This is a genomic window from Pseudomonas sp. NCIMB 10586 (assembly GCF_023127895.1).
Classification (GTDB): domain Bacteria; phylum Pseudomonadota; class Gammaproteobacteria; order Pseudomonadales; family Pseudomonadaceae; genus Aquipseudomonas; species Aquipseudomonas synxantha_A.
In genome coordinates this window covers 279,394-334,470 of sequence record NZ_SPKQ01000045.1, presented here as the reverse complement: position 1 = coordinate 334,470, position 55,077 = coordinate 279,394, and the positions used below count along the sequence as shown (strand labels likewise).

At 58.5% G+C, this 55,077-nt stretch carries 63 protein-coding genes, 1 tRNA gene and 1 pseudogene (2 of these 65 cut by a window edge); 28 read left to right on the top strand and 37 right to left on the bottom strand.

Annotation, left to right across the window (positions count from 1 at the left end; all coding sequences use genetic code 11):
• From E4P01_RS21440 to E4P01_RS21370, 15 genes and pseudogenes are all read left to right on the top strand, one after another.
• Nucleotides 1–247 carry the end of a cytochrome ubiquinol oxidase subunit I gene (locus tag E4P01_RS21440; RefSeq protein WP_216091428.1) on the top strand. It extends 1,175 nt beyond the left edge of the window, so the window shows 247 of its 1,422 coding nt (coding positions 1,176–1,422); its start codon lies beyond the left edge, outside the window; its stop codon occupies nt 245–247.
• Between the two features lie 15 nt (nt 248–262).
• Entirely contained in the window at nt 263–1,279 is a 1,017-nt protein-coding gene (gene cydB, locus E4P01_RS21435; protein ID WP_032875558.1) for a cytochrome d ubiquinol oxidase subunit II, read from the top strand.
• Nucleotides 1,266–1,424, top strand: coding sequence for a DUF2474 domain-containing protein (locus E4P01_RS21430; protein ID WP_103734436.1), 159 nt, complete (start codon nt 1,266–1,268; stop codon nt 1,422–1,424). The genes cydB and E4P01_RS21430 overlap by 14 nt, the downstream gene beginning before the upstream one ends.
• A 248-nt stretch (nt 1,425–1,672) precedes the next feature.
• On the top strand, nt 1,673–2,362 hold the full coding sequence (locus E4P01_RS21425) for an isochorismatase family protein (RefSeq protein ID WP_032875555.1): 690 nt from the start codon (nt 1,673–1,675) through the stop codon (nt 2,360–2,362).
• Between the two features lie 64 nt (nt 2,363–2,426).
• Nucleotides 2,427–3,053 carry an isochorismate family cysteine hydrolase YcaC gene (gene ycaC / locus E4P01_RS21420; protein WP_003191542.1) on the top strand — a complete coding sequence of 209 codons (627 nt, stop codon included), beginning with the start codon at nt 2,427–2,429 and terminating at the stop codon, nt 3,051–3,053.
• Between the two features lie 140 nt (nt 3,054–3,193).
• The gene (locus E4P01_RS21415; protein ID WP_248130137.1) at nt 3,194–4,591 is read left to right on the top strand and encodes an OprD family outer membrane porin; all 1,398 of its coding nucleotides are present in this window, start codon (nt 3,194–3,196) and stop codon (nt 4,589–4,591) included.
• 106 nt (nt 4,592–4,697) lie between these two features.
• Nucleotides 4,698–4,988: pseudogene (locus E4P01_RS21410) on the top strand (transporter); the annotation flags it as partial.
• Nucleotides 4,989–5,015: 27 nt separating this feature from the next.
• Nucleotides 5,016–5,312, top strand: coding sequence for a hypothetical protein (locus tag E4P01_RS21405; RefSeq protein WP_032875547.1), 297 nt, complete (start codon nt 5,016–5,018; stop codon nt 5,310–5,312).
• A 222-nt stretch (nt 5,313–5,534) separates the two neighbouring features.
• Nucleotides 5,535–6,566 (top strand): phosphate ABC transporter substrate-binding protein PstS, encoded by a 1,032-nt coding sequence (gene pstS / locus E4P01_RS21400; RefSeq protein ID WP_078821307.1) that lies wholly within the window; start codon nt 5,535–5,537, stop codon nt 6,564–6,566.
• A 75-nt stretch (nt 6,567–6,641) separates the two neighbouring features.
• Nucleotides 6,642–7,610 carry a phosphate ABC transporter permease subunit PstC gene (gene pstC / locus E4P01_RS21395; RefSeq protein WP_005788132.1) on the top strand — a complete coding sequence of 323 codons (969 nt, stop codon included), beginning with the start codon at nt 6,642–6,644 and terminating at the stop codon, nt 7,608–7,610.
• Nucleotides 7,607–8,500 carry a phosphate ABC transporter permease PstA gene (gene pstA, locus E4P01_RS21390; protein WP_005788134.1) on the top strand — a complete coding sequence of 298 codons (894 nt, stop codon included), beginning with the start codon at nt 7,607–7,609 and terminating at the stop codon, nt 8,498–8,500. The genes pstC and pstA overlap by 4 nt, the downstream gene beginning before the upstream one ends.
• Before the next feature lie 76 nt (nt 8,501–8,576).
• On the top strand, nt 8,577–9,338 hold the full coding sequence (gene pstB, locus E4P01_RS21385; RefSeq protein WP_019817112.1) for a phosphate ABC transporter ATP-binding protein PstB: 762 nt from the start codon (nt 8,577–8,579) through the stop codon (nt 9,336–9,338).
• Between the two features lie 55 nt (nt 9,339–9,393).
• Nucleotides 9,394–10,092 (top strand): hypothetical protein, encoded by a 699-nt coding sequence (locus E4P01_RS21380; protein WP_032880962.1) that lies wholly within the window; start codon nt 9,394–9,396, stop codon nt 10,090–10,092.
• On the top strand, nt 10,092–10,718 hold the full coding sequence (locus tag E4P01_RS21375; protein ID WP_032875543.1) for a hypothetical protein: 627 nt from the start codon (nt 10,092–10,094) through the stop codon (nt 10,716–10,718). Before E4P01_RS21380 ends, E4P01_RS21375 begins: the two co-directional genes overlap by 1 nt.
• 388 nt (nt 10,719–11,106) lie before the next feature.
• Nucleotides 11,107–12,966, top strand: coding sequence for a calcium-binding protein (locus tag E4P01_RS21370; RefSeq protein WP_216091426.1), 1,860 nt, complete (start codon nt 11,107–11,109; stop codon nt 12,964–12,966).
• 110 nt (nt 12,967–13,076) lie between these two features.
• Here the strand turns inward: E4P01_RS21370 and E4P01_RS21365 are convergent, their stop codons facing one another.
• Nucleotides 13,077–13,613, bottom strand: a complete 537-nt coding sequence (locus tag E4P01_RS21365) for a MerR family transcriptional regulator (protein WP_236648006.1) — start codon at nt 13,611–13,613, stop codon at nt 13,077–13,079.
• A 25-nt stretch (nt 13,614–13,638) separates the two neighbouring features.
• Here E4P01_RS21365 and E4P01_RS21360 point away from each other — a divergent pair, with 25 nt between their 5' ends.
• Nucleotides 13,639–14,277 (top strand): NAD(P)H-dependent oxidoreductase, encoded by a 639-nt coding sequence (locus E4P01_RS21360; RefSeq protein WP_078821309.1) that lies wholly within the window; start codon nt 13,639–13,641, stop codon nt 14,275–14,277.
• A 124-nt stretch (nt 14,278–14,401) separates the two neighbouring features.
• On the opposite strand, the gene E4P01_RS21355 is transcribed toward E4P01_RS21360, so the two are convergent.
• From E4P01_RS21355 to E4P01_RS21345, 3 genes are all read right to left on the bottom strand, one after another.
• Nucleotides 14,402–15,874 carry a serralysin family metalloprotease gene (locus tag E4P01_RS21355; RefSeq protein WP_282443006.1) on the bottom strand — a complete coding sequence of 491 codons (1,473 nt, stop codon included), beginning with the start codon at nt 15,872–15,874 and terminating at the stop codon, nt 14,402–14,404.
• Nucleotides 15,875–16,508: 634 nt separating this feature from the next.
• On the bottom strand, nt 16,509–16,787 hold the full coding sequence (locus tag E4P01_RS21350) for a hypothetical protein (protein WP_078821311.1): 279 nt from the start codon (nt 16,785–16,787) through the stop codon (nt 16,509–16,511).
• 503 nt (nt 16,788–17,290) lie between these two features.
• Nucleotides 17,291–17,377 (bottom strand) — tRNA-Leu (locus E4P01_RS21345).
• Nucleotides 17,378–17,601: 224 nt separating this feature from the next.
• Between E4P01_RS21345 and E4P01_RS21340 the strand changes: the two genes are divergently transcribed.
• Entirely contained in the window at nt 17,602–18,078 is a 477-nt protein-coding gene (locus E4P01_RS21340; protein ID WP_078821312.1) for a hypothetical protein, read from the top strand.
• Between the two features lie 100 nt (nt 18,079–18,178).
• On the opposite strand, the gene E4P01_RS21335 is transcribed toward E4P01_RS21340, so the two are convergent.
• Nucleotides 18,179–18,706: a DinB family protein gene (locus E4P01_RS21335; RefSeq protein ID WP_216091424.1), complete on the bottom strand. Its 528-nt coding sequence runs from the start codon at nt 18,704–18,706 to the stop codon at nt 18,179–18,181.
• A 125-nt stretch (nt 18,707–18,831) separates the two neighbouring features.
• Between E4P01_RS21335 and E4P01_RS21330 the strand changes: the two genes are divergently transcribed.
• Entirely contained in the window at nt 18,832–19,527 is a 696-nt protein-coding gene (locus tag E4P01_RS21330) for a tellurite resistance TerB family protein (RefSeq protein ID WP_216091423.1), read from the top strand.
• Here the strand turns inward: E4P01_RS21330 and E4P01_RS21325 are convergent.
• From E4P01_RS21325 to E4P01_RS21290, 8 genes are all read right to left on the bottom strand, one after another.
• Entirely contained in the window at nt 19,524–20,345 is an 822-nt protein-coding gene (locus E4P01_RS21325; RefSeq protein WP_216091422.1) for a hypothetical protein, read from the bottom strand. The genes E4P01_RS21330 and E4P01_RS21325 overlap by 4 nt on opposite strands.
• Before the next feature lie 18 nt (nt 20,346–20,363).
• Nucleotides 20,364–20,711 carry a DUF2493 domain-containing protein gene (locus E4P01_RS21320; RefSeq protein WP_005788155.1) on the bottom strand — a complete coding sequence of 116 codons (348 nt, stop codon included), beginning with the start codon at nt 20,709–20,711 and terminating at the stop codon, nt 20,364–20,366.
• A gap of 63 nt (nt 20,712–20,774) precedes the next feature.
• On the bottom strand, nt 20,775–23,489 hold the full coding sequence (mgtA, locus tag E4P01_RS21315) for a magnesium-translocating P-type ATPase (RefSeq protein ID WP_216091421.1): 2,715 nt from the start codon (nt 23,487–23,489) through the stop codon (nt 20,775–20,777).
• Between the two features lie 235 nt (nt 23,490–23,724).
• On the bottom strand, nt 23,725–24,018 hold the full coding sequence (locus E4P01_RS21310) for a hypothetical protein (RefSeq protein WP_078821317.1): 294 nt from the start codon (nt 24,016–24,018) through the stop codon (nt 23,725–23,727).
• A gap of 317 nt (nt 24,019–24,335) precedes the next feature.
• Nucleotides 24,336–24,947 (bottom strand): LysE family transporter, encoded by a 612-nt coding sequence (locus E4P01_RS21305; protein ID WP_032875515.1) that lies wholly within the window; start codon nt 24,945–24,947, stop codon nt 24,336–24,338.
• Between the two features lie 147 nt (nt 24,948–25,094).
• Entirely contained in the window at nt 25,095–25,586 is a 492-nt protein-coding gene (locus E4P01_RS21300) for an arsenate reductase ArsC (RefSeq protein ID WP_032875512.1), read from the bottom strand.
• Between the two features lie 11 nt (nt 25,587–25,597).
• Nucleotides 25,598–26,881: an arsenic transporter gene (locus tag E4P01_RS21295; protein ID WP_078821319.1), complete on the bottom strand. Its 1,284-nt coding sequence runs from the start codon at nt 26,879–26,881 to the stop codon at nt 25,598–25,600.
• Between the two features lie 19 nt (nt 26,882–26,900).
• Nucleotides 26,901–27,257, bottom strand: a complete 357-nt coding sequence (locus tag E4P01_RS21290) for a metalloregulator ArsR/SmtB family transcription factor (protein ID WP_032880957.1) — start codon at nt 27,255–27,257, stop codon at nt 26,901–26,903.
• Nucleotides 27,258–27,432: 175 nt separating this feature from the next.
• Here E4P01_RS21290 and E4P01_RS21285 point away from each other — a divergent pair, with 175 nt between their 5' ends.
• The 4 genes from E4P01_RS21285 (at nt 27,433) to E4P01_RS21270 (ending at nt 29,249) form a co-directional block, all read left to right on the top strand.
• Nucleotides 27,433–27,648, top strand: coding sequence for a hypothetical protein (locus E4P01_RS21285; RefSeq protein ID WP_005788169.1), 216 nt, complete (start codon nt 27,433–27,435; stop codon nt 27,646–27,648).
• A 71-nt stretch (nt 27,649–27,719) separates the two neighbouring features.
• Complete coding sequence (locus E4P01_RS21280) at nt 27,720–28,415, top strand: AzlC family ABC transporter permease (protein ID WP_216091420.1); 696 nt, start codon at nt 27,720–27,722, stop codon at nt 28,413–28,415.
• A complete protein-coding gene (locus E4P01_RS21275) occupies nt 28,412–28,723 on the top strand; it encodes an AzlD domain-containing protein (RefSeq protein WP_005788173.1) in 312 nt (103 codons plus the stop codon). The genes E4P01_RS21280 and E4P01_RS21275 overlap by 4 nt, the downstream gene beginning before the upstream one ends.
• A 172-nt stretch (nt 28,724–28,895) precedes the next feature.
• Nucleotides 28,896–29,249 (top strand): hypothetical protein, encoded by a 354-nt coding sequence (locus tag E4P01_RS21270; RefSeq protein WP_005788175.1) that lies wholly within the window; start codon nt 28,896–28,898, stop codon nt 29,247–29,249.
• 148 nt (nt 29,250–29,397) lie between these two features.
• Here E4P01_RS21270 and E4P01_RS21265 read toward each other — a convergent pair whose 3' ends face one another.
• The 11 genes from E4P01_RS21265 to E4P01_RS21215 all read right to left on the bottom strand — a co-directional run bounded on the left by E4P01_RS21265 (nt 29,398) and on the right by E4P01_RS21215 (nt 39,134).
• Nucleotides 29,398–30,102, bottom strand: coding sequence for a YoaK family protein (locus tag E4P01_RS21265; RefSeq protein ID WP_248130124.1), 705 nt, complete (start codon nt 30,100–30,102; stop codon nt 29,398–29,400).
• A 69-nt stretch (nt 30,103–30,171) separates the two neighbouring features.
• Nucleotides 30,172–31,806 carry an ABC-F family ATP-binding cassette domain-containing protein gene (locus E4P01_RS21260; RefSeq protein ID WP_216091419.1) on the bottom strand — a complete coding sequence of 545 codons (1,635 nt, stop codon included), beginning with the start codon at nt 31,804–31,806 and terminating at the stop codon, nt 30,172–30,174.
• Nucleotides 31,807–31,930: 124 nt separating this feature from the next.
• The gene (locus E4P01_RS21255) at nt 31,931–32,980 is read right to left on the bottom strand and encodes a DNA topoisomerase IB (RefSeq protein ID WP_216091418.1); all 1,050 of its coding nucleotides are present in this window, start codon (nt 32,978–32,980) and stop codon (nt 31,931–31,933) included.
• Nucleotides 32,981–33,054: 74 nt separating this feature from the next.
• On the bottom strand, nt 33,055–34,134 hold the full coding sequence (gene modC / locus E4P01_RS21250) for a molybdenum ABC transporter ATP-binding protein (RefSeq protein WP_032875499.1): 1,080 nt from the start codon (nt 34,132–34,134) through the stop codon (nt 33,055–33,057).
• A 5-nt stretch (nt 34,135–34,139) separates the two neighbouring features.
• The gene (gene modB / locus E4P01_RS21245) at nt 34,140–34,820 is read right to left on the bottom strand and encodes a molybdate ABC transporter permease subunit (protein WP_216091417.1); all 681 of its coding nucleotides are present in this window, start codon (nt 34,818–34,820) and stop codon (nt 34,140–34,142) included.
• Nucleotides 34,821–35,570, bottom strand: coding sequence for a molybdate ABC transporter substrate-binding protein (modA, locus tag E4P01_RS21240; RefSeq protein WP_216091416.1), 750 nt, complete (start codon nt 35,568–35,570; stop codon nt 34,821–34,823).
• Nucleotides 35,571–35,683: 113 nt separating this feature from the next.
• Entirely contained in the window at nt 35,684–36,748 is a 1,065-nt protein-coding gene (locus E4P01_RS21235) for a nitronate monooxygenase (protein ID WP_216091415.1), read from the bottom strand.
• Between the two features lie 96 nt (nt 36,749–36,844).
• Complete coding sequence (gene ada / locus E4P01_RS21230) at nt 36,845–37,894, bottom strand: bifunctional DNA-binding transcriptional regulator/O6-methylguanine-DNA methyltransferase Ada (protein WP_216091414.1); 1,050 nt, start codon at nt 37,892–37,894, stop codon at nt 36,845–36,847.
• 75 nt (nt 37,895–37,969) lie between these two features.
• Entirely contained in the window at nt 37,970–38,635 is a 666-nt protein-coding gene (gene alkB, locus E4P01_RS21225; protein WP_032875491.1) for a DNA oxidative demethylase AlkB, read from the bottom strand.
• A gap of 3 nt (nt 38,636–38,638) precedes the next feature.
• Nucleotides 38,639–38,806 carry a hypothetical protein gene (locus E4P01_RS21220; protein WP_179119827.1) on the bottom strand — a complete coding sequence of 56 codons (168 nt, stop codon included), beginning with the start codon at nt 38,804–38,806 and terminating at the stop codon, nt 38,639–38,641.
• 25 nt (nt 38,807–38,831) lie between these two features.
• Nucleotides 38,832–39,134, bottom strand: coding sequence for a DUF1883 domain-containing protein (locus E4P01_RS21215; protein ID WP_003173824.1), 303 nt, complete (start codon nt 39,132–39,134; stop codon nt 38,832–38,834).
• 213 nt (nt 39,135–39,347) lie between these two features.
• On the opposite strand from E4P01_RS21215, the gene E4P01_RS21210 reads away from it, so the two are divergent.
• Together E4P01_RS21210 and E4P01_RS21205 are read left to right on the top strand one after the other, a co-directional pair.
• Entirely contained in the window at nt 39,348–39,698 is a 351-nt protein-coding gene (locus E4P01_RS21210; protein WP_005788197.1) for a hypothetical protein, read from the top strand.
• A 164-nt stretch (nt 39,699–39,862) separates the two neighbouring features.
• Nucleotides 39,863–40,093, top strand: a complete 231-nt coding sequence (locus E4P01_RS21205) for a hypothetical protein (protein ID WP_005788199.1) — start codon at nt 39,863–39,865, stop codon at nt 40,091–40,093.
• A gap of 9 nt (nt 40,094–40,102) precedes the next feature.
• Here the strand turns inward: E4P01_RS21205 and E4P01_RS21200 are convergent, their stop codons facing one another.
• The 12 genes from E4P01_RS21200 to E4P01_RS21145 form a co-directional block, all read right to left on the bottom strand.
• On the bottom strand, nt 40,103–40,384 hold the full coding sequence (locus E4P01_RS21200) for a hypothetical protein (RefSeq protein ID WP_078821328.1): 282 nt from the start codon (nt 40,382–40,384) through the stop codon (nt 40,103–40,105).
• Nucleotides 40,385–40,528: 144 nt separating this feature from the next.
• Nucleotides 40,529–41,485: a fimbrial protein gene (locus E4P01_RS21195; protein ID WP_078821422.1), complete on the bottom strand. Its 957-nt coding sequence runs from the start codon at nt 41,483–41,485 to the stop codon at nt 40,529–40,531.
• A gap of 50 nt (nt 41,486–41,535) precedes the next feature.
• Nucleotides 41,536–42,510, bottom strand: coding sequence for a fimbrial protein (locus E4P01_RS21190; RefSeq protein ID WP_216091413.1), 975 nt, complete (start codon nt 42,508–42,510; stop codon nt 41,536–41,538).
• Between the two features lie 108 nt (nt 42,511–42,618).
• Nucleotides 42,619–43,161, bottom strand: a complete 543-nt coding sequence (locus tag E4P01_RS21185; protein WP_078821329.1) for a fimbrial protein — start codon at nt 43,159–43,161, stop codon at nt 42,619–42,621.
• An 11-nt stretch (nt 43,162–43,172) separates the two neighbouring features.
• A complete protein-coding gene (locus E4P01_RS21180; protein WP_078821424.1) occupies nt 43,173–43,652 on the bottom strand; it encodes a fimbrial protein in 480 nt (159 codons plus the stop codon).
• Between the two features lie 29 nt (nt 43,653–43,681).
• On the bottom strand, nt 43,682–44,173 hold the full coding sequence (locus E4P01_RS21175) for a fimbrial protein (protein ID WP_216091412.1): 492 nt from the start codon (nt 44,171–44,173) through the stop codon (nt 43,682–43,684).
• Between the two features lie 10 nt (nt 44,174–44,183).
• A complete protein-coding gene (locus E4P01_RS21170) occupies nt 44,184–44,765 on the bottom strand; it encodes a fimbrial protein (RefSeq protein ID WP_078821331.1) in 582 nt (193 codons plus the stop codon).
• Nucleotides 44,766–44,783: 18 nt separating this feature from the next.
• Nucleotides 44,784–45,545, bottom strand: a complete 762-nt coding sequence (locus tag E4P01_RS21165) for a fimbria/pilus periplasmic chaperone (protein ID WP_078821332.1) — start codon at nt 45,543–45,545, stop codon at nt 44,784–44,786.
• The gene (locus E4P01_RS21160) at nt 45,542–48,151 is read right to left on the bottom strand and encodes an outer membrane usher protein (RefSeq protein WP_179119828.1); all 2,610 of its coding nucleotides are present in this window, start codon (nt 48,149–48,151) and stop codon (nt 45,542–45,544) included. The genes E4P01_RS21165 and E4P01_RS21160 overlap by 4 nt, the downstream gene beginning before the upstream one ends.
• Nucleotides 48,152–48,170: 19 nt before the next feature.
• Nucleotides 48,171–48,731: a type 1 fimbrial protein gene (locus tag E4P01_RS21155; RefSeq protein WP_216091411.1), complete on the bottom strand. Its 561-nt coding sequence runs from the start codon at nt 48,729–48,731 to the stop codon at nt 48,171–48,173.
• Nucleotides 48,732–48,782: 51 nt separating this feature from the next.
• Nucleotides 48,783–49,304 (bottom strand): fimbrial protein, encoded by a 522-nt coding sequence (locus E4P01_RS21150; protein WP_078821334.1) that lies wholly within the window; start codon nt 49,302–49,304, stop codon nt 48,783–48,785.
• 508 nt (nt 49,305–49,812) lie between these two features.
• Nucleotides 49,813–49,998, bottom strand: a complete 186-nt coding sequence (locus E4P01_RS21145) for a hypothetical protein (protein ID WP_032875460.1) — start codon at nt 49,996–49,998, stop codon at nt 49,813–49,815.
• A 310-nt stretch (nt 49,999–50,308) separates the two neighbouring features.
• Between E4P01_RS21145 and galU the strand changes: the two genes are divergently transcribed.
• Nucleotides 50,309–51,148 carry a UTP--glucose-1-phosphate uridylyltransferase GalU gene (gene galU, locus E4P01_RS21140; protein WP_003173830.1) on the top strand — a complete coding sequence of 280 codons (840 nt, stop codon included), beginning with the start codon at nt 50,309–50,311 and terminating at the stop codon, nt 51,146–51,148.
• A 105-nt stretch (nt 51,149–51,253) separates the two neighbouring features.
• On the top strand, nt 51,254–52,612 hold the full coding sequence (gene gorA / locus E4P01_RS21135) for a glutathione-disulfide reductase (protein WP_078821335.1): 1,359 nt from the start codon (nt 51,254–51,256) through the stop codon (nt 52,610–52,612).
• Here the strand turns inward: gorA and E4P01_RS21130 are convergent, their stop codons facing one another.
• Nucleotides 52,613–53,620 carry a DNA-binding protein gene (locus E4P01_RS21130; RefSeq protein WP_032875454.1) on the bottom strand — a complete coding sequence of 336 codons (1,008 nt, stop codon included), beginning with the start codon at nt 53,618–53,620 and terminating at the stop codon, nt 52,613–52,615.
• Between the two features lie 169 nt (nt 53,621–53,789).
• Between E4P01_RS21130 and E4P01_RS21125 the strand changes: the two genes are divergently transcribed.
• Nucleotides 53,790–54,722 carry a site-specific integrase gene (locus tag E4P01_RS21125; RefSeq protein WP_216091410.1) on the top strand — a complete coding sequence of 311 codons (933 nt, stop codon included), beginning with the start codon at nt 53,790–53,792 and terminating at the stop codon, nt 54,720–54,722.
• Between the two features lie 133 nt (nt 54,723–54,855).
• Nucleotides 54,856–55,077, top strand: partial view of an alkyl hydroperoxide reductase subunit C gene (gene ahpC, locus E4P01_RS21120; RefSeq protein WP_005788226.1) — the start only. It continues 342 nt past the right edge of the window; the window shows 222 of its 564 coding nt (coding positions 1–222); the start codon lies at nt 54,856–54,858; its stop codon lies beyond the right edge, outside the window.

Here is a 55,077-nt window from a genome sequence, read left to right as displayed (position 1 = left end):
GATGCGCACCGCCGACGCGGCGTCCAATCACAGCGTCACGCAATTGAGCATCTCCCTGGCGTTGTTTGTGCTGATCTACTTCTCGGTATTTGCCGTGGGTATCGGCTACATGATGAAGCTGGTGCGCAAGGGCCCGCAGCCCCATCACGACCATCCGCCACAGGGCGGCCCCGGCCAGGAACGCACACCGCGCCGTCCTCTGTCCGCTGTCACCGAGACGCTCGCGTCCGGCGACCACACCAACTGATCAAAGGGATTGCACATGGGCATTGTAGGTATAGACCTGTCGTTGATCTGGGGCGTGATCATTGCCTTCGGGGTGATGATGTACGTGATCATGGATGGCTTCGATTTGGGCCTGGGCATCCTGTTTCCGCTGATCCCGGACGAGCAGGAGCGCGACGTGATGATGAACACCGTGGCGCCGGTATGGGACGGTAACGAGACGTGGTTGGTACTCGGCGGCGCGGCGTTGTATGGGGCGTTTCCGCTGGCGTACTCGGTGATCCTGGAGGCGTTGTACCTACCGCTGATTTTCATGCTGGCCGGGCTGATCTTTCGTGGCGTGGCGTTTGAATTCCGCTTCAAGGCCAGCCCGCAGAAGCGGCATATCTGGGACATGGCGTTTATCGGCGGCTCGTTCCTGGCGACCTTTTGCCAGGGCGTGGTGATCGGCACCTACATCGCCGGCATTGCGGTGGTCAATCGCCAGTTTGCCGGGGGCAGCCTCGACTGGCTCTCGCCATTCCCGCTGTTCTGCGGGGTTGGGTTGGTGGTGGCCTACGCGTTGCTGGGCAGCACCTGGTTGCTGGTCAAGACCGAAGGCATGCTCGAATCGCGCATGCGCCTGTTCAGCCGCTATCTGGCCTTCGCGCTGATGGCGGTGGTGGCGGTGCTGTGCGTGTGGACGCCGTGGCTGCACCCGGAAATCGCCCTGCGCTGGTTTGCCCAGGCGCACATTGTGGTGTTTGGCGGCCTGATGCTGCTGGGCGTACTGGCACTGGTGGGGCTGTTGAAAACGTTGCGCCAACACCACTCGCACTGGCCGTTCGTATTCACCCTGATGCTGGTGTTCCTGGGGTATATCGGGCTGGCCTTCAGCATCTGGCCGAACATTGTGCCGCCATCTATCAGCTTGTGGGACGCTGCGTCGCCGCCTTCGAGCCAGTTGTTCATCCTGATCGGCACGCTGTTCATCCTGCCGATCATCCTGATGTACACCTGCTGGAGCTACTACGTATTCCGCGGCAAAGTGAGGATTGGCGATGGCTACCACTAAGGGTGAAAAGCCGCGGCCTGCTGGCCGTTGGTACCAGCGGGTGTTCTGGCTGATCGCTATCTGGTTCGCCAGCGTGCTCGCCCTCGGCATCCTTGCGAGTGGCTTGCGCTGGATGATGCACATGGCTGGCATGACTAGCCATTGAGGCGAGCCTGATCCAATGTGGAAGGGGCGGCACATCGTTCCATTTTTGAGATGCAGCGGCCCGGTTCAGCCACTACCTAACCCTGAACCTGATGATTAAGGTGGCTCCATTGTTTTTTCGCAGGTGTCCTACAGGCGCAAGTCGTGGATACCGGTCGGAGCGTGTCTATACAGGAAGTGCAGACACTGCCGGGCACTGTTCCGGCACACCATTCCAGGGAGGTTTATCCAAGCAAAGAGGAAATGCAAATGACTGCATCAGGTAACGCTGCAAACTTCAATGGTCAAAAGCCGACGATTGATCCCGCCGACACGGCCATGTTGCTGATCGACCACCAGAGTGGCCTGTTCCAGATCGTCAAGGACATTGATGTTCCTCAACTGCGCGCTAACGCTATCGCGTTGGCCAAGGCCGCGACCCTGTTGAAAATCCCGGTCATCACTACCGCTTCGGTTCCACAAGGCCCCAATGGCCCGCTGATCCCGGAAATCCACGAGGCCGCGCCGCATGCCCAATACGTCGCCCGCCGTGGCGAAATCAACGCCTGGGACAACCCTGAGTTCCACGCCGCCGTCAAAGCCACCGGCAAGAAAACCCTGGTGATCGCCGGCACCCTGACCAGCGTATGCCTGGCGTTTCCGTCCATCGCGGCGGTGCATGAAGGCTACAAGGTGTTTGCGGTGGTCGACGCTTCGGGCAACCACTCCAAGCTCGCCACTGACCTGACCATCGCGCGCCTGGCCCAAGCCGGCGCAGTGCCGATCGACATCATGGGCACGCTGTCGGAGCTGCAAGGTTCCTGGAACCGCCCGGATGCCCAGGAGTGGGCGAATGTCTACACCCAGGCCATGCCGCACTACCAACTGCTGATCGAGAGCTACATCAAGGCTCAGGAAGTGGCAAACAATCACGAAGAACTAGACTCACAGCGCAAGTAAACACGCTGGGTTCTTTACCGGGCGCCCACTCGGGGCATCACCTTCATTTATCAGGAGTACCACCATGTCTACACCTTACGTTCGCTTGGACAAAGACAACGCCGCTGTGCTGTTGGTCGACCATCAGGCTGGCTTGCTGTCATTGGTCCGCGACATCGACCCGGACAAATTCAAGAACAACGTGCTGGCCCTGGCTGACCTGGCCAAGTACTTCAAGCTGCCGACCATCCTGACCACCAGTTTCGAAACCGGCCCGAACGGCCCGCTGGTACCCGAGCTCAAGGCGCTGTTCCCGGACGCCCCGTATATCGCCCGTCCTGGCCAGATCAATGCCTGGGACAACGAAGACTTCGTCAAGGCCATCAAGGCCACCGGCAAGAAGCAACTGATCATTGCCGGCGTGGTGACCGAAGTGTGCGTGGCGTTCCCGGCGCTGTCGGCGCTGGCGGAAGGCTTCGAGGTGTTTGTGGTTACCGACGCCTCCGGCACCTTCAATGAGCTGACCCAGCAATCGGCCTGGGCCCGCATGTCGGCCAACGGCGCGCAACTGATGACCTGGTTTGGCCTGGCCTGTGAGCTGCACCGCGACTGGCGCAACGATATCGAAGGCTTGGGGACGTTGTTCTCCAACCACATCCCGGACTACCGCAACCTGTTCACCAGCTACAACGCGTTGACTGAAGGCAAGTAAGCCTGGAATGCAGGCTGCCGATGTATTGGCAGCTTGCACTTGCTCCTGGGATAGGGCCGCTTGCGCGCGGGCACTACGGCGACCGTGACGGTGATTGAACAACCACAGGAGCAACGCTGATGCCTATTTTCAAGCGGATCATGCGTGCCTCCATGTCGCTCACGGTGTCACTCTCGGCGGCGGGCGTACAGGCCGATAACTCCTTGGGCCAACGGGATAACCTCAGCACCGGTATCAATGAACGACAGAAAGCCGAACTGGCGGTGACGCCGGGATTTGTCAGCGGCTCGTCCCTCAATGGGCTGCTGCGCAATTACTACCTGGGCCGCGATAACCACAACACGCCGTCGCGCCTGGATCAGCGTGAATGGGTGCAAGGTGTGTACCTGTCGTTTCGCTCGGGTTACACCGACACGCCGATTGGTGTGGGGGTCGATGTGCATGGGTTCTATGGTCTCAAGCTCGATGGCGGTGGAGGCAGTGGCGGCGCGGGTTTGCTGCCGCTGGATTCGAAAAAGGCTCCGGACTCTGACTTCTCGGCAGCGGGCGCGGCACTCAAGCTGCGCGGCTTGGGCAGCTTGGTGCAGGCAGGTGACCAGTATCTGGATAACCCACTGGTGGCCAGCGGTGTGAGCCGGGTGTTCCCACAGACCTTTCGTGGCGTCACGCTGAAGAACTACAGCTTGCAAAACCTGACCCTCGACACCGGCTGGGTCGATTCCACACGCCTGCGCAACCAGAGCGGCCAGAGCCACCTGACCACCAGTTACGGCACTGGCAACAAGGCCGGTGTGGCGGCCGAGCGCGAGAGTTCGCACATGAGCTGGCTGGGCGGCGTTTACAGTGCGCCGGGCGGGGTTAAGCTGACGCTGTATGGCGGCCAGCTCAGCGATATCTGGAGCCAGTATTACGCTGGGGTGAGCTACCCCTTCACGTTGAGCCATGGGGTCACGCTGACGCCGTATGTGCATTACTTCAAGACCCGTGACCAGGGCCAAAGCCACTTGGGGCGCATCGACAACAATACTTACACCGGCGGCCTGACCCTGTCCGGCGCAGGCCAGAGCCTGACCCTCGGTGTGCAGAAGGTCGACGGCGACACGCCGTTCGACTACGTCGTGCAGGACGACCGCACGTTTATGTATCTGAACAATTCCCAGCAATACGCCGACTTCAATGCCCCGGGTGAAAGGTCCTGGAAGATCCAATATCAGACCAGCCTGGCCTTCATCAACGCACCGGACTTCCAGCTCAGCACCTCCTACACCCAGGGTGAAGCGGACCTGACGCGAGTCGACCCCAACAGCACCGGCTACGGCTACATCTATAACGCTGCGGGCAAGGATGCGCACCACTGGGAACGCGACGTCGCCCTGCGTTATGCGGTGCCGGGCGGCAAGGCCAAGGGCTTGAACGTTACATTGCGCTGGGCCGCGCATCGATCCGGCCAAGGCTATACCGCGCCGGGCAATACCCGTGGCAACTCGAATGCCGATGAGTACCGGGTGATCGTGGATTACCCATTCAACGTTTTTTAATCGGCAGTCAATGAAGGTGCTGTATGCGTCAAACACAATGGATTCAGGTACTGGGCATCAGCTCTGCATTGGCCTGCGCCACCAGCGAGGCGGACAGTGTCAGAACGCCAGCAGTATCCAGCCGGGCCAAGCGATCCACAGTAACCTCGCGGTGTCCTACGCCGTTGCCGAACGCTGGCGGGTCGGCGTGACGGGGTATCAACTCAAGCAGATCAGCGATGACCGTATCGATGGCCATCGGCAACAGCACTCCAGGAAGCAAGTGGTAGGCATAGGATCCGGCGTGATGTATCAGCAAGGCAAGCGAACATTCTTTGCGAACCTGTATTTTGAAAGTGGCGCTGAAAATCGCGCCCAAGGGACGCAACTGACGCTACGTTACCTCCAGGCGTTTTAGCGCTTAATACTTAGAGGCAGTCATGCTATGCACAATCTTTTTCTAGTAACGCTGGCCTTTGCGGCGGTAAGCGTATTGCCTGCGTGTTCCACCCAACTGACCGAGCGCGGTTTTAACGTCAACCTGGTCACTGCCTCGTCTTCGAACCAGTGTCGACTGATTGAAATGTTCACCGTGCAGGGGGCTGGGCCGGATGACACCTTGCGACGGGCGCTCAACCAGGCGGCGGTTCTTGGGGCAGACAGCATGGCTGTGGCAGATGGCAAGGAAACGGCCGATGGCGCCGAGATCAGGGGGGCCGCCTTGATTTGTCGCCAGCCATGAGCCCTGCGGGGGCGGGGCTGCTGCGTAGCTCAGCAGGAGCAAGCGCCCCCGCTATAGGGGATCGCAGCATTTTAGACGCAATTTGTTACTAACCAATCGCCCGAAAATACATCGTTGTAGCGGCAAACAGGGACAAAACCCCGGTTCGCCATTCAATTTTCATAAAAATGTAACAACCCTGCTGCACAGTTCGGGAGCCCGTCACCACAACGAGTTCTTTTAATGAAAAGCTTGATGAAGTCTGCAGCACTGGCCGTTACGGTTTCTCTTTGTGCCTCCTCCATGGCCTTCGCCGCCGAAAACGTGCGTCTCACCGGCTCCGGCGCCAGCTTCCCTGCACCGATCTACCTCACCTGGTTCAAGGACTTCAGCAAGAAGACCGCTGGCGTCACTGTGGATTATCAATCCAAGGGCAGCGGCGCAGGTGTGCAGGACTTCCTGAATAAAACCGTCGATTTCGCCGCCAGTGATTCGGCCATGAAAGATGAAGACATCGCCAAGGTGGCCGAAGGCGTGCAATTGCTGCCGATGACCGCGGGTGAAATCGTGCTGGCGTATAACCTGCCGGGCAACCCCAAGGGCCTCAAGCTGCCACGCGATGTGTATTCCAATATCTTCCTGGGCAAGATCACCAAGTGGAACGACCCACAGATAGTCGCCGCCAACCCGGACCTGAAACTGACCGACACACCGATCACCGTGGTAGTGCGTGCAGACTCCAGCGGCACCACGGCGGTGTTCACCAAGCATTTGGCGACCATCAATCCTGAATTCAAAACGGCGCTGGGGGAGGGCAACACGGTCAACTGGCCAGCCAGCGACAAATTCATCAAGTCGCCCAAGAACGATGGCGTGACGGCCACCGTACGCCAGACGCCAGGCGCGATTGGCTACATCGAGTACGGCTTCGCCAAGCTGGCCAAGGTCGACTTCGCCCAGTTGCAGAACAAGGCCGGCCAGTACGTAGTACCGAACGCCGAGAGCGGTGCCGAGGCCCTGGCAGCAGTGAAAATGCCGGAAAGCCTGGTGGCCTGGCTGCCGGATCCGGACGGTGCCAAGTCCTACCCGATCACGTCCTACACCTGGATGATCTTCCGCAAGGACAACGGTAATCCGGCCAAGGCCAAGGCCATGCGCGAAATGGTCGAGTACAGCTTGACCGAGGGGCAGAAAATCGCCGACTCGATGGGCTACATCCCGCTGCCGCAATCGGTGGTCGATCAGGTGCGCAAAGCTTCCGCCAACATCCAGTAACACCCGTGAGGTCGCTCTTGGCCTGGGCTGTCAGCCAGGCCGGGAGCGTTTCCCCCCTTGTTCCGGAATTCGCCCATGATCAAACCTTTCGTCGTCCCGGTTAACCCGGATTCTGCCTGCCAACCCCCCTCTGCAAAAGACTTCCTGGTCGATCGCACCTTCCGTGGGCTCGCGCGAATCGGGGTGGTACTGATTCTGGCGTTGGTCGCAGCCTTGGTATTCGAGGTGGGACGCAAGGCTCTTCCCGGCATGGAGAAGCACGGTTTCGACGTGCTTTTTGGCAGTGTCTGGGATGTCAACCAAGGCAAGTACGGGATCCTGCCGGCGATTTGGGGCACGCTCTATAGCGCCCTGATTGCGCTGCTGATTGCAGGGGTTTTCGGCGTCAGCATGGCGATTTTCCTGACTCAGGATTTCCTGCCGGCGAAGCTGGCGGCGGTGTTTCGCACCATCGTTGAGTTGCTCGCGGCCATCCCCAGCGTGGTGTATGGCCTGTGGGGCATCTACGTGGTGATCCCGGCGATCCGGCCACTGACCACCTGGTTGAACAGTGAACTGGGCTGGATCCCGTTTTTCGGCACCTCCTTGAGCGGGCCAGGGTTGCTGCCTGCGGCGCTGGTATTGGCGATCATGATTCTGCCGACGATTGCCGCCGTGTCCCAGGACGCCCTGACCAGCGTGCCGATGAAAACCAAGCAGGCTGCCTACGGTATGGGGACTACCCATTGGGAGGCGATTCTCAAGGTGATGGTGCCTTCTGCCGCCACTGGTATTTTCGGTTCGCTGGTGCTCGGCCTCGGCCGCGCGCTGGGTGAAACCATGGCGCTGGCAATGCTGGTGGGCAACGCCAACAACATCTCACTGTCGCTGTTTGCGCCGGCCAATACCTTGGCGGCCTTGTTGGCGCTGAACTTTCCCGAAGCCGGGCCGAATGAGATCGAGGTGTTGATGTACGCCGCGCTCGTGCTGATGTTTATCACGCTGCTGGTGAACGTCATCGGTTCCATGATCATGCTCTACGCCCAGCGCGGTACTAAACAATGACTGACCTCACGTCCCCAATCACCGCGGTGCCCAGCCTGCAGCGCAAGTTCGAAGGCCGCGCCCTGCGCAGCCTGGTGTTGACAACGCTGGTCTGGCTGGGCGCGCTGCTGGCCAGTGTGCCGCTGATTTCCGTGCTCTACATGCTGATCACCCGTGGTGGCGCACGCCTGAGCCTGGAAGTGTTTACCGAACTGCCGCCCACCGGCTTCGAAACCGGCGGCGGTTTCGGCAACGCCATGGCAGGCACCTTTGTGATGGTCGGCATTGCTGCCGCCATCGCGGTGCCGGTCGGCATCATGGCGGCGATCTTCCTGGCCGAACTGGGGCCGGACAGCAAATTGGCGAACACTGCGCGCTTTGCCGCCAAGATGCTCACGGGCCTGCCGTCGATCCTGGCCGGGGTGTTCGCCTACGCCCTGGTGGTCATGACCACCGGTACTTACTCGGCGCCAGCGGGCGGTGTAGCCCTGGCGGTACTGATGCTGCCGATCGTGGTGCTCACCGCCGAAGAGTCGATGCGCATGGTGCCCAAGATCATGAAGGACGCCGCCTACGGCATGGGCTGCACGCGCTCGCAGGTGATCTGGAAGATCATTTTGCCGACCGGCCTGCCGGCGATCCTCACCGGCGTGATGCTCGCCGTGGCCCGTGCTGCCGGTGAAACCGCGCCGCTGCTGTTTACCGCGCTGTTCAGCAACTACTGGATCTACCACGACGGCGACCTCGCGGTCATGAACCCCACGGCCTCGCTGGCGGTGCTGATCTACAACTTCTCCGGCATGCCGTTCGACAACCAGCTTGAGCTCGCCTGGGCGGCCTCGTTGGTGTTGGTGATGATTGTGCTGGTTGTCAATATTGTCAGCCGTATCTTCGGCAAGCCCAAGTATTAAGAACGGGAGCATCTGAATTTTGAACGTCTCAACTGCGCAAATAGCCGCTCCGTTTGTCACCCAGTCGCCTGTGGTCATGGACTGCAAGCTGGACAGGATTTTCTACGGCAACTTCATGGCGGTGCGTGACAGCCATGTGCCGATTGAAAAAAACAAGATCACCGGGTTTATCGGCCCGTCGGGCTGCGGCAAAAGTACTGTGCTGCGCAGCCTCAACCGCATGAACGATTTGGTGAAGGGCTTTCGCTTCGAGGGCCACGTGCATTTCCTCGGCCAGGACGTGTATGGCAAGGGCGTCGACCCGGTGGTGGTACGCCGCTATATCGGCATGGTGTTCCAGCAGCCCAACCCGTTTTCCATGAGCATCTTCGACAACGTCGCGTTCGGCCTGCGCCTGAACCGCTACAAAGGCGACCTCGGCGACCGCGTCAAGCACGCCCTGCAAGGCGCGGCGCTGTGGGATGAGGTCAAGGACAAGCTCAAGGTCAGTGGCTTGTCGCTCTCTGGTGGTCAGCAGCAGCGGTTGTGTATCGCCCGCGCCATCGCCACCGAGCCGGAAGTGCTGTTGCTCGATGAGCCGTGTTCGGCCCTCGACCCTATCGCGACCCGCCGGGTGGAGGAGCTGATGGTGGAATTGAAGAAGGACTACACCATCGCACTGGTGACCCACAACATGCAGCAGGCCATCCGGGTAGCAGACACCACGGCGTTTTTCTCGGTGGATATTTCCCAAGGCACGCGCACTGGCTACCTGGTGGAAATGGGCCCGACTGCGCAGATTTTCGGCAGCCCGCGTGAGCAGATGACCGAGGATTACATCAGCGGCAAGTTCAGCTGAGCCATCCATGTTCGATAACAGCCGCACCTGCGCCAACGTCTTCTCGGGAATGCCAATGCCTGTAACGCATCGTCTAGATTTGCCAGCGATTGAACGCGCCCTGCGTAAGGTGCAGAGCCGCTTTGCCCAGCTCAGCACGCAGTTTACCGAGCCGCGGGACCCGCTGACGGACGAGGTGTTGGAGAATGTGCTTGCAGGTTATGCGCTGGTTGACGACTACGTCGCCCAGGGCGTGGACCTGTTTGATCTGCACCACCTTGATCTGATGCTGGAGATCAACGCCACGGTGCTCTGTGGTCGAGATCCGGCACGCCGCCTGGAATACGCGCAACACCTGGCCGCAACCGAGGAGCACTTTTTCAACAACGTTGAGGGTGGCATCAAGGACTTGTTCAATTGGTACTGCGCCTACCGCAGTGAATCGGTGTGGAAGCGTGCAGCAGGTGTGTATGTACGCATCCTCAGCAAACCGCAATTGTTCATCGAAGGTAATAACCGCAGTGGCTCGCTGATCGTCAGCTACCTGCTGATGCGTGCAGGGTTGCCGCCGTTCGTGCTGACACTCGAAAACGCCGAAGGCTACTTCAACCCCTCCTCGGTGATCCGCAACTCGGCCAAACATGGGGTGAAGGCCCTGTATGAATTGCCCAAGATCAAGAAAAAGTACGCCGCGTTCCTGGAGGAACAAGCGCCTGATCCGGGTGTGTTTTTCTTGAGCGACGCACCGCAACCAATCTATCAGGGAGGCCAATGATGAGCAGGTATCAAACCTTTGCGGGCAAATGCCGAACGTCCGCCAACCTACTCGTTCAAGCCCTGTCCACGCGTCTGCTCACACGGCCACGCGTACGGATCTCGTTTGATATCGACGACACCCTGGCCTGCCAACTTGATCACTCGCCCGTGGAAAGCAGCTGGTTGCCGGCCTGCGTCCATCGCTGGTGGGGCGAGCCGCTGCGTGTCGGCACCCGCTCCCTGACCCGGGAGCTACGGCGCCAGGGGTGCAGCATCTGGGTTTACACCTCGTCAGGCCGGGCGCCTTCGTATATCAGGCGTTGGCTGATGCTGTACGGCATACGCGTCGATGGCGTGGTGAACAGCGTCGTGCATAACCAAGCCCTCAACGCGCGCGGGCTGTTGAACACGCCGTCGAAGCTTCCGTCGGCCTTCGATATCGATTTACACGTGGATGATTCCGAGGGCGTGCGCATAGAAGGTCATGAACATGGCTTTCGTGTGGTCGTGGTTGACCCGCAGGATGGGCAGTGGGCGCAGAGAGTACTTGAAGCTGTCGCGGGCGTGCAGGCGCAATTGGCCAGGCAGCAAGTGCCCCGATATCAAAAGCCGGCGCGACAAGGTGCTGAAGTTTTTTCTTCCTGAGGGCGAGTGTTATCTGCATCGCTATTTGATATTGGATCGTTATTGGGTTGAGTAAGTCATCCATAACGCGCGCGGCGGGTTTAATTAGTCCTGACCCATTAGTCACGTAAAAAACAAACGCCCACTTATTGTTTGTTAAATAGCGCTCCCGGCGCTTTTTTTGTATGGGCGCTTAATAACAGCTCCTTACAATCCGATAGTCGGTCGATGTACGGCAATGTTTCTACGCTAATGTTGACAAGCTTCCTTAATGGTCAAAGTCGATATTAAGAAAAGAAGCAGCCTGAACAGAATGCACAACAACAACTTCAATGCATATTGTTTAGCCCGACGTATCAGTTATTACCGTCGACTTCGGTGTTGATCGCTGGGCTCAAGGAGTACTGACATGGCTATATTCGATTACAAGGGTCAAGATGCCCGTGTGCTGATTTCAGATGCCTGGAACCTCGCCACTTACACCAGCGGTGTCGCGACCGTAGGCGCGCTCTACAACCTTCCAGGGGCGGTACTGGGGGAGGGCAACACCTTTGCATTGCCCAAAGGCTGGCGTGAAATCGGCGCCAATGAACTGAGCGTTGATAGCAGTCACACCGATATCACCGGAAGCTTCACCGGCGATGGCGTGTTCGGTTCCCAGGCCAGGGTGTTTGGTCAATACGATGACAGTGGTCAATTGCTGAAAATGGGGTTTTCCATTGCCGGCACCAACTCCCTGACTGATCTGCTGGGCTGGCCGGCCATGATCGATAACTCGTATATCAACGGCTATGAGTACCTGCTCAATTCAATCAAGGATTACGCGATAGGCCACAACCTGAGCGGCAAGGATGTGCTGGTAACCGGCTACAGCCAGGGTGGCTCAGTCACTAACAGTATGTATATCGGCAAAGACACGCTGGCAGACGGTTTCTTCAAGGATTCGGACTACTTTGGCATGGAGTCACCCAAGTCCAGCAACAGCGACGGAATCTACAACTTCGGTTTTGAAAACGATGTGGTGCACCGCCTCACCGGGCAGGAAACCAACGTGGGAAGCGCCATCATCGACGCTCTTCAGGGGAGTGACGCCAGTTACACCTCGACGACCGACAATATCGTGCTGTTCGATACAATCTACGCCCTGCCAACCTGGCCCAACGGTCCGTTTTCCATTGCCAACTTGTCAGGATGGGCTGCGCACCTCGAAGGTATTTTCATCAACCCCATCCAGCGTATCGCCCAGTCGACGTTCTACGATTACATCGAGCGCGATAGCACCATCGTGATCAGCAACCTCGACGCGATCAGCCGCAGCTTCACCTGGGTCAGCGACAAACAGACCGCCACCTCCAACCATTACGGCACACCGGCCTTCCTGCTGGGCACCGACAGTGCAGACAAGCTGCAGGATGGTCGCAGCGATGACTTCCTCGACGGGTTCAGTGGTGACGACAGTTTCCGGGTCAGTACCGGTACCGATATCGTTGCTGGCGGTGCAGGCGATGACAAAGTCTTCCTCAAAGGTACGGCGTCCTCCTACGAAGCCGTGAAACTGAGCGACGGTACGTTGTTTTTAAACGATAGCAGCGGCCAATACGGCCTTAAAGAACTGCATGGCGTAGAGCATGTCGAGTTCGAAACCGGCCTTGCCAACACGCTCGGCCAGTTACCCGTTATCGGCGGCATCTTCAGCGGTATCGGGCAGGCGCTGACGCCGTCTTATACGGTCACCAACGGCAAGCTGGATTTCGATGGACTGTTCGGCGCCGACAAGGCTTACGCCAGATCTATTGAAGGTAGCCAACTGGCCGACACCCTGAAAGGCACTGCAGCTCGCGACCTGATATTCGGCCAGAACGGCAACGATCGGCTCGACGGTGGCGCCGGAAATGACCTGCTGCACGGCGGTGACGGCAACGACACGCTGCTGGGCGGCACGGGTAACGACTCGCTGTATGGCGCCAGTGGTAATGACGTGTTGATCGGCGGGCAGGGCAATGACCTGCTCAGTGGTGGCGTGGGCAGCGACTTGTTTGTGTTTGATCAGCGCGGGTTCGGCCATGACGTGATCAGCGACTTCAACATCCATCAGAACGGGCATGATCTGCTGGTGTTCTCCAAGACGCTGTTTGCGAGCGCCGACGCTGTACTTGGTGTGACTACCCAGAACGGCAGTGACAGCGTGATACTGGCGGGGGACAGCAGTGTCACCCTGGTGGGGTTCAATGCGGCACAGCTGAGCGCAGAGATGATCAGCGTGGTTTGATGCGGCATCGGTACAGCTGGCGATAAAACCTCACAGGGTCGCAGATGCTGTGGGGTTTTTTCATGCCTGTCGTTTTACAGCAATCTATATCCCGCAGTATCGCGTTCTCGTCACTTGCCGGTAGCCATCATGTGCTTGCTTCGCATGACTACGGCTCGATCAGGCCTTGATCGCTCAGCGCTGCGCGGGCAATCCAATCCCGGAGCGATGCCAGTACGAAGGCTTTCTTCGAGGGTTTGTTGCAGCATCAACAACTCCTCACGCTGCACTTTTAGCGTGGCTTCGATTTGCTGTATCTCCTCCAGACGTACATTGATCTGTTCCAGAGTGAGCGATTTGGAGCAGCTCCCGTCATGAAGGAAAAGGCCACGAATGGTGTCGAGGGAAAACCCCAGCCTTTGCGCGTGGATCACGACTTCCAGGCGCTTAATGGTGGATTCGCTGTAATAGCGATAGTTGTTCATGTCGCGCGTGGGGGCGTCCAGCAGGCCTTGCTCCTCGTAGTAGCGTATTGCTGAAGCAGCAAGGCCGGTACGTCGCGCAATCTCGCCTATCTTCATTTTTTGCTTGACCTTCAAGTTGACTTTAATCCGCAGTATAAGCCGCAGCGTAATCCGGAAGGTAATCGGATTGGGCTGGATAAACACCGTTGACCTACGTGGAATGTGAAGAATGAGCAAAATAACCGAGTTGCTGAATTGGCGTTATGCGACGAAAAGTTACGATTCGTCCAAGACAATACCTGCTGAAAAGCTGGAGCGAATCCTGGAGGCGGTACGCCTGACGGCGACGTCGAGCGGGCTCCAGCCATTTGAATTGCTGGTGGTGACCAATCCGCAAATTCGCGAAAAGATTAAGGCGGTCAGCTGGAATCAGTCTCAGGTGACCGACTGCTCTCATTTACTGGTGTTCGCCGCCTGGGATGACATCACGCCTGAGCGTGTCAACATGATGTTCGACCTGACCAATACGGTACGAGCTACTGTCAACCAGGGTTGGGAAGACTACCGTCAAATGCTGCTTGGTATAGTCGCCGAGCGTGGACAGGAGGCCAACTATCAAGCGGCTGCGCGCCAAGCCTATATTGGCCTGGGCTCGGCTTTAATCGCCGCGGCATCCGAGCAAGTCGACGCGACGCCCATGGAAGGTTTCGACCCATCGGCTGTCGATGAGATTCTGGGACTGGGAGCCAGGCATCTGCGCAGTGTGGTGCTCCTGCCTTTGGGGTATCGGGCAGCAGAGTCTGACTGGCTGGTAAACCTGAAAAAAGTGCGGCGCTCTCGCGAAAATTTCGTAACTGAAATCAACTAGGGAGAAGTGCAGCCGCTCCACATTGCAGCAATAGTGGGGCGCAGCTGCATGGGTAGAACCGAGTATTTGATCGTGAGTTCCTTTCCAATCATTGAGCGCGGCGCGCGAAGCGCCGCGCTTTGTATCACGCCACGATGTCGCTGACGGCTGCCTGGCCGACGGTGGTGACGAGGAAGTCCGCCACACCGTGCCCGGAGAAGTCCACGGCCAAGGTGCCCAGGTTGGTACCCGAGGCATAGTTCAGCACGGCATCGCCGGCATGGCCGGTAAATGCATTGACGAAGCTCAAGCCCGCACCTTTGGTAATGCCCGACAGGTCGATCTTGTCGGAGCCCGAGGTGAAGTCAAAGATCTTGTCCGCAGCGCCTGGCCTGGAATCGGAACTGGCACCGTACACGAACGTGTCGTTGCCGGCGCCGCCCCACAATTGGTCTGCGCCGCCACCTCCGTAGATGAGGTCGTTACCGGCCCCGCCTTTGATGAGGTTGGCGACCTGGTTACCAATGATCAGGTCGTTGCCCGAACCGCCGAATGCGTTCTCGATGGTGACGCCCTTGGCGATCGACACGTTGCCGACCAGGCCGCCAACATCGGAGAACGAGGTGGCAGTGAGGTTGATCTTCTGGTTTTGAGTGAAACCGGAGAAGTCCAGAGTGTCTTTGCCGCCGCCGTCCCATACCGAAAACACCAGCTTGTCGGCATCGGATGTGGCAGTGAGGAAATCGCGCCCGGTATTGGAGTTGAACCCGTAGGTCGTGTCACCGGCGCGAGTGCTGTAGTTGGCACCGTAGAGCTTCTGGATCGCGGCGATGTCGTCGATCAGCGGGCCCGCAGCATAGGCTTCGACACCACCTTTACTGAAGTTCTGGTTGGTGTTGCTCTCGCTCCAGTAACTCATCACGGAGTAAGCATGTGTATCTTCGGCATATTTCGCATCCGAATACGACGGTTGACCCACACTGGCGTCGTACGAACCTGGATGCTGCAGTCCAAGTGTGTGACCAATTTCATGGGTCAAGGTTTGACGACCGTAATTGCCGTTTGCCGGTGTTAAATTTTCTTGATAGTTTTGATTGGTATAAAACAACGCATCGCTATTTCCGCTGTTATTAGGGTAAAAGGCGAAAGCCGACCTGGCACCTCCATGCTGCAGGTCGTTACTATAATTACCCAATGATATATGTGCGTCGCCTCCGCTTCTGGATTCGATGAATGAAATGTTGGCGACGTCCGACCAGGATTGGAACGAAAGGGCTGCCTGGGATCTCTGTTGAGCGTTGAATGCGCTGAAGCCAGAAACATTCTCGGAGGCGTATGCTTGACTTTCTGAAGTCAGAAAGCTGTAGGTGAAGTTGTATTTCCCATTGTGGTCGTTGTCACCCCAATAGTAACCTCCTCGAGTTATTTCATCCGCGGCCTGCGCAATAGTGTAAGACGGCTTGCCCTGTGAGGAATTAAATCCTCCTCGATCATAGGTGTGTGAAAAATTATAGAGTGCCTGGTAATCTTCACTTGTTCGGAGCTGCGCCGAAGTGGTGAGTGGGCTGACAAGATTTTTCGCCAAGATAGTCATACGAGTACATTCCTTCGTGTCCATTGATTTGAAGTGTTATATGCTTATCACGTTTTCGTTGCCTTCTTGTTGTGGTAGTCATTTATAAAGGACTTATGGGTTTAGTGTTATTTAAAAATTAAATACGTTATATAACTTGTTGATATATTCTTAAAAATTATCAAGACACCTTGGGTTGGTGAGTCAATTGACTGATTTTATTGCGGGGCGGTAATTCACGGTTCTCAAGGTGCATCCAAGAGGCGGCTAAGTAGTGTGGTGGCGTATTGATGGCTCGCCCTAAATATATTGATCACGGCCAGATCCCTTCTCATGCTGACTCGGTCAGTTAGCCGGTCAGTGTGTAGAGATCGGTCATGCAGCTGTCTTCTGCCTGGCATTGCTCTCGCTTCGAGATAACAACGAAAGCGAACGAACGATTTGATCTCACTCGCCCCTAGATTGCTCTTGCAAAAAACCTTGGCCTCCACTCTTAAAAACCCCGTAGATTGACATCTACGGAGTTTTTTGCAGATGGGGGAACTATAGAAGCACCAAAATACTGAAGAGGACGTGCCAATACTTACTAATGTGTCGGGTTGGCAACTCCGACCCGGGCATGAATTTTCTCGGCAGTCTCCTGTTTTGAGTGACCTCTACATGCGTTTACCGACACACATCAGGCATTGACAGACGTTAGTGGGCTAATAGATTGGCCGTGATCTTTGACACGGTCATCCTCGATAACGATTTTGCTGCTGGAGGAAATGTAGTACTCGTTTGTCTTTGCTAGACCTTGGACGACCATTAAATAGCCTCTTGAATCGCTACGCGTCCACGTGTCGCTATTACCTTGCTCTATTGGGTAGTAGTCCTCACTGGGGTTTGTATCAGTATGCCATGCACTTACTGCAACTTTGACAATTCTGCTTGCGCCGTTTGTGATTGTGATAGCCATATTTGCATTCCTTTTGGATTTTAAATTCCATGAGTTGGCTCCCTATTTGAAATAAAGCTGCAGACTTGCCACTGCTACAGAAAATCCGTAGTTAGGTTAACTCGCTGGCGCCATATTCAATTGATACTGGAGTCCAGCTCAATGCTGGACTCCAAGTAAAAGGTAATATGTTGCATGGGTTTATTGTTCTACCTGCTTGCGCAGTCAAGCCTACAGACGGGAAAATGCAAGGTGTCATTACCTTGCCAATGCGTCGATTCCGACGAGTGGTTAAATAGGTTTTTGGAATAACTGTTATTCACTCGAGTTCTTTCGCATAGGCTCATTGCCTAGTATTCAATCTGGAGTAAATAAGCACTCTAGCCCTCGCTGCTTCCACCCGGCTCGACAACTCCATGATGGAAGTTTCTAGAGGCAGTTGGTTTTCGTAGAGCTTAGAGAGAATTGCGGAGCAGAAAAGATAAGGGCCTGCTCAGGTTTCCCTGGCAAGCCCTTGATATCTATGGTGCCCGAACCCGGAATCGAACCGGGACGCCCTTACGAGCGGGGGATTTTAAGTCCCATGCGTCTACCAGTTTCGCCATTCGGGCGGTAGCGCGGTGTAGCAGGGTTGGGAATATATAGATCCTGTCGCTTCGGCGCAACCTCGAAGCGCGCTTTCCTGCATAAAGATACCGATGAAAAAGTGTGGCAGATCAGTGATCTACAGGGCCTTGGGGTTAAGTCCTGATGAATGCTTGCGCCGCAGGAACAAGCCTCATAAATGACAGTCATAGCGACATGCCATCCCGGCAAATCGCAAAGGAGTCAGTTGATGCTCAGTGTCCGTAGGCGTTCTTGGATGATGGCTGCAGGCGTGGTGGGGCTGTTGGGTGCGGCGATAGCTGGCCCGGCGCAGGCGGCGGGTGCGGTGCGTTGGGGAGAGTTCAGTGCATCGTCGACAGACAGATTGACGGGCGCCTCGGTAGAGGCGGGCAATACCTATGTGTTGAAGTCGTCGAGTATTTCCGTCGGCGATATCGAGGCGTTGCAAGCGGCGCAAAAGCGTAGCGAAAGCGAGCTGCAAAGCCTGAAAACTAAAGTGGATGGCCAGGACCGTGCATTTGACGAGTTCAAGCGTAAAGACGGGTCGAGTTCCAGCAGCAGTGATAGCCAGTTGTCGAGTCTCAAGCGCACGGTGGATGAGCAGAAAAATACGATAGATCGGCAGAAAGACGAAATCGCCGGCCTCAAGCGCGGCCTGGATGATTTGAAGCGCAGTGTGGAAACGTTGAGCAGCAAGGTGAAGTAAAGGAGAGGGCTTGCTCGGGAAAGCGGTGCTTCAGTAACTGGCTCAGTGCCTGACGTACCGCATTCGCGAGCAAGATTTGTGTAATGCGCTGTGCCCGCGTTCAGTCAATCAGTGCCAGCAGGTCGGTAGTACCCACGTCCACGCCAGCCTGGGTCAGCAGTGTTGTCACCTGGCCCCGGTGGTGGGTCTGGTGGTTGAAAAAGTGCACCAGCAGGCCGAAGAAGGGCTTCTCACCTGCCACGCCGCGCATGTTGTGGTAGCGCAGGCGCTGGTCCAGATGAGACTCCTGCAGCGTGTTGGCCCAATCAATGATCAATTGATCCAGCCAGGCGCGATGGGCTGACAGTTCACTCAAGTTGGCAAAGGCCAATTGCTTGAGATCCACCGGTGTAGGGATGTCACTCAACGGTGCCAACGCGCGAAAGCCCGCCGGATGTTCGGCAAAGCGCTTGAGCCAGACTGTGTCGCCCAGCATCAGGTGGTTCAAGGTGCCGAGGATCGAGCCGAAAAACGCCTGGCGATCCACCGTCAACTCCGCGTCGGTCAAGGTGCCGGCGGCGGCGTAGACCTTACGGTTCATCCATTGATTGTAGTGGGCCATCAACCCAATATGCTCGATGCGGTTCACCGCGGTTCTCCCTTGACGGCATGGTGGCGACATCATAAAGCTTGCCCGCCCGGCGGTCATGGTGTTCCATCGCAGGCGAACTATGTTTGATAAACGCCATTATTGCGCCCCGGGAGGGCGACACCATGAATACCAGCGATCTACTGGAACAACTGTGGCGAGCAGGGCAGCAAGGCGGCGGCGCTTCGGGCGGCGGCCTGGGCGGATTGCTTGGAGGTTTGTTGAAAAACGCCGGTACCGGCAATGCATCAGCCGGTGGCGGCTTGGGTGGTTTACTGGGTGGCCTGGGTGGCTTGTTGGGCGGCGCTCCGGCAGGCGGCACGACCCAGACGCGTAGCAGCGGCGGAATGAATTACGCGGCGCTGGCATCCCTCGGCATGGCCGCCTTCCAGGCGTATCAAGCGTGGCAACGTCAGCAGGCGACTGCGCCGCAGCAAGCCATCCAGACCGTTGACCAGCTTGAAGGGCCTGAAGCCGAAGCCCATAGCCACGTCGTACTGCGTGCAATGATCGCAGCAGCCAAGGCGGACGGCAGGATCGATGAGCAAGAGAAAAAGATGATCTCTACCGAGATCGGCCGTCATACCGACGATCCACAACTGCAGCAGTGGCTCGACGCCGAAGTCGCCAAGCCACTGGATGCCGCAGATTTCGCTGAATATGCCAAGGACCCAGCAATCGCTTCGGAGATTTACCTGGCCAGCGTCCTGCTGGTCAATGATCAGCAGGACGCCGAGCGAAACTACCTGGACGATCTGGCCGGGCAGCTGCAAATCGACCCGCAGTTGCAGGTCCACCTGGAGCAACAGGCCAAGGCCTAGAACCTGAAAGTAGCCCCAGTGGTCAGCCACTGGGCACGGTCCCCAGTCAAACTGCGCCCGACCACCAGGTCCACGTCGACAAACTTGCCGACGTGGAATCTCGGCCCCGCCTGCCATGCTTGTTCACCGCCTTCCTGGCCATAGCGTTCGCCGATCAACGTCAACACCTGCGCAAGCTGGTATTCGAAACCCATGCCCCAGGTCAGGCGGTGCTGTTGCGCGCCGTCGTTATAGGCATGGTTCCAGCCGGCATTCAGGTTCAGGCGCAATGCATCCATGGCCTGCCACGTTAACGGCAGGTTGAAGTCAGCGCCGTCGAATGCATGCTGACGATCTAGGGCAATGTGCGCCCCAGCGGCGACTGCCAACTCCAGCCCCAGGTCTTCTCGTGACAACAGCTGCGCCTTCACCTGTGGGCTGACTTGCGTTTCGCCCTTTCCCGCGTCAGTGGCCCGCGATAACGCCGCGCCCCACTGCACCCATGGCATACCACTGAACGTGCAGGCCGGGGACAAGGTTTCGTTGTGCGTACTGCCTGCGTGCCGATTGGCGGTGTGCCAGGCGTCGATGTTGCATTCGCCTGGCGCATTGATCGCGCCATCATCCACCACGTAGGCGCCGCCGGCAGCATTCGCCTTGGAAACCAGGGCGAGGATCAACAGCGTGCCCAGCGTCACGCCGATAAAGATCAGGTTGCGCTGCAGGGCGCGGCGCTTGGCCGGTGGCAAGAGCAGCAGGGTGGGACGCGCCCTGCGCAAATGGCGCGCGCGATATTTGGCAAACCCGTCCGGGTGCTTCGGGTTGTGTGGGGTGTGCATGGTGCACCTCGCTTGAATTCAGCTTTCTACGGTCAGCACCGAAATGCCGCTGGCTTTGGCCTGGCAGACCAGCTCCGAGGTATCGTCACCGCCGGGCAGGGCGATGATCAGGTCGGGGCGGCTGTCGGCCAGCATGAAGTGGTTGCGTTGGCGTTCCGCCTGTTTGCCGTGGCGCTGCCAATTGGGTGGGTAGCGCACCACGTCGATACCGATTTCCCGCGCCCATTCCTCGATCTCGCTGCCGAGGAACTGGTTGCCGCCATGGATCAACACCTGCACTGGGTGCAGGCGGTGGTAAGCGTCCAGCACGTGGCGGGACTTTTTGGTGTCGGCGTAATGACGACCTGCACAGATCAAGACGCGCATAGGGAGCATCCTTGTATTGCACGGTGGCGGCCGGGCGACCACCACCGTTTGAATGGCGGGGGATCAGTACCACTGCTTGAAGCGGCGGATGTAGATCGTTTTCATCAGTTGAGCGACGCAGCAGTAAGCCAGCAGGGTGCCTACCAGCCATGGGAAGTACGCCATCGGCAGCGGTTGCAGACCCACCAGGGTGCCTAGCGGCGAGAACGGCACGTAGATGCCCAAGGCGATCACGATGCAGGTCATCATCAACACCGGCCATGCGGCCGTGCTCTGGAAGAACGGAATCTTGCGGGTGCGCAGCATATGCACCACCAGGGTTTGCGAAAGCAGCCCTTCGATAAACCAGCCGGACTGGAACAGCGTCTGCATTTCCACACTGTTGGCCGAGAACACGTACCACATCAGGGCAAAGGTGGTGATGTCGAAGATTGATGAGGTCGGCCCGATCCAGATCATGAAGCGGCCGATATTTTTTGCATCCCACTTGCGCGGTTTGGCCAGGTACTCCTTGTCCATCTTGTCCCACGGCAGAGCCAATTGGGAGATGTCGTACATCAGGTTCTGCAGCAGCAGGTGGATCGCCAGCATCGGCATGAACGGAATGAACGCACTGGCTACCAGCACCGAGAACACGTTGCCGAAGTTGGAGCTGGCGGTCATGTTCAGGTACTTCATGATATTGCCGAAGGTTTCGCGGCCCTTGAGCACGCCTTCTTCCAGCACCATCAAACTCTTTTCCAGCAAAATGATGTCGGCCGACTCCTTGGCGATATCCGTGCCGCTGTCCACCGAAATACCCACGTCGGCATCCCGTAGCGCCGGTGCATCGTTGATGCCGTCGCCGAGAAAGCCCACCGTATGGCCGTTGGCTTGCAGCGCCTTGAGCACACGGGATTTTTGCAGCGGTGTCAGCTTGGCGAACACCGTGCGTTCTTCCACGCGGCGCAGCAGGGTGGCGTCGTCCATGGCTTCGATTTCCACGCCCAGCAGCGGCTCGCCTGGCTCAAGACCGACCTGACGGCAGATCTTGCTGGTGACCACCGCGTTGTCGCCGGTCAACACTTTGACCGCCACGCCAATCTGTTGCAGCGCGGCAATTGCCGGGCCCGCGGTTTCCTTCGGCGGGTCGAGGAAGGTCAGGAAGCCCTGGATCACCAGGTTGCGTTCATCGGCAGTGGTGTATTGCTGACGCGCCAATGCCTTGGGGATATGGCGGGTTGCGACCACCAGTACCCGGAAACCGTCTTCGTTGTAGTCGTTGGCAATCGCCAGCAGTGCCTCGCGACGGCGATCGTCCAGGGGTACGGCGGCGCCGTCTTCCAGGGTGTGGGTTGAAATGCTCAGCATCTCTTCCACGGCCCCTTTGCACACCAGCAACTGGTCACCGGCGGCATCCTTGACCACGATCGACAGGCGACGGCGTACAAAGTCGAAGGGCAATTCGTCGACCTTGCTGTAGGCAAATGGCACCTGGAACTTGGGGTTTTGCGCCGAGAACTGCACCACGGCCTGGTCCATCAGGTTCTTCATGCCGCTCTGGTGAAAGCTGTTGAGCCAGGCCAGGGACAGCACCGCGTCGTCGCGCTGGCCGAAGGCGTTGACGTGATGCTCAAGGATGATCTTGTCCTGGGTCAGGGTGCCGGTCTTGTCGGTGCACAGCACATCCATTGAACCGAAGTTCTGGATCGCGTTGAGGCGCTTGACCACCACTTTGCGCTTGGCCATGGCTGTAGCGCCTTTGGCCAGGTTGGCACTGACGATCATCGGCAGCATTTCCGGGGTCAGGCCGACGGCCACCGCCAGGGCAAACAGGAAGGCATCGCCCCAGTCCCCCTTGGAGAAGCCATTGAGGAAGAACACGATCGGCACCATCACCAACATGAAGCGGATCAGCAGCCAACTGACACTGTTCACGCCACGGTCGAAGGCGGTTTGCACCCGCGAGCCGACAATCGCCTTGGCCAGGGAGCCGAAGTAAGTGCGCGGTCCGGTAGCCACCACCACCGCATTGGCGCGGCCGCTCACCACGTTAGTGCCCATAAAGCAGATGTTCGGTAGGTCCAGTAGATTGCCTTGGTCGGCGGCGAGGTTGGAGGCGGATTTTTGCGTGACATCGCCCAGGGTGTCGTACTTCTCCACCGGCAAGGCTTCACCGGTCAGCACGGCCTGGCTGATAAATAGGTCGCGTGACTCGATCAGGCGGATGTCGGCGGGGATCATGTCGCCGGCCGACAACTGCACGATGTCGCCGGCCACCAGATCGCGCATCGGCACTTCGCGCAAAGTGGGCTGGGCGCCGACCTGTTCGCGACGTAGCACGGTGGCGGTGGTGCGTACCATCGCCTTCAGGGCCTCGGCGGATTTGGCCGAGCGGTGTTCCTGCCAGAAGCGCAGCAGGCTGCTGAGCAACACCATGGTCATGATGATGATGACTTTGGTCAGATCGACTTCTTCACCCGCCTGCAGTGGCAACCAATAGTCGGTGACAAAGCTGATGCCGCCCAGGGTCAACAGCACGTAGATGAACGGGTTGTTCAGTGCCTGCAGGAACTGGACGATGGCGTGTGGCGGCTTGTCATGGGCGACTTCGTTATAGCCTTCCCGTTGCAGACGCGCCGAGGCGTCCAGTTCGGTCAGACCGTCCTGGGTGGCTCGTACATTGGCGAGGGTGGCCGCCAGGCCATTCTGGGCTTCACGGGCGGCGCGCATCGACAGCTTGGTGTCGGCAGCGGTGCCATTTTTCTTGTGCAGAGGCGTGTTTTTTACGGCGCTCATTGTCTGTACTCCTGTCGCCAATTCTCGACAAAACATACCCGGTACTTACCTGCATACAGGCGAGCGAAAGCATGCCGAGCCGCGGACTTCGCGATCGGTTTAAATAAAGTGTTCAGGTAACTTCTACAATGCCCGCTAACAGCGCATTAATTAACTTGCGCGCAGCGGGCTCCTACTGGACTTGTTCATAAAGAACTCCAGGGCATCAATAAGAAAGTTGTTGTTTCCAGCCAGGTCAGGCGGCGCGAGCGCTCACGTAAAGACCGAGCATCAAGCTGGCTTGCGCCAGGCTGGAAACCTTGGGTCTCTGTGGGTCTTGAGGGTCGGCGTGATCCCAGTGCTGCACCAGTTGGCCGCTGTCAGGGCAGATACGCCAGTGCGCCAGCGGCGGTACCGGGCGTACTTGGGAGGAGGGTGCAGCAAAGGCCGGGCGGGTTGGCCTGAAGCCCACGGGCTCGCGGCACAGCTTGGCGCGCAAGGCTGCGGCCAGTGTAGGTACATCGGGTAAAGCAATGAGTTGGAAGGTCATAACACACCTCGGGACCGGACACGCGACCGGTGAGGCAGTTACGGTGGAGCATCGAGCTCTAGCGCAGCTTACCGGACCTGGAAGGCGAGTCCTGTCATATTCTGGGTTTGGCGCCCGATGCCCGCAAATGCAGTGCTCGGACAGCGACTAGATACTGTGTCCATTGGCTTCTTTTGTGAGGTTTAAAAAAGGCCCCAGTTGCGGGCACGGGCAATCTACTCAGAGCGTTACAGAATGTCAACGCATGATTAACTAAATTAGTCCGCGTTCAGAGTTTGTTCAGACAAGAGGCATGTGCAAGTTACTGACCGATAACTTTATATACCTTGCGCGGCGAGTATCGCCAGATAGATCAAGACTAAACCGCACGCTGCATAACTCACGCGTTGCCAGGTCGGTGATGCGTTCTTGCGCAGCAGGTTCACCAACGCGGCGGTGAGAAAACACGAGAGCACCGACGCCAGCATGAATCCGGCAAAAAACGTCAGGGTCTGCCCCTGGCTGGGGGTTGCGCCGACGATGCCCGACAGGGCGCTGCCCAGGGCGCCCCAGTAGACAATATTCTTCGGGTTGGCCAGGGAGATCGCCGCGCCTACGGCCAACGCATTTTTGCCTGAGCTGGCAGGGACGTTGTCGGTTGCGGGTAACTGCCACGCATCAATCAGGCTGCGGATGCCCAGCCAGGCCAGGTACAGCGCGCAGAAGATCGTCAGTGGCACTCGCACCGCATCATGCTGAATCAGCAGTGCGATACCGGTGAGGCCGATCACTGCCCAGACCGCATCGCCTACGAGGGAACCAAACTGCACCATCAGGGCCGGTGTGAAACCATGCAGCAAGCCGCGACGCAGGGTCTCTGCCAGCACCGCGCCAGGAGACAGGCAAAACACAAAACCGAATACCAGCGCATAGACAAAGATCGACAGCATGCCCGTGTCCTTTCAGGAAAGTGCGAAAGCATACGTCAGCGCAGGGTTAAGAAACCATTCAGATTTGAATGGTCCACGATCCAAATGTGGGAGGGGCTTGCCCCCGATAGCAGTGTGTCAGTCAGCTCATCTGTAGCTGACCCTCCGCTATCGGGAGCAAGCCCCCTCCCACATTGAGGCTATACGCTCAAGTTCAACCTTCAATTCATCCGCGCCGAGGCTGGCAAATGGCAGCGCAAAAAACGCCTCGCAGCGAGCGGCAATAATGTCGAGGGTGGCCTTGAATGCAGCGTCTACCTGGGCTTCATCACCCTGCACGTGGGAAGGGTCCTGCAACCCCCAATGCGCCTTCACCGCCGCACCGAAATACACAGGGCAAGCTTCCCCGGCCGCGTTGTCGCACACCGTGATGACCACATCCGGCGGGCTGCCTTCAAAGGCGTCATTGCCCTTGCTGTACAAACCTTCGGTGCTGATGCCGGCTGCCTGCAGCGTGCTCAGGCTGCGGGGCAAAACCTGGCCTTTGGGGAAACTACCGGAGCTGATCGCTTCGAAGCCCTCAGGCGCCATATGATTGAACATGGCTTCGGACAAAATACTGCGACAACTGTTAGCGGTACACATGAAAAGCACTTTCATTGCAGGCTCCTTTAAACGCTCAGGCGCAAGGCGAGGGCAGCGAGGGTGATCAACAGCACGGGCAAAGTCAGCACGATCCCGACCTTGAAGTAGTAACCCCAAGTGATAGTGATGCCTTTGCGTGCCAGGATATGCAGCCACAGCAAGGTGGCCAAACTGCCTATGGGGGTGATTTTAGGGCCCAGGTCGCTGCCGATCACATTGGCGTAGATCATCGCGTCCTTGACCACGCCCACAGCATGGCTGGACTCGATGGAGAGTGCGCCGATCAGCACCGTCGGCAGGTTATTCATCGCCGATGAGAGCAGTGCCGTCAGCACCCCTGTGCCCATAGCCGCGCCCCACACACCATAGGTGGCGAAAGTGTCGAGCCAGGTGGCCAGGTAGTCGGTCAGGCCGGCGTTACGCAGCCCATACACCACCAGGTACATGCCCAGGGAAAAGATCACGATCTGCCAGGGCGCTTCCTTGAGGACTTTACGCGTGGAAATCTTATGGCCCTTGGCGGCAATCACCAGCAGCAGTACGGCGCAGGCGGCGGAAATCGCACTGATGGGAATGCCCAGAGGTTCCAGGGCGAAACAGCCGATGAGCAGAATACCCAGTACCCACCAACCGGCGCGGAACGTCGCGGGGTCGTGGATGGCACTGGCGGGGTCTTCCAGGTCGGCCGGGTCGTAGGTCTGGGGAATGTCCCGGCGGAAAAACCACAGCAGCACTGCCAGGGTCGCGGCCACGCTGACCAGGTTCACCGGCACCATCACGGCGGCATATTCGTTGAAGCCGATCTTGAAATAATCAGCCGAGACGATGTTTACCAGGTTCGATACCACCAATGGCAGGCTCGCCGTATCGGCGATAAACCCCGCGCCCATGACGAATGCCAGGGTCGCTGCCGGTGAAAAACGCAGGGCCAGCAGCATCGACATCACGATGGGCGTGAGAATCAACGCCGCACCGTCATTGGCGAACAGCGCCGACACCAGCGCACCCAGCAGCACCATATAGGCAAACAACCGCCGTCCGCGGCCACGCCCCCAACGCGCCACATGCAGGGCTGTCCAGGCAAAGAAGCCGGCTTCGTCCAGCAACAGGCTGATGATGATCAGTGCGACGAAGGTACCGGTGGCATTCCAGATGATGTGCCACACCACCGGGATGTCCGCCAGGCTGATCACCCCGCAACCCAGGGCCAGGATCGCGCCCAGGCTGGCACTCCAGCCCACGCCAAGGCCCTTGGGCTGCCAGATGACCAGTACGATGGTGACGAGGAAAATCGCAATTGCGACAAGCATGAATAAACGCTCCGATGGCTCAGCAGCAGGTGCTGGCCCGTTGTGGTCTGTCGCCCATTGCATCCAGACGCAGCGCGTCGTTCTGCAACCATGGCTGGTTGGCTTGCAGGGTGGTGTCCAGCACCTGTGTGACCCAGGCGGGCAGTGCCGGGTTGATGCGGTAGTAGATCCATTGCCCTTGACGGCGGTCCAGCAGCAGCCCGCAACTGCGCAGTTGCGCCAGATGACGGGAGATCTTCGGCTGGCTATCGTCCAAGGCATGGATCAGTTCGCATACGCAAAGTTCGCCTTCGCGCAGGATCAATAGGGTCATCCGAGTGCGGGTGGCATCAGCCAGGCACTTGAACAGGGTAGGAGGAGAGAGGAGATCCGACATGATCAGGGTATCCATATATGGTTATTCGAATATACGTATTTCCATATGTTTCGGTCAAATCCTGTTTCAGTTGATGTGGATCAAATGCCCGTGAAACAGCCACAACTGTTTGAAATTAAAATGAAACACAAAGGTCCTACAGTGCCTGCTCATTGCTGATGAAGGAAGAACCCGCGTGACCCGTGCCACTCGCAACCTGCGCAAGACCCTGGATTCCGTCGCGGAAAATAACGAAACCGCGGCGTTCGACCTGATGCGCGCCGTGGAAAAACTCGGTGACGAAGTGCTGCGCCAGCGCCTGCTCAATACCATCCACCGGCTCAACCAGGACGCGTACGAACTGCGTGAAGCGCGGGATTCGGTGGAGCAGGTTTCGGTGAGGCTCGCCTGAGCAAGATCGTTCAAGACAAGCCCCTGATTGCACTGGCATGCTTGTCGACTGTCCGTCGATGAGCCGTTTCCATGCCCACTGCATTACCTCATTACGCCTTCACTCGCGGCGCCATCGCCGTTATTCCCTTGTCTCTTGCCTGCGCCCCGTGGGGGTTGCTCGCCGGCTCCATGGCCATCGATGCGCAATTTACCCCGCTGCAAGCCCAAGGCTTGTCTGCCATCGTGTTTGCCGGTGCGGCGCAGTTGGTGGCCATCGGCATGGTCAAGAGCGGTGCCAGCCTGATATCCATCGTACTCACCACTTTGTTACTGACCTCCCAGCATCTGCTCTATGGCATGCACATGCGTCCCACGCTGTCGTCGCTCAATGTCCGGTGGCGCATGAGCCTGGGTTTCCTGCTGACCGATGAATTCTTTGCCCTGGTCAACCACTATGACCGCCAGACCTTCAATCGCTGGTACGCATTGGGCGTCGGCCTGACGTTTTACATCATCTGGAACCTCTTCACCCTGGCCGGCATTGTGTTGGGCAAAAGCATTCCGGGCCTTGATCAGCTGGGGCTGGAGTTTTCCATTGCCGCAACCTTTATCGCCCTGATCACTCCGGTGGTGCGCGATGTGCCGACCGTGGTGTGTGTCGCGATCTCGCTGCTGTGTTCGGTGTGGTTGAGTTATTTGCACTGGGAGTCGGCGGTAGTGGTCTCGGGTGTACTGGGGATGAGCGCAGGTTTTGCCTGCAAGCGATTGGGAGTTGGGCAGCGATGATTTACCTGATGATTGTGGCCATGGGCCTTGTGGTGTTTTTCAACCGCTACCTGTTTATTGAGCCACGTTTGCCGGTGAGGCTTAATCGTGGCGCCCGTGAGTTCCTGGGTTTTGCCGTGCCGGGGATGCTTACGGCGATCTGCGGGCCGATTATTTTCCTGGCCGATCATCGGCTCAACTTGAGCCCGAGCAACCCTTACTTGCTCGCAGGTATCTGCGCCGTGGCCTTGATGTTCTGGACGCGCAGTGTGCTGATCACTGTGCTGTTGAGCATGGCGCTGTTCTATCTGTTTCGCTGGTGGTTCTGACGCCAGGGCAAAAAAAAGCCCGCGGGAGGGCGGGCAGAAGGGAGACTTCCAAAAAATGAGCTTGGCCACTATAGACGGCGGGTTGGCCCGTCACAGTGAAACAAAGTTCATGGGCGCGTCAGTTGGCCGCGGCACAGTGGTAGAGTCACGGTTTTTCCAAGGAAGCACAGGCATGTTCAAGATGGTAATCGGCGCATTGGTACTGGCCGCACTGGCCGGTTGCGCGGGCTCGAAGATGAAAGAGGCGCGTGCAGGCAGCCCCTATAAAACCCTGGCATCGGACAAGGCCACCCTGGTGGTCGCCCAGTGCATTCAGTTCGGCTGGCAGGATGAGCGCGTGTTCGGCGTTGATGCCGGCGGTTTCAAGGAGCCCACCGAGGCAGGTGGCTACACCGTCTACACCACGGCCGGCGACTACTTTGTTGACATACAAAGCACAGGGGCGGGTTCTACCGTCAAATACTATGCCGTGGAGGACAACATGCCAGCCAAACGTCGCCTGGCAGCGCTTGCCACTTGTCTGTAATACCTTGCCTTGACCCGATTCCGAAACGCCTGGCGGGACAGCCGCCGGGCATTGCCTTATGATTCAATCGCTCGCTCGACGTGATGGCTCTTTACCGGTACACGGATGTCGAGGCTTAAACGTCGAGCGAGCACCTCTTTGTTCAGCCTCAACGCGGCATAAAACCCAAGTGCCAGCGCCGCGGAATCATCAATGTCACCAGCCCCAATACCCCCGCCAATGCACCACTGACCCACAGTGCGCGCAGTCCCATTTGCTGCTCCAGCAGTGCGCCGATCACGGCACCGACAAACATTCCGGCCCACGGAATCAATTGCACGCGCCAACCATTGCGACGCTCGCCCATTACCCAGCGCCCCAGCCCGCGACCAAAGCGTGAGAGCGCCCCGGTGACGTAAGTGAGCCCCACGGGTAATCCGTTCACTTCTTCGACCGCCGCGTTGAGCATGCCCATGGCAATAATTGCCGCGAGCAACGCGGGCAAGGTGTCGGTCGCCGGCAACAGCGCCGCGCCGCAGAGCAAGGCGCCGATGCACAGCAACAACGGCAGTGCGTGGCGCTTGCTGAAACGGCTGACCACCACACCCAAGGCATTACCGACCACAAAGGTGGCAACCAGCAACACCAGACGCCCGGTGAGCCCCAGGTCACCCGCGCTGATGGCCACCGCCAGGCGCGTGGTGTTGCCGCTCATGAACGAGACGAAATCGCCGCTGGCCATAAAGCCAATGGCATCGGTCATGCCCGCCAGCACCGACAGGCAGGCCACCAGCATCAAGCCCACGCGGCCACGCCAGCGCTGGCGATGGGCGAGCGTGGCATTGGTGTAAGGCTTGCGGGACGAAGGCAGCATGGGGCTGGGTTCCACGATGAGATTATTCGGCCACTACCGTAGGACGCTTTGCGTGTATGCGCAATGACTTCAGGCACGTTCCAGTTGCCAGCCTGTGGGGTGCCAGGTCAGATGATGAGTCGGCGCGATCGCCTGCAAGAATGCAGGGTCGTGTGACACGGCCAGCATCGCGCCGGTAAATCCCTTCAAGGCCTGCTCAAAGGCAAGCACCGACTCCAGGTCCAAGTGGTTGGTGGGTTCATCCAGGAGCAACAATTGCGCTGGTGTATCACGCCACAAGGCAACGGCCATGGCGGCTTTCAAGCGCTCGCCACCGCTGAGTTGCCCGGTCGGCCGCGTGACCCGCGAAGCATCCAGCTGCAGCAGCGCCAGGCGCGTGCGCAGTTCGGCTTCGGCCAACGGCGTGTCGAGCAGGTTGAGCTGCTCGACAACGCTGCACCGGTCATCCAGCAACGTCAGCTGCTGATCGATATAAGCGCTGGGCACCGCCACTGTGCACCCGCCACTCACCGCCTGCCACTGGCCTGCAAGTAATTTGAGCAGGGTGGATTTACCGCAACCGTTCGGCCCGCGCACGGCAACGCGTGCGGCCCCCGACAGGCTGATCGTCAGATAGGTGGCCGACGCCTTGGGGTCGAGCCAGGGCAATTGCGCATGTTCCAACGTCAGGACCTGCCGGCCGTTGGGTACTGCCGAGCCTGGCAAGGCGAGCAGGGTCGGCGTCTCATCCACTACGCGCGCGTAGGCTTGGCGCACCTGGGCGTCGAGTTGGTGTTTGTGATCGTGGTGGGCACTGCGCACCGTGCTGACGACTTCCTTGGCAGCGCTTTTCCAGCGGGACTTGGTAAAACGGTCGACGTTGGCGGTCTCGGCCTGCTTGCGTGAGCGCGCAGCATGGCGCTGGAGGCTGTCATGGTCTTTTTGCAAGCGCCGACGCTCACGGCTACGTTCCTGGCGCGCATGTTCCCATGCGGTGATAGCGGCGTGCTGTTGGGTATCGCGTTGCTGTCGATAGGCAGCGTAGTTGCCGCCATACACCTGAACGCCAAGGGGCGATAATTCGATGATGCGCGCCATGGTGTCGAGTAATTGGCGGTCATGGCTGACCACCACCAGGCCGCCGCGCCAATCAGCCAGTTCTCGCAACAGCCACTCGCGCCCGGCGCTGTCGAGGTGGTTGCTGGGTTCGTCCAGAATCAACAACTGCGGCGCCGCCAACAGCGCTCCGATCAGCGCGACCCTGGCCAGTTGGCCGCCGCTGAGTCGGTCGGATTGAGTGTCGGCGGCAAGTGTTGGCAAGCCTGCGGCATCCAATGCCAGGCGCAGACGCTCTGCGAGGTCCCAGCGATCATCGATCAGTTCCAGATCGCCCAGGCGGCCGTCGCCGCGTGCCATACGCTCCAGGGCGGCCAGGGCAGGGGCGGTGCCGGTGATATGGGCGACAGTTTCTCCCGCTTGAATCGTCAACGCCTGGGGCACATAGATCAGGCTGAGTGGTCTTTTCAATGTGCCTGAGGACGGTTGCAGGATGCCGGCCATCAACTTCGCCAGGATACTTTTGCCACGGCCATTGCGCCCGACGATGCCGGTGTGGGTGCGATCAATGGACAGGTTCACGTCCTCCAGCAAGGTTTCGCCATTGGCGAACTGGAAAGACACATGTTGCAGGGAAACAAGAACGGGCAGCCGGTTGACGTCAGTCATCAGCACCTCCAAAAAAATGTCGAACAGGCCAACAAGCGCGCCAGGCGGCTCGTTGCGGATACATTCTGGAAGGCTTAGTTATTCACGTCGGCGCTCGTCCCGTAAATCAAAAGGGGCGCAAAGGCTAACCCACCTTGGCTTTGTGCGGCAAGTCTTCGGCCAGCTTCTCCAGGAACATCGCCAGGGCGACTTCCTCGGCTTTCAGACCCTTGCGCACTCGTGGTTTGGGCAGTTTCGACAGTTCGCCGAGGCTGAAATGCTCAAGCACCGCGGGGTGGATGTAGCACTTGCGGCACACGGCGGGCGTGTTGCCCAACTGCCTGGCCACGTCCTTGACCATTCCTACCACGTGTCGCTTGGCGTCTGACTCCGGCTGCCACGCCAACTCGCGCAACACCGCCAATGCCATCGCCGTGCCCGCCCAGGTGCGGTAGTCCTTGGCGGTGAAGTCTTCGCCGGTGAGTTCGTGCAGGTAAGCGTTGACGTCATGGGAACTGACGGTGTGGCGTTCACCGTCTTCGTCCAGGTACTGGAACAGGTTCTGCCCGGGCAATTCCATGCAGCGCTTGACCACGCGGGCCAGGCGTCGGTCCTTGACACTCACTTGGTGCTCGACACCGCTTTTGCCGCGAAACTGAAACTGGATTTCGCTGCCCTTGATGTCCACATGGCGATTGCGCAGGGTGGTCAGGCCGTAGGATTTATTCTCGCGGGCGTATTGGGTATTGCCGACGCGGATCAGCGTGGCGTCCAGCAACGTCACCACCGTGGCCAGCACCTTTTCGCGGGTAAAGCCGGGCTCGGCGATTTGGGCTTCCAGCTGTTTGCGCAATTTTGGCAAGGCGCTGCCGAATGCCTGCAACCGCGAATACTTGTCGCTGTCACGCACTTCGCGCCAGCGTGGGTGGTAACGGTATTGCTTGCGGCCACGGGCGTCGCGGCCGGTGGCTTGCAGATGGCCGCGCGGGTCGGCGCAGATCCACACATCGGTGTAGGCGGGCGGTACAGCCAACGCGTTCAGACGTTTGATTTGATCGGCATCGGTAATGCGCTGGCCTTTTGCGTCCAGGTATTGAAACTTGCCCCGCAGCTTTTTACGGCGGATTCCAGGCTGGGTGTCATCCACATAATGCAGGTCACGGGGCAGGTCGGCGGGCAACGAAGAGTCGGGCATGGTGCGGGTTCCTTGGCAACAAATCAGGCCGGTATGTCTGATTGACCGCAGCGTTTTGCGGTCGTGCCAATTGCTTAAGCCAGCACCGCCACCGCCTTGATTTGCGCCCATAGCACCTGGCCCGGATGCAGTTGCAGCTGGTCGCGGGAGAAACGCGTGATACGTGCCAGCAAGGGTGTGCCGCCGGCATCCAGGCGTACCAGAACATGGGCGCTGTTATCCGCCCCCATATCCTGGATGACCGTCACGGGCAAACGATTGAGGATGCTGCTGTGTTCGTCCGCTTGCAGGTTGAGGCTCACATCCCGTGCCTGGATCTTGACCCGCAACGGTTTACCCACCGCCACCGGCGCATGGGCCACGCGAATCTGCAATCGGCAGTCAGGCAGTTGCAGGGTGAGCAACTGATAGTGCGCGTCGTAGGCAATGACGCTGCCGGCGATCACCACGCCGGCATCGTCGCCCAGGGCCAGGGGCAAATCGAGACGCGCCAGGGTTTCGCCGATGGGGCCGCTGGCCAGGGCCTTGCCGTCGCTGAGCAGGACGATATGGTCGGCCAGGCGCGCGACTTCATCCTGGGCATGGCTGACGTAGAGCACCGGGATATCCAGCTCGTCGTGCAGGCGCTCCAGGTACGGCAGGATCTCGTTTTTGCGTTTGCTGTCCAAGGCGGCCAGCGGTTCATCCATCAGTAACAGCCTGGGGCTGGTGAGCAAGGCCCTGGCGATACCGATGCGCTGACGCTCGCCCCCGGACAGGTGTTGTGGGTGACGCTCAAGCAGGTGACCGATGCCCAGCAGCTCGGTGGCCTGGGCCATATCCACACGCCGTTGCGCGCGCGGGATGCGCTTGAGGCCGAACTCCAGATTGGCCCGCACCGACAGGTGAGCAAACAGGCTTGCCTCTTGGAATACATACCCCAAGGCGCGTTTATGCGGTGGTACGAACAGCCCGTTGCGGCTGTCTTGCCAGACCTCATCATTGATCTGTACAAAACCCTCCTCGGCGCGCTCCAAGCCGGCGATACAACGCAGGCAGGTGGTCTTGCCGGAGCCGGACTGCCCATATAACGCGGTCACCCCGCGCCCAGGCAATTGCAGGTCCACGTCCAGCGCAAAGGCGGAATATTTCAAGTTCAGGCGTATATCAATCATCGCGATCAGCTCCAGCCCATCCCGGTTTTGCGGCTGGAGTACAACGCCAGCAATACGAGGAACGCGAACATCACCATGGCGCCGGCCAACCAATGGGCCTGGGCATATTCCATGGCTTCGACGTGGTCGTATATTTGCACCGAGACTACTCGGGTCTTGTCCGGGATATTGCCTCCGATCATCAACACCACGCCGAACTCGCCGACGGTATGGGCAAAACCGAGGATCGACGCGGTGATAAAACCCGGGCGTGCCAGGGGCAGGATCACTGTAAAAAACGTGTCCCACGGATTGGCGCGCAAGGTCGCGGCTACTTCCAATGGGCGTGTGCCGATGGCGGAAAAGGCGTTCTGCAACGGCTGCACCACGAACGGCATGGAATAGATCACCGAGCCGATCACCAGCCCGGCAAAACTGAATGTAAGCGTGCCCAGGCCCAGCCATTGGGTGAACTGGCCGAAGTAACCGTTGGGGCCCATGGTCAACAGCAAGTAGAAACCGATGACCGTTGGCGGCAGCACCAACGGTAATGCGACTACTGCACCGACGGGGCCGCGCCACCATGAGGTGGTGCGCGACAGCCACAGGGCTATCGGAGTGCCGATGATCAACAGGATCACAGTCGTCAGTGACGCCAGTTTGATGGTCAACCAGATCGCGGAAAAGTCAGCACTCGACAGGGGCATTTACAGCTCGTAGCCGTAGGATTTGATGATGGCAGCGGCTTTCGGGCCTTTCAGGTACTCAACCAGCGCCTTGGCAGCGGCGCTGTCCTTGCCTTTGTTGAGGATCACGGCGTCCTGTTTGATCGGGTCATGCATGGATGCCGGAACAATCCACGCCGAACCGCTGGTGACTTTGCCGTCTTTATAGATCTGCGACAAGGCGACAAAGCCCAGCTCGGCATTCCCGGTGGATACGAACTGATAGGCCTGGGTGATGTTCTGGCCTTCGACGAGCTTGTCCTTGACCTGCGCGGTCAAACCTTGCTTGGCCAGTACCTGGGTGGCGGCCAGGCCATAGGGCGCGGCTTTGGGGTTGGCGATGGACAGGTGCTTGAATTGATTGTGCTTGAGCACTTCACCTTTGGCGTCCACGTAGCCTGCTGTTGCCGACCACAGCGCAAGGGTGCCGACGGCGTAGGTAAAGCGCGACCCCTTGACCGTCTGGCCTTCGCTTTCGAGCTTCTGCGGGGTAGTGTCATCGGCGCTGAGGAACACCTCGAACGGCGCGCCGTTCTTGATCTGGGTATAGAACTGCCCGGTAGCACCGTAAGCCGCGACCAGTTTATGACCAGTGTCTTTCTCGAAGTCGACGGCAATTGCCTGGATCGGCGCGGTGAAGTTGGCGGCCACGGCCACCTGCACTTCATCGGCATGGGCCGAACCCAGCACGAACACGGCAAGCAGGGGGGCCAGGCGCGAGATAAGGTTCATCGTGAAGCGACTCCTTGGGCTGTACGGGGCGTTCAGGTAGAAGGCTCTACCGCTATGTATGGGAATATATAGCGGTTGGCCATTGCCGGTACAGTGCAAAGTTGCCGCTGATGTCAGTGGCGCGCGAGTCCGGTCAACGCCTGCTCGGACAATTGAAGCGTCAGGTCATAAGTGGACAGGTCTTTGCCAAGCCCCAGTGCCTGGCCCGCCCACAGGTTGCTGAAACCTGCTTCATCCTTGGCCTTGAGCGGCATTAACGCACCTCCGGCTTTGGGGAATGCCGGGGCGCTCGGGTTGATCGGGCCGAGCTCCCGCATCACGCGGTTGACGATGCCCCGCGCCGGGCGGCCGGTGAAGAGGTTGGTCAGTGCCGTCTCACTGGCCTGGGCATGGCGCAGCGCGTGGTGGTGCGAGGCGGTGATGCTGGCTTCGGGCGTGAACAGGTACGCCGTGCCGATCTGGACTGCCGAGGCGCCCAGGGCAAGGGCCGCGACGATGCCACGCGCATCACCGATGCCGCCTGCGGCAATCACCGGCACGCTGACTGCGTCGACCACTTGCGGCACCAGTGCCATCAAACCGATCTGGCTGTTCAGGTCATCGCTGAGGAATAGGCCACGGTGCCCACCGGCTTCAATGCCCATGGCAATAATTGCGTCGCAGCCGTGTTTTTCCAGCCAGATCGCTTCCTCAACGGTGGTGGCCGAGGACAGCACTTTGGCGCCCGTGGCTTTTACCCGATCGAGCAAGGACGTTTCCGGCAGGCCAAAATGAAAGCTCACGACTTCCGGGCGCAGTTGTTCCACCAACTGGCACGCCGCGTCGTTGAACGGTGCGCGATTGGACACGGGGGTGGGCGCATCAAAATCGGCACCAAGTTCGTGATAGTAGGGTTGCAGCACATCCTTCCAATGGCGGTCACGCTCTTCATCGGCCACAGGCGGCTGATGGCAGAAGAAGTTCAGATTCAACGGCCGTGTACTGGCCTGGCGGATGACAGTGACCGCTTCACGCAGTTGCTCGATACTCAGCGCTGCGGCAGGCATGGAACCCAGCGCCCCCGCGCGTTGGGCAGCGATGACCATGGCGGTGGTCGTCGCGCCGGCCATTGGCGCCTGGATGATCGGCACGTCGATGCCCAGCAGGTCGAAAATACGGGTGTCTGGCCAGGTGCTCATGGGATGCGTCTCCAGCGTTAGTAGGGCATTTCGCTGTTTTAGCAGGGCCGTTGGCGCCGGGCCACTCTGTTTTATTCACTGGACGAGAATGGCATTTTATGAGGAGGGGGTTTCGCGCTTCAGCAGCTCACGTTTGCGCTCCACCCCCCAGCGGTACCCCGACAGTTCGCCATTGCTGCGTACCACACGATGACAGGGAATCGCCACCGCCAGGTGGTTGGCACCACAGGCCTGGGCCACGGCGCGAAAGGCGGTGGGCGCACCGATGTGCTCGGCTATCTGGGCATAGCTGGCGGTACTTCCTACCGGGATTTCGCGCAATGCCTGCCATACCCGTTCCTGAAAGGCAGTGCCGCGCAGGTCCAGAGGCAGATCCAGGCCCAGGGCAGGGGCTTCGACAAAGCCCACCACCTGGGCGACCAGTTGTTCGAAATCCTGATCCGCGCCAACCAACTCTGCCTTGGGAAACTGATCTTGCAGGTCGCGCACCAGTTTATCCGGATCATCCCCGAGCAAAATCGCACACACGCCACGCTGACTCTGCGCCACTAGAATTGCGCCCAGCGAGCATTGGCCGACGGCAAAGCGAATGGTGTTATTGACGCCGCCGCCTTTGTAGTCCTTAGGTTTCATGCCGAGTAGCTGGTCAGCCGCTTCATAAAAACGGCTGTTGGCGTTAAAGCCTGCGTCATACAGGGCGTCTGTCACCGACTGCTGCCCCTTGAGGCCATCGCGGACCTTGCGTGAGCGCAGGGCGCTGGCGTAGCGCTTGGGGGTCAAGCCAGTGCCGGCTTTGAACACACGGTGGAAGTGGAACGTGCTCAACCCGGCCTGGCCAGCCAGTACATCCAGGCTCGGGGGCGTTTCAGCCTGTTCGATCAGCCGGCAGGCGTCGGCGACTAACTGCGCATGGTAAGCCGCCAGTTGAGTCTGATCGCCCGCAGCGCGTTTGCTGGCACGATAACCCGCGGCTTCGGCCTGGGCCGGTGTGTCGAAGAACTCGATATTCTCAGGGCGTGGCAAACGCGAAGCACTGCTGGGGCGGCAATACACGCCCGTGGTTTTCACGCCGTAGACAAACAGGGCATCTGCCTTGGCATCGCGGGCAATGATGGCGGCCCAGCGCGGATCGTGTTCGTTGTTCATGGCCTGCACTCCAGACGGTTCAGGGGCAGATTAAGCGGGTCGCCCACCGGTAAAACTCCGAAGCTTGCGGTCAAATTAGCCGGCGGTGCGAAAGGTCAGGTTGATGCGTTGCGCGCCCATGACCGGATGCTCGCCGGCCTTGATCGGCATCACCCCATGAAAGCGCAGGCGATCAACCCCGCCCCACACCACCACATCGCCATGGAACAGCGAGACTTTTTGCGTTTTGTCACTGCGCTCATGGCCACCGAACAGGAAAATCGCCGGTAGGCCGAGGGACACCGAGACCACCGGCGCGCTGTAGCTGCGCTCGTTCTTGTCCTGGTGCAGAGACATCTTTGCCCCTGGCACGTAACGGTTGATCAGGCAGGCGTCAGGCAGGAAGTCGCGGAAGCCGGCCTCGGTTGCCGCCGCCATGGCCAGTTGGCGCAACGCATCCGGCATGGCGGGCCAGGGTTGCTGGTTGCGCGGGTCGAGTGGGCTGTAGCGATAGCCGCGGGTATCGGTGGTCCAGCCCAGTTCGCCGCAACTGCTCAGCGCTGCCGACATGGTAAAGCCACCGGGCGTGACCATTTGCCGAAAGGGGGACTGGGCCAGCACACGCCGCAACTCAGGTAGCAACCGCTCAATCCAGGGCAGGGCATAGCCCCTTAGAACGTAGGATTCTTCACCGATCTGCTCGCGCCCGGCAGGTTGTTGCAGGGCATCATCGGCGAACAAATCGGCAGTAGGGCCCGGCATGACTTACAGCGCCTTGCTCACGGTGATGTCGGTAATTACGTCGCTGGCATCGTGAATTTTCGCCAGGGCTTGCTTGGCTTCTTCGACGCTGTTGGCGGTCAACTGGGCAAATTCGAAGCGGCGTTCGCCGTTGAGCTTGTACTTGATGACGTATTTGGTCGTAGGGTTCACTGCTTTTTTCCTGTCAGTTGCTGGTTCAGCTCAGCTTGGTGCTGGTGCGACGAACGATGCGGATCTTGTGGGACAGCGCTGGCTTGCGGGTCACGCTGATGGCGCGACGGGTCACCACATCAAGGGTGATGTTCCAGAAGCCGGTGCTGGGTGCAGTGATCTTGGCCGGGAATTTATCGAATGCACCGCCGTGGTAGGTATGGCGCCCGCCATTTTTGAAGCTGCGAAAGTTCGCATCGCTCATCAAGCGGATGTTGCAGGTCTGTGAACATTCGATAACGACAATGTCTCCCTCGTTGAGGTGCTCACGCTGGTGAATGAATTTCATGCGGGTGTCTCCAGAAGGGCTTTTTCTGAAAAATCAGAACGATACGTAGGTTAAGATGGAGTTTATCAGCCCCAGCGCGTTTATTATCGGGCCGTCGTCGACGACTTCGACAATTAAAAACAGTTATTTACCGTGTTATCAGAGATAAATCCTACGTTGCTGGGAGAAATTTACCATCCTCGCTGTCGTAGGGTCTTTATCGGAGGTTTTAGTATGAAGTGGAGTGTGTTGGTGCTGGCCTTGGCAATTGCTGGGTGTGCTTCGGTTGCAGATATCAAGCAGACCCCGCCAACGTTGGTGGTCATCTCAGGGAAGAAACCGCAGGAATATGCGGCGTGTGTTGTGCGCAAACTGGAGGCGACCCGTCGGCCGCCACAGATCGAACCCCATAAAGACGGTATCCAGGTCATCGTGCCGCAGAAGTTTTCGGCGGACCCTTCTGCGATCTTCGAAATCGAAGACCGCTCCAGTGGTAGCAGCATCAAGCTCTATGAAAGCATGTCCAACGTGCCGATCCGGCCGGGCGACGTGAAGAAAGCCGGGGAAGAGTGCATTTCCGGCTGAGGCCGAGGCTCATCCTGAGCTACGAACCCGATAAAAAATCCAACACCGCGCAGGCGCGGTATGCATCCAGGGCTGGGCATCCGTTAAACTGCCGGGCATTCACTACAAAGATGCCGCTCAAACCTTGGGATTGAGCGGCATTTGTTCTTTCTGGAAAGCCTGTTATGAAACGAGAAATCGTCAAAGCCCGCCACGCCGAAGGTCAGATTGCAGCGACCCATGTCATCCAGAACCCCGCCGACTTGGGCGAGTGGATCGTGTTCTTCAAAAAAAGCGGCGGTCGCAGCTACTTCCTGGTAGACGATCAGGATGAGGTCGAGTCATTCCCGCGGCTGGATGACCTGATTGAAATATTGCGTGGCCTGGGGATCAAGTTCGCCGAAGTGCATCTATAGCGCAACGGCTTACTTGCACACGACCACCACACTGCGACCTTTAAAGTTGCCCACGTCCTGGCCCAGGGTCTTGTCGCTGTCCTTGAGGGCTGGGGTGCCATTGGTGCCGACGATGCGGTAACCGGTGCCGGCACAGGAGGCATCAGCTTTCTCGTAGCAACTGGCCCATGAGTTGGCCTCGCCCGAGCAGTCGATGGTCAAGCCTTGCTCGCCATTTTTCAGCAGGGTGTCTGAAGTGGTGGTGCAACCGGCCAGTGCCAGTACTGCGGTCAGTGCCAGGATTTTGTTCATAAAGTCATCATCGAGAAGAAGTGGAGGGCGCTGACACTGTCGTGGGGCGTTGGCGCGGATTATAGCGAACTGCCACCTGGTGCGCAGTCCCAGATACAAGATCTTCGACTGCTCACTCCAAAGTGCCTCAGCCTCGCATCTGTGTCATGGCACGCCCATCACGAGCACTCCGCTGCCGCTTGTGGCCCCGGGGGTGGGGAGGGAACCCGCGCGCCGAGCCAGGGAAAACGTCACTTCATCGCCGCCCACGCTGTTGGTAATTTGGGTCCGGAACGAAGCGTTGACCGGCACCGCGGCCCCTGCACGAACAAGTGCAGTTCCCACGTTCGAATTGCTCATCCGTAGCAGGCGGCTGTCAAACGAAGACGGTATGCCTTTGTAGGTAATGGTGATGGGCGTTGTAATCCCGCCATCCGGGCATGAGTAGGTAAGTCTACGGTTGACGCGGATGGGGGTAGTCAGGGGGTCACTGCCCAACGCCCGTTGGTTGACGTCGCCAAAGTTGATCTCGATGGGGTTGTTATTGTTGATCGTGCATGTCGACGGCGAGACGGTGAAGTTGTTGGCGGCGGTATAAGTAACGGTGAGCTGCGGTCGAGTGCCGTCGTAATTGTTCGAACTGGTGAGGCGTAACAGGCCCAGGTTGTCGCCTATCCGAACGTCAAACGGGTTCGACGGGTAATTACGCAGCAGAATATAGGGGGTGACGTTGACAGGGTAAAAGACGCCGTTGTTAGGCACCGTGACTATCCCTATACCCGCCGGAACCGGGGTGTTATAGAACGAGCCATTGATGCGCAAGCCTGTGCGCTCGCCGGAAAACTTCGGGCCAGGCGTCCAAGGCGTACCTGAGGCATTGCCTGATGCCCAGTAGTCTGCATGCCAAGCCGGCCCGCCACTGTAGGTAAATCGACATTCCAGCCTTGCACCTTCCAGCATGAGCCGCGTGCGGTCCGCACTGAGGGTGACCATGACAGGCACTTGCAGGTTGGGGTTGCCGTTCTGCCAGGAACCTCCATTGACCCGGCAATCGACGGCTTGCGCAGTCGTTGCCATGCCACCGAGGGCCAGAAGCACAAGGGCACCATGTAGTCGTTTCATTCTTTTCTCTCGTTGTTCCAGAATCTGCATTTGCGCCTCTTTCACCTTTTTCATGGCACACCCATCACGAGTACGCCGCTCCCGCTGATAGCCCCGGCCGTGGGAAGAGAGCCCGCACGCCGGACCAGGGAAAACGTCACATCATCGCCCCCCACGCTATTGGTAATCCGGGTCAGGAACGAACCGTTGACTGGCACTGCGGCTCCCGCACGCACAAGGGCTGTACCCACATTCGCGTTGGTCATCATCATCAGCCGATTATCGAAAGACGATGGAACGCCTTTGTAGGTAATGGTGATTGGGGTTGTGATGCCACCATCCGGGCATGAGTAGGTGAGCCTGCGGTTGGTGCGGATGGAGGTTGTTAAAGGATCAGTGCCTATCGCACGCTGATTGACGTCGCCGAAGTTGATTTCAATGGGATTGTTATTGTTGATGGTGCAGGTTGACGGCGATATGGAGAAGTTGTTGGCGGCAGTGTAGGCGAGGACGAGCGCTGTCCTGCCGGCGTCGTAGTTGTTTGTCTGGTTAAGTCGCAATACACCCAGGGTGTCGCCTATCCGTACGTCAATAGGGTTTGTCGGATTGTTGCGAATCAAAATATAGGGTGTGACTGCCAGGGGGTAGCCGATGCCGTTATTAGGAATGGTGAGTATCCGGATACCATCCGGGACAGGCGTATTGAAGAACCCTCCGTTTATCCGTAGACCGGTGCCCTGATTGCTGAATTTCGGGCCAGGCGTCCAGGCAGGACCCGCTTGTGCCGAGGTGGCCCAGTAGTCTTGTAACCACGGGGGGCCACCAAAAGAAGTGAATTTGCACTCTATGTTCGCCCCTTCAAGAAGAATGCGGGTAGGGTCGGCACCCAGCTGGACATACACCGGGATTTGCAGGCTTATCGTCCCACCAGGGTTCACCGTTTGCCACGCTCCACCATTCACACGGCAATCGGCAGCGTTTGCGATTGATGTGACGCCAACCAGGAGAAGAAGCGCCATGGCTCCAGAAAGTGGTCTGATCTGCATTTCTCGGTACTCCTCTAACTGAACGTTGCCCACATGCATCCGGCCTGTGCTGAAGTCGCCCGGAAAAGATTCCTGGTTCGCAGAGACTGTCTTCAATTCGTGAATGATCTATGGATAGTCCAGCGTGAACGTGGACGTCACTGTGTAGGCACCGTGCCCGATGCTCTGGTCCTGGATAGCCCGCGGCTCGCCCTGCACATAGGCCTTGAGCTCGATCACATTATTGCCATCGCTCAACACCTGCCTGTCGCTGACGGTATTGAGTGGCAGGGGCTGGTTACCCGGCGTCTCCAGGCCTACTCCAATGCCGGAGGCGCCGCTACCGCCATCGAGCGCGAGCAATCCGGGGAGCTCGGGGTTTTCCCTGCCGCCGAACGTGATCGTGACTGTGTTGCCAACCGTGGTGTCGCAGTCCTCCAGGTGCAGCTTGAAAACCTTTCCGAGTGAGCGGGTGTTGAGGTAGAGGTACTTGCTGGTCAGGTCCCAGAGTTCCAGGGTAATGGCTTCGTCGCCGGGACGAATCGTGCAGGCTTCTTCAACCAGGTTGCCTCTGAAACTCAGGTTGTCCGCTGCGTTACCTTCGGCGATCAAGCCCAGGCTCAGTACCAGCGCGGCACAGGGCCACACCGGGTGGATGCGTTTATATCCCATGGACTCAACTCCTACTGGTATTCGGCCAACAACGTGGCCACCGCGGTAAAGCGGGCGGGTGTCAGGGTTGCGCCAGGTTGTTTGACCGGAACCACTTCCAATACCGGTGGCGACGACAGGCTGATTTCCAAGGGGGAATTCAGGACAAATGGCTGGCTGTTCTGGAAAACCCGAATACCCAGTGCTGGTACGCTGGTCTGTACCGCCGAACTGTCAAACGTTGTCGCGGTACCGTTGACGCTCAACTTAAGCTCCCAAGGCAGCGTGTCGGTGCCACAGTTGATGGTGTAGCCGACGCTCTGGCGGTATTTCACCCCATCGACGCGCTTTACGCCGACATCGCCAAAATCCACTTCAATGGTATTGCCGGCATCGATGGTGCAGGGCGGGGGCTCGTTCAGTGTTCCGCTGAAGGTCAGGTTGGCCGACACGCCGCTGCAAAAGCTGATGGCGCACAAGGCGAGCAATGCTTTCTGCGGCCAAAAGGTCATGGATCGTTTCTCTTCATGGGTAATCGACTTCATTGGTAATCCACCACCAGAGTGGCGATCGCATCGAAGGCCCCGCCTGTCAACTTACTGCCGACGCGCTTGACCGGTACAGCCTGAACCACCGGGAAATTGGGATAGGTAAAGTTCACCGCCGTGTTCAAAGGCCAGTCAGTGCCATTGACGAACAGCTTCACCCCAAGGTCTGGCTTGCGGGTCACGAGCACGCGACTGTCAAACGCAGCCCCGGTGCCCTTGAGTTCCAGTGTCAGCGCGTTGCTGTACGGCGCATCACAGGTAACGGTGTAGGGCACACCACGGCGGTAGTTGATTCCGTCGATCCTTGAGGTCAGCAGGTCATTGCCGAATGGCACATCGAGCGTACTGCCGCTGTTGATGACGCACGGCGGCGGCGCAATGATCACCGCACGGATGGTCAGGCTGGTCTCGGCCTGCGTCGCCTGGCTGACGGCCCACATCAGGCCGCCTATAAACACGGCCCACAAGCCGTTTGAGTTCGCCATTTTTCTGCCCTTACTCATAATTGAGCCTGAAGTCCACCACTGCCCGGAATGCCCCGCTGGTCAACGGTGCGGAGGTGCGTGTGGGCCGAACGTTCCAGGTCTGGGTGGCGCCACCCAGGGGCAGGAACAAAGGTTCCCCCCGCTGACCCAGGTTTACATCCCGGCCAAGCACATCAGTTAATTGAAGGCCCATCCCGCTGATGCCTTGCACTTTGACCAGGCGTGAATCATCGGCATCGGCCGGTGCGAGGAACGCTACCGACAGCACCGGTTGAAAGGCACTCCACGTCAGATTGCCTGTGCGTTCACTGCGGATGCTGCCGGCGGTGCGGTGGCAATCGGTGAAGCGCAACTGGAATGCCACTGACCTTGCCTGATCGCCAGGACGACGCAATTGGCTGGTGGAGACATCGCCCAAATCAATGGTTTGATGCACCGACGTCATCTCCAGGTTGCAGGGGGTTTCATGCATTGATCCGGAGATATTCAGTCGTCCGCTCATGCCTTCTATATCGTCTTCATCCTGGGCCTGCGCGCTCCCGACAAGGGCCAGTAGCAGGCCGCCCAAGACCTTCACATAGTGCGATTTCATGGCTGACTCCGGTCGGTATTACGGTGTGAGCGGGGCTGCTTGCAGGTTCACCTTGCAAGTCTCGCCACTGCAGGTGAACGCCAGCAGCGGACGTCCGCCGTAGTCATTCACGTAGGCCAGATAAGGCGAGGTGCCGAGGGCCTTGGCGGTCGGGCCCAGGGTCAGCGAGCCTTTGGGGGGGACCATCAGCGGTTCGAAACCCGGCACGGTCTTGCCATCCCTGGTGCTGCGTGCATCCACCAGGGTCACGAAGTACGGCGTTGGGTTGTTCACCTGGTAATGTTCGCCTTGCCGTGAAAGGGTCAGCTTTTCCTGCCAGGGGTTGGACAGATCTTGCTGGGTCGGAGTGATGGCTTGCGGTCGATAGAACAACTTGATCCGGGTTTGCAGCGCGATTTGCAGCGTGTTGGCCTTGTCGCTGCGCGGCGGAATTTCCCGCAGATTGAAGTAGTAGACCGTCTCCCGATCCTGCGGCAAGGATTTGGCCGCGGGCAGTGCCTGGACCTTTACCTGGCTTTGTTTGCCAGGCTCCACACGCTGCACCGGTGGCAGCACGATCAAGGGTGCGGTGATTTTCTGACCCTGTTCATCCTCAATCCATCCTTGGGCCAGGTACGGCAACTGGGTGTTGTTGTTGGTGATATTCACGCTGGTGGCGTCCTTGCTTCCGTCAAAGATCACGCGTGTACGGTCCAAGGCAATCGCAGCGTGGGCGCTTTGGCTCAGGCTGAAGGCCAGCATTGCGATGGACGAGAGGGTGAGGCGTGTATTGAGCATCATGAGGATGTGTTCTCCGTGGCGGTGTGCTGGCCGGTCAGCTTGGACGGCGCGGGCGAGGTTTGATCAGTGGCTACCATTGGGCAATCCAGTTGCAGGGCATGGGTCAAGCCATCAGCCGGCAAATCCAAAGGCAGCGTAAGAATGCAGCGCGAATTTTCTCCCCAGGTGACGAACATCTGCTCACCTGCCTGGATACCGCTGAGGTACACACTGCCGCCATCATTCACAATGCCGGTGTCCTGTTGCTTAGCGTTCTTAACCATTGCTCCGAAGGGCGGCGTACTGCCATCCGGCAGGCGCAGTACCGCCATGGCTTTCTCACCGGAAATCACCTCCAGGGATCGGTAGCCGATGGCACCTTCGGTGAGGGTCACTTGCGTGACAGATTGCGTGGCTTCGACGTTTTTCGGCAGGCGCTCCAGATCCACGCTGGCCGCCGTACGCTGGTAACTGCTCAAATCGGAAATCACTGCTTTGCCAAAGGCGTTGCTGCGTGTCGGCGTGCCGTAACCGCGCACTGGCACATCGGCTACACCGCCGGTATCGACCATCAGACGCGTGCCGCCCATGCTGCTGGTTCGATGCAGTGCTGCGCCGTGGGGCGTGAGGGTGCCGCCACCGCGGGCCGACATGCTCAGGCTGGTGTTGCCCTGTTGACGGCTGGCGGCCAGCGTCAAGTCAGCCTGATCGCCCATGTGGCTCAGGTAACCGCTGGCGGAATTGTCACTTGCACTGAGCTGGTAGCTGTTGCGTTCATCCAGGCGATCGCTGTAGCGCGTTGAAAAGCCGCTCTTGCCTGCTGTTCTGTTCGCGTCCAGCGATAACGTGCCACTGCGTCCCAGCGGCAGGCTGACCGTCAGCGCCATGCCGTTATCCTTATAGCTGTAGTCCTGGGTGCGATAGACATTCAGGGACAGGCTCAGATTCTTGACGGTGCCGACATTGAAGTAGCGAGATACCGACAAGTTCCAACGCTGGCTGGAGGGCCGCGACCAGTAAGTTTGTTTGTTGTAACTGGCGTACACCGTGGCACCCAAGTCGCGAAACTGTTTGTTGATCGTGGCGGTATACAGCGCCTTACTGCCCCCTATAGGTTTGAATTCGCCAGCGTATTGACCGAACTCGTCGTATTTTCCGCGCCCTGCGAGTTCGCCGTTCATTCCATAATGACGAGCATCCAGGTATTCGCTCATGCTTAAGAAGTTCTTATCGGAAAACCGATAACCTGCGAAGGTTACTTGGCTGTCGTATTGTTCGAAGTTCTTGGAGTATTGCAGGCGATAGGATTTGCCCGAGAGGGTCTGATTCCACACGTTCGCATGGGACTGGGTGACATCCAGGGATAATGCTCCTAACACCAGCAAGTCACGACCTGCACCGACAGTGGCCGCATGGTAGTTGTTATCGGTAATGGCGCCGCCGAACAATGACCAGCCGTTGCTGACCCCCCAGGAGAATTCGCCGGTGCCGAAAAAGTTACCGTCAGCCCCGTATTGAAGATCGGAAGGCCGTCCGGTCGCGAGTTTGTAGCGGATTTGCCCGGGGCGCGTCAGGTAAGGAACACCGGCAGTGTTGAGCTTGAAGGTTTGCACCGAGCCGTCCTGCTCTTCCACGCGCACATCCAGCGTACCCGTGACGGCGTCATTGAGGTCCTGAATGCGAAAGGGGCCGGCCGCCACCAGGGCTTCATACAGCACGCGGCCTTGCTGGCTGACGACGACCCTGGCGTTTGTCTTGGCAACCCCGACAACCTCCGGCGCATAGCCGCGCAAGTTCGGTGGCAGTTGGCTTTCGTCCGAATTCAGCGCGGCACCGGTAAAACGGAAGCTGTCGAACAGGTCCGAGTACAGGTAGTTCTCGCCCACCACCAATCGCGCCTTCAGCGAAGGAATGGCGCGGTAAGCGTAGTAGCGGCTCCACTCCAGCTTCTGCTCCCCGGCGGATCGGTCCCTCGCGCTGTCGACGCGTCCCTGCCAATCGGCACGCAGGCGCCAGGCCCCGGCATTGGCCCCCAGGGTTCCATTGCCGCTCAGGTGATTGCGTGTATTTTGGTTTTTCTGGGCGTTGGACTGTGCCGTCAGGTTGTAGTCAACCAGTAATCCCGGCACTCCCTCATCCCAGCGCGCGGGTGGATCCCAGTTGAGGGCGCTGTATTCAAGGTAGGCATGGGGCAGGTTGATGTTCAGCGTGGAGGTGGCCAGGTCAGCGCTCACCTCTGTACCTGGCAGGCCTTGGGTATCCAGGCACTCGCCGTTTTTCCACGCGGTGAGCTTGGTGGCATCCGACGCCTTCAGCCCCAACAGTTCCACCAGGCCAGGGGACAAGCATGCCTGGCTGCCCTTGGGATCATGCTCGGGAGGGTAGAAGGCCACCGCTTGCTCGGAAACAGGCTGGCCATTGATCTGCACAAGCATCGTGTAGGTCCCGGGCAGAATGAAACCGCTACGGGCGAAGCGGGACAAATCAATATTGGTGCGATCATTCAAATCAAGCACGTCGGTATTGAATTCGATATCCCCGGCGCCCAACGCGGTTCCGGCCAGCGACATCAGCCCGCCTACCAGGCTGGGGCGAAGCGTATTTTTGATCTTCGACGCATTCAGCATGAAAGCAACCCATCAATGTTCAAAAGTATTCCAACTTGAACCGCACTGCGACCCGGTGAGCCCCCGGTGCCAGTGGCAGCCCGTTGCCGACCAGTCGAAGCGTGTAGTGCAGTGTCATGTCACCTTCAGCCAGGGGGTGCGGAGCCATCGGCTCGCCCGGCACACTCTCTTGGCCAGCCGAATCCCAGATATGGAAGGCAACCCCCTGTGAGTCTCCAAAGGCGGCAAAGGAGCGGCCGTCCCTGTCGCGAGGCCCGTCGAAGGTCACCCGCAGATGCTCCCAATCAGGCAGCGTGGCCCCAGGCCGCGACGGGTCCGGGCGCGTCAAGGAGCAATTGACCAGGCGTAATTCGAAGGGGTGTGGCTCGCCCAATGCATTGCGCAATAGCCTGCCTATAGGCTCGGGGGGCATCTCGATGGACTGATCGGCACTGATCAGTTCCAGCCCGCATGCGGAGTCGACGATCACGCCACCCAGCGTGACAACGCCTTCGCCCTGGGCAGGTGGCTGGGCGAAACTCCAGGGACTGATGAACATCGTCAACGAGGAGGTGACTGCGAGATTTAAGAATGTTTTCACCGGTATCTCCCACCCGTCCCCCCGCCACCCTCAGGTGGCGGGGGGAACAACTTACTGATAGGCCAAGGTGAAGTTGGTGACGGCGCTGAAATCACCGGGGACGATGTCGCCGGTAGCCGCGCCTTGAACGTAGGCACCGAATTCCAGGGTGTTATCACCCGTGGAAATGGCTTGCGGGGTTGTAGCGACGCCCAGCTCAACGGGTTTGCCGCCGTGGGTCATCATGATGCCAATGCGGCCTGCACCACCGACGGTACCGATTGCACCTGGAACATCGTTTGAGGGGGCGGCGGTGAAGGTAGTGGTTACCGTGTTATCGGTAAGGTCCGTCAGGTCGCAGCCCTCCAGTTCGATTTTCACGCTTCGGGCTTCCGACTTGCCGCCGGCCTGCAATTGATGCTTTGCGATGGCGCCGAGGTTAACGGTCTGGTCGATGGATTCAGGCTTGATGGAGCAAGCACCCGAGTGGACCGATCCGAGGAAGGTGACTGTTCCATCTGCGGCATGAGCTCCTGAGATCGAGCCGGCGAACAGCCCAAGGGTAAACAGCGCAGTTTTAAACTTAGTTTTCATTTGCAGACGCCCACATAAAAATGTCATTGAAAAGTCCCGCCGCTATTGGGTCTGGGACTGACGGTTTCACCGCAAAAGTGGCGCCCGGTAAATCCCGAAGTCGTCAGCCGAGTCAGCTTTCTAATAATCAGGTTTTCCAATTAATTGCATTGCAATCCGGCGGCACGTTTGAGGCGGAAATGATTGTGTGGCTTTGCACTGTGGAAGTAAGTCGGCGCATTCGTTTAGTGGTGTAGCCGTAACGTATAGCGATATATAGGAAGGATATGGCAATTTGCCAAAAATTTTATTTTGACTGTAAGAATTGAACTACATGCAGCTAAATGAGAATGTTTTAGTTAGGGTTTTGGATGTAAGAATGGGATTACGCGAATTGAAAAACAATAGTCGTTTACCAAGCGAAACAACTAAGTGTCGGGGGGCGCAGAGGTCGCAGGGCGCCGACAAATACAGGCGTCCACAAAAAAGCCCCGTCGACCGGGGCTTTTTTGTGGCGGTGTGGCGAGGCTTACTTGTTTTTCGGGCGTTTGCTCGACGCGTGGCCTGCTTCATCCACAAACACTTCAGCTACGGCAATCGCCTGGCTCTCGGTAGCAAATGTTCCGGCAACGCTGTCGCCGTGAAAATTGATCAAGTGCCAGCCGTCTGCACGCTGCGTGATCAGGTAGCCGTTTACACCTTTGGGTTCTGACATCTATTGGCAATCTCGTGGTCTGATTCAAGGCGGCCATGATACCGCCAAACGGCTGAGGGGGGCGCGAGTTGTTGCAGGTCAGTGCCAGGCGGCGAAAAGCGTGCTAAAACCATTGCAGCCCTTTTAAATAAAGGGGGGGCGGGTGTGTTTCGTCTGATCGTGGGCAACCCCTTTGCAAGATCAGCGGAACTTACGCCGACATTTTTTCTCTATGATGCCATCGCAACGCCAGCAGGACCCATTGTAAGGTGACTGCGGCCTGATTAGACTGCGCCGAATTCCGTACGCACAGCCCTTTGTAAGGACTCATATGATCAAGAAATGCTTGTTCCCAGCAGCCGGTTACGGCACTCGCTTCTTGCCAGCGACCAAAGCCATGCCCAAAGAGATGCTGCCGGTGGTGAACAAGCCACTGATTCAGTACGGCGTGGAAGAAGCCCTGGATGCCGGCCTGAACGAGATCTCCATCGTTACCGGCCGCGGCAAACGCGCCCTGGAAGACCACTTCGACATCAGCTATGAGCTGGAAAACCAGATCAAAGGCACCGACAAGGAAAAATACCTGGTCGGTATCCGTAAATTGCTCGACGAGTGCTCGTTCTCCTACACCCGTCAGACTCAAATGAAAGGCCTCGGCCACGCTATCCTTACCGGTCGCCCGCTGATCGGTGACGAACCGTTTGCCGTGGTCCTGGCGGATGACCTGTGTGTGAACCTGGAAGGTGATGGTGTGCTGACCCAGATGGTCAAGCTCTACCAGAAATACCGCTGCACCATCGTTGCGGTCATGGAAGTCAACCCAACCGAAACCAACAAGTACGGTGTTATCGCCGGCGACGATATTGGCGATGGCTTGATCCGCGTGCGTGACATGGTCGAGAAGCCAGCGCCGGAAGATGCTCCGTCGAACCTGGCGATCATCGGTCGTTACATCCTCACCCCGGACATCTTCAAACTGATCGAAGAAACCGAGCCGGGCAAGGGTGGCGAAATCCAGATCACCGATGCGCTGTTGAAGCAAGCCAAAGACGGTTGCGTAATTGCCTACAAGTTCAAAGGGCAGCGTTTTGACTGCGGTGGCGCCGAAGGCTACATCGAAGCAACCAACTTCTGCTACGAGCACTTCTACAAGACTGGCAAGGCCTACTGATTCACGCTTGCCGCACTGTTTCAAGAGAAAGCCACCTTCGGGTGGCTTTTTCGTTTTTCAGCCCCATGTAAGTCGGTATGCTGGTGTCCTGCCGAGGAGAGTGAAATGGCCTACGATTTTGACCTGTATGTAATTGGCGCCGGTTCCGGCGGTGTTCGTGCGGCGCGCTTTGCCGCAGGCTTCGGTGCCAAGGTGGCCGTTGCGGAAAGCCGCTATCTGGGCGGCACCTGTGTGAACGTCGGCTGCGTGCCGAAAAAGCTGTTGGTGTACGGCGCGCATTTTGCCGAAGACTTCGAGCAAGCCAGTGGCTTCGGTTGGTCATTGGGCGAAGCGAACTTTGACTGGGCAACCCTGATTGCCAACAAGGATCGCGAGATCAACCGTCTTAATGGCATATATCGCAACCTGCTGGTCAACAGCGGGGTGACCCTGCATGAAGGCCATGCGCGTCTGGTAGATGCGCATCAGGTAGAGATCAACGGCGAGCGCTTTACTGCCAGGCACATCCTGATCGCTACCGGCGGCTGGCCGCAGATCCCGGAAATTCCAGGGCGTGAACACGCGATCGGTTCCAATGAGGCGTTCTTTCTTAAAGAGCTACCCAAGCGCGTACTGGTGGTGGGTGGTGGTTACATTGCAGTGGAATTCGCCGGAATTTTCCATGGTTTGGGTGCCAACACCACCTTGCTGTATCGCGGCGACCTGTTCTTGCGCGGTTTCGACGGTTCGGTGCGCACCCACCTAAAGGAAGAACTGACCAAGCGCGGGTTGGACTTGCAGTTCAATGCCGACATCGAGCGCATCGACAAGCAAGCCGACGGTAGCCTCAAGGCCACCTTGAAGGATGGCCGCGTGCTGGAAGCCGACTGTGTGTTCTACGCCACCGGTCGCCGCCCGATGCTCGACAACCTGGGGCTGGAAAATACCGGTGTGAAGTTGGACGAGCGCGGCTTCGTTGAGGTGGACGATCTTTACCAGACCGCCGAACCATCGATCCTGGCCATTGGCGATGTGATTGGTCGGGTGCAACTGACGCCGGTCGCCCTGGCTGAAGGCATGGCCGTGGCGCGGCGCCTGTTCAAGCCTGAGCAGTACCGTGCGGTGGATTACGCCAACATCGCAACGGCGGTGTTCAGCCTGCCGAATATCGGCACCGTCGGGCTGACGGAAGAAGACGCGCGCAAGCAAGGCCACAAGGTGCAGATCTTTGAAAGCCGTTTCCGGCCTATGAAGCTGACCTTGACCGACTGCCAGGAAAAGACCCTGATGAAACTGGTGGTCGATGCCGACACCGACAAGGTCTTGGGCTGCCATATGGTCGGTCCGGATGCAGGCGAAATCGTGCAGGGGCTGGCGATCGCGCTCAAGGCGGGCGCGACCAAACAGCATTTCGACGAGACCATCGGCGTGCACCCGACGGCGGCCGAAGAGTTCGTCACCATGCGCACGCCTGTGGCCGATTGATCAGGATGGTTGTGCTGTCTCTGGCGCCGTTGCAACGGCGGCGGCCAGGCGCAGCGCGTCGATGCTGGCCTGGGCCTTGATCAGGTCCAGTTCCAGTGCCTTGTTGCGCTGCTGATTTTCAAGTAGCGCCTCCTGGCGTGCCTGACTGTCCAGTGCTGCAACCCGCAGGCGCTCCTGAAGCAGGGCGCGCTCGCTGTCGATCTTGCTCAGGTGCTCATTGAGCTTGAGTTGTGCGGCCTGATCCTTGCGGGTCTGATCCTGCAATGCGTTCAGTTCCTTGGTGGTCACTCGCTGCTCAATCAGCAGGCGTTCATTATCGCGATGCAGTTGGGTGATTTCATCCTGGCGTACGAGTGCGCTTTGCTGCGCCTGGCGCAATTCGGCTTGAACCTGCTGCAGCTGGCCTTCATGGCGACGCTGCTCTTGCTCGCGCTGTTCCTTTATCGCGTTGCGGTAATGCTCAAGCGCGTCGCGTGCGTGCAGGTGTTTCTCTTCCAGTGAGCGAATCTGTTCGTCCTTGTCGTTGATCCGCAACTCGTAATCACTGCACGCCTGGCTCAACCCGGCGTTACGGGTTTGCTCGGTTTGCAGGCTGGTGCTGACGGTTTGCAGCGCAGCGCTTTCTTCCGCCAGGGCTGCGGCCTGGATATCAAATTGCTGCTTGAGCTGAGTGTGTGCCTCTTCAAGCGCCTCAACCTGGGCGAGCAGGGCGGTTTTCTGCTGTTCAAATTGCGCCAGCGCCAAGTCAATCGGCTCCTGAGCCTTCTCTTTCAGGCGCTGGGCCAGACGTGCAACCAGCTCGCCTAGCTCGTCGTCAATCGGCGCCTCGGTAATGGTCAGCCGGGTTTCACTTTCGTCCAGCTCCTTCAAATAGCGATGAATAGTGGTTTTGGAACCGGTATTACCCATCTCGATCCGTACTGCGTCGATGCTGGGGTTTTCGCCGCGGGCAAGGATTGCCAAGCGTGCCGTTTGAACTACTGCTTTGTTTATGCCGCCGCGAGCCATGGAGTCTCCGTCGATTTAGTACTGTGGTACATGGTATGTATATACATACTTTAACACGTATAAAAAATCGTTGAAATTCATGATTTAACAGATGGGATATTGGCGTATTATCCCGTGTCATAACGGTTTTAACCGCCACTTCCCCTGACGGCAGTACGAAACGACACCCATGAGCGAGCTGGATCGATATCTCAACGCTGCGACCCGCGACAACACGCGCCGCAGCTACCGTGCGGCGATCGAGCACTTCGAAGTGAGTTGGGGAGGGTTTCTGCCGGCCACCAGCGACAGCGTGGCGCGTTATCTGGTGGCGCACGCCGGAGTGTTGGCGGTGAACACCTTGAAACTGCGGCTTTCGGCACTGGCGCAGTGGCATACCAGCCAGGGCTTTGCCGATCCGACGAAAGCGCCCGTGGTGCGCAAGGTGCTCAAGGGGATTCGTGCCGTGCATCCAGCGCGCGAGCGGCAGGCTGAGCCTTTGCAGCTACAGCATCTTGAGCAGGTCGTCACTTCACTGGCGCTTGAAGCAAGCCAGGCCAGCGAAAACCAGGACCAGCCCCGCTTGCTGCGCGCCAAGCGTGACACTGCGCTGATCCTGCTGGGCTTTTGGCGGGGGTTTCGCAGTGATGAGCTGTGCCGATTAAGCATTGAGCACATCCAGGCTGTGCCCGGCGCCGGGATCAGCCTGTACCTACCACGCAGCAAAGGCGATCGGGAAAACCTGGGCAAGACGTACCAGACACCAGCGCTGCTGCGCCTGTGCCCGGTGCAAGCTTACAGCGACTGGCTCAGCGCCTCGGCGCTGGTTCGCGGCCCGGTCTTTCGCGGCATCGACCGTTGGGGCAACCTGGGCGAGGAGGGGCTGCATCCCAATAGCGTCATCCCATTATTGCGCCAGGCCCTGGAACGTGCAGGCATCCCCGCCGAGCAATACACCAGCCACTCCCTGCGGCGCGGCTTTGCCACCTGGGCCCATCGCAGTGGCTGGGACTTGAAGTCGCTGATGAGTTACGTCGGGTGGAACGACATGAAATCCGCCATGCGCTATGTTGAAGCGACGCCGTTTCTCGGCATGACCCTGGCCACCCAGCCGCTGATTTGAAATTTCTTCTATTAATACCGCCACTTGATAGAGAAAGCCAATCATCAGCATCAGGTTTGCCAATGGGCCATCGACCGAAAGAGTCGGTAGGATTCATCTCATCAACTTCTTAACCCCTGACGGAGAGTCAACGATGCCTATCATCAACAGCCAAGTAAAACCGTTTAAAGCCACCGCTTTCAAAAACGGCAGCTTCCTGGATGTGACCGACGCTGACCTGAAAGGCAAGTGGTCGGTAGTGTTCTTCTACCCAGCCGACTTTACCTTCGTTTGCCCAACCGAACTGGAAGACCTGGCTGACAACTACGCCGAATTCCAGAAACTGGGCGTCGAAATCTACAGCGTGTCCACCGAC

Coding starts and splice junctions, on each gene's coding strand:
- cydB (WP_032875558.1), top strand. CDS start 263: ATGGGCATTGTAGGTATAGACCTGTCGTTGATCTGGGGCGTGATCATT.
- E4P01_RS21430 (WP_103734436.1), top strand. CDS start 1,266: ATGGCTACCACTAAGGGTGAAAAGCCGCGGCCTGCTGGCCGTTGGTAC.
- E4P01_RS21425 (WP_032875555.1), top strand. CDS start 1,673: ATGACTGCATCAGGTAACGCTGCAAACTTCAATGGTCAAAAGCCGACG.
- ycaC (WP_003191542.1), top strand. CDS start 2,427: ATGTCTACACCTTACGTTCGCTTGGACAAAGACAACGCCGCTGTGCTG.
- E4P01_RS21415 (WP_248130137.1), top strand. CDS start 3,194: ATGCGTGCCTCCATGTCGCTCACGGTGTCACTCTCGGCGGCGGGCGTA.
- E4P01_RS21405 (WP_032875547.1), top strand. CDS start 5,016: ATGCACAATCTTTTTCTAGTAACGCTGGCCTTTGCGGCGGTAAGCGTA.
- pstS (WP_078821307.1), top strand. CDS start 5,535: ATGAAAAGCTTGATGAAGTCTGCAGCACTGGCCGTTACGGTTTCTCTT.
- pstC (WP_005788132.1), top strand. CDS start 6,642: ATGATCAAACCTTTCGTCGTCCCGGTTAACCCGGATTCTGCCTGCCAA.
- pstA (WP_005788134.1), top strand. CDS start 7,607: ATGACTGACCTCACGTCCCCAATCACCGCGGTGCCCAGCCTGCAGCGC.
- pstB (WP_019817112.1), top strand. CDS start 8,577: ATGGACTGCAAGCTGGACAGGATTTTCTACGGCAACTTCATGGCGGTG.
- E4P01_RS21380 (WP_032880962.1), top strand. CDS start 9,394: ATGCCTGTAACGCATCGTCTAGATTTGCCAGCGATTGAACGCGCCCTG.
- E4P01_RS21375 (WP_032875543.1), top strand. CDS start 10,092: ATGAGCAGGTATCAAACCTTTGCGGGCAAATGCCGAACGTCCGCCAAC.
- E4P01_RS21370 (WP_216091426.1), top strand. CDS start 11,107: ATGGCTATATTCGATTACAAGGGTCAAGATGCCCGTGTGCTGATTTCA.
- E4P01_RS21360 (WP_078821309.1), top strand. CDS start 13,639: ATGAGCAAAATAACCGAGTTGCTGAATTGGCGTTATGCGACGAAAAGT.
- E4P01_RS21355 (WP_282443006.1), bottom strand. CDS start 15,874: ATGGACACGAAGGAATGTACTCGTATGACTATCTTGGCGAAAAATCTT.
- E4P01_RS21350 (WP_078821311.1), bottom strand. CDS start 16,787: ATGGCTATCACAATCACAAACGGCGCAAGCAGAATTGTCAAAGTTGCA.
- E4P01_RS21340 (WP_078821312.1), top strand. CDS start 17,602: ATGCTCAGTGTCCGTAGGCGTTCTTGGATGATGGCTGCAGGCGTGGTG.
- E4P01_RS21330 (WP_216091423.1), top strand. CDS start 18,832: ATGAATACCAGCGATCTACTGGAACAACTGTGGCGAGCAGGGCAGCAA.
- E4P01_RS21325 (WP_216091422.1), bottom strand. CDS start 20,345: ATGCACACCCCACACAACCCGAAGCACCCGGACGGGTTTGCCAAATAT.
- E4P01_RS21320 (WP_005788155.1), bottom strand. CDS start 20,711: ATGCGCGTCTTGATCTGTGCAGGTCGTCATTACGCCGACACCAAAAAG.
- mgtA (WP_216091421.1), bottom strand. CDS start 23,489: ATGAGCGCCGTAAAAAACACGCCTCTGCACAAGAAAAATGGCACCGCT.
- E4P01_RS21310 (WP_078821317.1), bottom strand. CDS start 24,018: ATGACCTTCCAACTCATTGCTTTACCCGATGTACCTACACTGGCCGCA.
- E4P01_RS21305 (WP_032875515.1), bottom strand. CDS start 24,947: ATGCTGTCGATCTTTGTCTATGCGCTGGTATTCGGTTTTGTGTTTTGC.
- E4P01_RS21300 (WP_032875512.1), bottom strand. CDS start 25,586: ATGAAAGTGCTTTTCATGTGTACCGCTAACAGTTGTCGCAGTATTTTG.
- E4P01_RS21295 (WP_078821319.1), bottom strand. CDS start 26,881: ATGCTTGTCGCAATTGCGATTTTCCTCGTCACCATCGTACTGGTCATC.
- E4P01_RS21290 (WP_032880957.1), bottom strand. CDS start 27,257: ATGTCGGATCTCCTCTCTCCTCCTACCCTGTTCAAGTGCCTGGCTGAT.
- E4P01_RS21280 (WP_216091420.1), top strand. CDS start 27,720: ATGCCCACTGCATTACCTCATTACGCCTTCACTCGCGGCGCCATCGCC.
- E4P01_RS21275 (WP_005788173.1), top strand. CDS start 28,412: ATGATTTACCTGATGATTGTGGCCATGGGCCTTGTGGTGTTTTTCAAC.
- E4P01_RS21270 (WP_005788175.1), top strand. CDS start 28,896: ATGTTCAAGATGGTAATCGGCGCATTGGTACTGGCCGCACTGGCCGGT.
- E4P01_RS21265 (WP_248130124.1), bottom strand. CDS start 30,102: ATGCTGCCTTCGTCCCGCAAGCCTTACACCAATGCCACGCTCGCCCAT.
- E4P01_RS21260 (WP_216091419.1), bottom strand. CDS start 31,806: ATGACTGACGTCAACCGGCTGCCCGTTCTTGTTTCCCTGCAACATGTG.
- E4P01_RS21255 (WP_216091418.1), bottom strand. CDS start 32,980: ATGCCCGACTCTTCGTTGCCCGCCGACCTGCCCCGTGACCTGCATTAT.
- modC (WP_032875499.1), bottom strand. CDS start 34,134: ATGATTGATATACGCCTGAACTTGAAATATTCCGCCTTTGCGCTGGAC.
- modB (WP_216091417.1), bottom strand. CDS start 34,820: ATGCCCCTGTCGAGTGCTGACTTTTCCGCGATCTGGTTGACCATCAAA.
- modA (WP_216091416.1), bottom strand. CDS start 35,570: ATGAACCTTATCTCGCGCCTGGCCCCCCTGCTTGCCGTGTTCGTGCTG.
- E4P01_RS21235 (WP_216091415.1), bottom strand. CDS start 36,748: ATGAGCACCTGGCCAGACACCCGTATTTTCGACCTGCTGGGCATCGAC.
- ada (WP_216091414.1), bottom strand. CDS start 37,894: ATGAACAACGAACACGATCCGCGCTGGGCCGCCATCATTGCCCGCGAT.
- alkB (WP_032875491.1), bottom strand. CDS start 38,635: ATGCCGGGCCCTACTGCCGATTTGTTCGCCGATGATGCCCTGCAACAA.
- E4P01_RS21215 (WP_003173824.1), bottom strand. CDS start 39,134: ATGAAATTCATTCACCAGCGTGAGCACCTCAACGAGGGAGACATTGTC.
- E4P01_RS21210 (WP_005788197.1), top strand. CDS start 39,348: ATGAAGTGGAGTGTGTTGGTGCTGGCCTTGGCAATTGCTGGGTGTGCT.
- E4P01_RS21205 (WP_005788199.1), top strand. CDS start 39,863: ATGAAACGAGAAATCGTCAAAGCCCGCCACGCCGAAGGTCAGATTGCA.
- E4P01_RS21200 (WP_078821328.1), bottom strand. CDS start 40,384: ATGAACAAAATCCTGGCACTGACCGCAGTACTGGCACTGGCCGGTTGC.
- E4P01_RS21195 (WP_078821422.1), bottom strand. CDS start 41,485: ATGAAACGACTACATGGTGCCCTTGTGCTTCTGGCCCTCGGTGGCATG.
- E4P01_RS21190 (WP_216091413.1), bottom strand. CDS start 42,510: ATGCAGATCAGACCACTTTCTGGAGCCATGGCGCTTCTTCTCCTGGTT.
- E4P01_RS21185 (WP_078821329.1), bottom strand. CDS start 43,161: ATGGGATATAAACGCATCCACCCGGTGTGGCCCTGTGCCGCGCTGGTA.
- E4P01_RS21180 (WP_078821424.1), bottom strand. CDS start 43,652: ATGACCTTTTGGCCGCAGAAAGCATTGCTCGCCTTGTGCGCCATCAGC.
- E4P01_RS21175 (WP_216091412.1), bottom strand. CDS start 44,173: ATGGCGAACTCAAACGGCTTGTGGGCCGTGTTTATAGGCGGCCTGATG.
- E4P01_RS21170 (WP_078821331.1), bottom strand. CDS start 44,765: ATGAAATCGCACTATGTGAAGGTCTTGGGCGGCCTGCTACTGGCCCTT.
- E4P01_RS21165 (WP_078821332.1), bottom strand. CDS start 45,545: ATGATGCTCAATACACGCCTCACCCTCTCGTCCATCGCAATGCTGGCC.
- E4P01_RS21160 (WP_179119828.1), bottom strand. CDS start 48,151: ATGCTGAATGCGTCGAAGATCAAAAATACGCTTCGCCCCAGCCTGGTA.
- E4P01_RS21150 (WP_078821334.1), bottom strand. CDS start 49,304: ATGAAAACTAAGTTTAAAACTGCGCTGTTTACCCTTGGGCTGTTCGCC.
- E4P01_RS21145 (WP_032875460.1), bottom strand. CDS start 49,998: ATGTCAGAACCCAAAGGTGTAAACGGCTACCTGATCACGCAGCGTGCA.
- galU (WP_003173830.1), top strand. CDS start 50,309: ATGATCAAGAAATGCTTGTTCCCAGCAGCCGGTTACGGCACTCGCTTC.
- gorA (WP_078821335.1), top strand. CDS start 51,254: ATGGCCTACGATTTTGACCTGTATGTAATTGGCGCCGGTTCCGGCGGT.
- E4P01_RS21130 (WP_032875454.1), bottom strand. CDS start 53,620: ATGGCTCGCGGCGGCATAAACAAAGCAGTAGTTCAAACGGCACGCTTG.
- E4P01_RS21125 (WP_216091410.1), top strand. CDS start 53,790: ATGAGCGAGCTGGATCGATATCTCAACGCTGCGACCCGCGACAACACG.